Below are 57671 nucleotides of genomic sequence, written 5' to 3'. Positions count from 1 at the left end.
CCGGCGCGCAGCTCCTTATTGTCCATATTGCCGCCAAAGGCGCGCGGCACCGGCGAGCCGCAGCGGCCCCAGGCCGGCGGCGGCGCGGTGGCGATGATGCCGAAGAAGGGATCGAGCGGAATCTCGGTGCCCCAGGGCATGATGCAGACATTCTTGGCGTGGTCGACCACGGGGTGGATGGTCTCGTAATCGGTGAACTCGTCCGGCAACGTGCCGAGCAGCGGCAGGATGGAGACGAAGCCCCAGTCCTGGCGCACCTTCACGTCGAGAATGTCGACCTGCAGCGCGTCGCCGGGCTTGGCGTCCTTCACATAGATCGGGCCGGTGATGAAATGCGGCCCCGGCCCCTGCGGCAGCGTGTCGAGCGCCAGCCGGTAATCCTCGGGAACCGGCAGGGTCTCGGGCAGAGTCTCCTTGCCGCCGGCGGGGAAGGAATGCAGCGTGACCACATCCCCCGAGGCGATTTCGAGCACGGGCGGGGTCTGGCTGTCGAGATAGCCCCAGACCATGTTTTCCGGCGTGGCCGGGATTTCAAAGCGGCGCGACATGGGGAACTCCTGATGCGATGCGCGAGCGCGTGTCAGACGGCGATGAAACGGGTGAGATGGGCGCGGCTCATCGCCTCGGCGCGGCCGCTCTCCACCACGGCCCCGCGCGAGAGGATGAGGAAAGCGTCGGCGGTCTCGATGGCGAAGTCGAGATATTGCTCGACCAGCAGGATGGAGAGCCGGCCTTTCAGCGCGCGCAGCACCTCGCCGATGGCGGCGACGATATTGGGCTGGATGCCCTCGGTCGGCTCGTCGAGGATCAAAAGGCGCGGGCGTGTGACGAGGGCGCGGGCAATGGCGAGCTGCTGCTGCTGCCCGCCCGACAGCGCGCCGCCGGGGCGCTTCCACATCTCGGCCAGCACCGGGAACAGGCTCACCGCCTCCTCCATCGCCGCCGTGCCATAGGTGCCATGGGCGCGGGCGGCGGCCTCGATGTTCTCGCCCACCGTCAGTTCCGAGAAGATTTCGCGGCCCTGCGGCACATAGGCGATGCCGGCGCGGGAGCGGCGGTTGGGCGACCATCCGGTGATGTCGGCGCCGTCCAGCAGTACCCGACCCGCGCTCGGCGCGATCAGCCCCATCACGCATTTAAGCAGCGTGGTCTTGCCGGCGCCGTTGCGGCCGAGCACCGCCAGGCACTCGCCCGGCGCGATCTCCAGCCCCACCTGGCGCAGCACCTGCGAGGAGCCATAATGCTGGTCGAGTGCCTCGATACGGAACTGCATGCTCAGCGCCCCAGATAGACCTCGATGACGCCGGCATCGGCGCGGACCTTGTCCATCGGCCCTTCGAACAAGGTGCGGCCCTCATGCAGCACGGTGACGCGGTCGGCGATGCGCTCGACGAAATCCATGTCGTGCTCGACCACGATAATGGCGCGGTCCGGCCGGTTGAGCCGTCGCACCAGCTGCGCCGTGCGCTCGGTCTCCTCATCGGTGAGGCCGGCGACCGGCTCGTCCAGCATCAGCACCTTGGGGTCGGAGGCCAGCACCATGCCGATTTCCAGCCATTGCTTCTGGCCATGGCTGAGCTCACCGGCGAGATGGGTGGCGTGACCGGCGAGGCCGACCGTTTCCAGCACCTCGCTCACGCGGTCCTCCAGCGCCGGCGCGTCGAGGGCGCGGCGGAAGCCGGCATCGGCGCCGATGGCGATGTGCTGGCGCACGCTCAGCCCCTCGAACACGCTGGGCTTCTGGAACTTGCGGCGGATGCCGGCGCGGGCGATGGCGGAGTCGCTGGCCTGCGTCAGGTCGAACGCGCCGTCGAACAGCACCCGCCCCTCCTTCGGCCGGGTGATGCCGGAGATGACATCGAGCAGCGTGGTCTTGCCCGCGCCATTGGGGCCGATCACCGCGCGCACCTCGCCATAATCAATGGCGAGCGACAGCGCGTCGATGGCGCGGAAACTGCCGAAGCGCACGGTAAGCCCGTCGACGAGGAGAGCGGTGACCGCCATCAGCGCCCCTCCTCCAGCGCGGCCGCCGCGCGCCGCGGCCCCATGGGGCGGACGAGTTTGAATGTCGCCAGGTCCATCAAGCCGTTGGGGAAGACCAGCACGACGAGCACGATGAGCCCGGAGAGGATGAACGGCCAGATGTCCGGCGCGGCGAAGGACAGCCAGAACTTCACCGCATTGACCAGCAGCGCGCCGATCACCGCGCCGGCGAGATGGCCGCGCCCGCCGATCGCCACCCAGACCGCGATCTCCAGCGACAGTTCCGGCGAGAGCACGCGCGGATTGATGATGCCGACCTGCGGCACATAGAGCATGCCCGCACACATGGCGATCAGCGCCGACAGGCACCACACGCCGAGCTTGAGCCGCAGCGTCTCATAGCCCAGCGTGCGCAGGCGGGTTTCGTCGTCGCGCGTCGCCAGCATCAGCGCGCCGAAGCGGCTGCCGACGAGAAGGCGGCAGCCCACCAGCACGCCGGCCAGCACCAGGAGCGAGGCGATGGCGAGCGCGGTGATCATGCCGCTCGTGCCCATCGGCCAGCCAAACAGCACGGCAAAGCCGGTCATGCCATTATTGCCGCCAAAGCCGGTGTCGTTGCGGAACATCAGCAGCATGGCGACATAGACCAGCGCCTGGGTGATGATGGCGAAATACACCCCGCCCACCCGCGAGCGGAACGAGACATAGCCGAAGATGCCGGCGATCAGCCCGGTGACCGCCACGGCGACGAACAGTGCATAGGGAAAGAACTCGAACCCTGCCCAGTAGAAGGGGAAGTCCTTCCAGCCCATGAACTGCAGGAAGTCCGGCACCGTCCCCGTCACCACGAAGGAGTGCTTGAGCAGATACATGGCCATGACATAGCCGCCAACGGCGAAGAACAGGCCATGGCCGAGCGACAAGATGCCGAGATAGCCCCAGATGAGATCGAGCGCGAGCGCCAGCACGGCGAAGGCGGCGAGCTGGCCGATGGCATTGGCGAGGTAGCGCGACAGCGCGAAGGGCGTGCCGGCGAGCAGCCCCATCGCCAGCGCCACGCCGACCAGCGCAAGCAGCAGCGCGAGGAAGGGACGGTCCTTGGACAGCGGCATCATTTGCGGCGCCCCTTCACGGCGAACAGCCCTTCCGGCCGCCATTGCAGGAAGCCGATGATCATCAACAGCACGATCACCTTCGCCGCCACCGCGCCCCACAGCGGCTCGATCAGCACATTGATCTGGCCGATGCCGAGCGCGGCCACCACCGTGCCGGCGATGGTGCCGACGCCGCCGAGCACCACCACCATGAAGGCGTCGATGATGAAGTTCTGGCCCATTTGCGGGTTCACCGAATAGATCGGCGACAGCGCGAGGCCGGCCAGCCCGGCAAGGCCGGAGCCGAGGCCGAACGCCATCATGTCGACGCGCCGCGTGGGAATGCCGATGCAGGCGGCCATGTCGCGGTTCTGCGTCACCGCGCGAATGTTGAGGCCGAGCGGCGTTTTGCGCACCACCGCCCAGGTCAGCGCCAGCGTCACCACGGCGAAGGCAATCGCGAACATGCGGTTCCAGGTGAAAATGAAGTCGCCGATCACAGGCACGCCGCCGGTGACATAGAACGGCGTCTCGAATTGCAGGTTCTGCGTGCCGAACAGCACGCGCACCAGATTCATCAGGAACAGGCTCACCGCCCAGGTGGCGAGCAGGCTCATCAGCGGGCGCTTGTAGAGATGGCGCAGAAGGCTCGCTTCCAGCGCGATGCCGATGGCGGCGGTGACAAGGAAGGCGAACGGGATGGCGAGCACCAGATACCAGTCGAGCAGGCCGGGCGCGAGGCTGCGCAGCCCCTGCTGCACCAGCCAGGTGACATAGGCGCCGATCATGATCAGCTCGCCCTGCGCGAGGTTGATCACTCCCATCAGCCCGAAGATGATGGCGAGGCCGATCGCGGCCATGAACAGGATCGAAGCGAAGCTCAAGCCATTATAGAGCGTCGCCAGCGCGTCCCCCAGCGCGATGCCGCGCTCGACTTTGGCGATGCCGGACTCCACCGCCTGGCGGAACGCCGCGTCGGTGGCATAGGCGGCGTCGCTTTTCAGCCCGGTGAGCTGGGTCAGCGTGCGGCGGTTCGGGTTCTCAGTGAGGCGCGCGATGGCGGCGCGGCGCAGCGCGGGATCGGCGGCATTGAGCGCGGCGCTTTGGGCGAGGTTTTCGATCTGCGCCTTCAGCCCCGCATCGGTCTCGGCCTGCGCGGCCCCCTCCAGCAGGCCCGCCGGGATCAGCGCCGGGCGGCGTTCCAGTATCTTCAGCGCCGCCGCCCGCTGGCTGACGCTTGGGGCCATGCGCAGCGTGAAGGCGGCGTCGGCGAGTTCATAGACCGGGCGGTTCTTCAGGCTCAGCAGCGGCGTGCGCGGCGTACCCTGCGCGGCGCGCGGCGCGCGGGTGAGGGCATCAAGCCCGCCCTCCGTGAGCACGGCGCCGGCCTCGTCGCAGGCGAGCGTGCGGTCGATGGCGGCGCGCGGCAGCGGCGCCGCCCAGGCGCGCTCAGCTTCTTCGCCGCTGGCGGCGAGCGCGGCGAGCGCGGTGCCCGCCTCGCCCATCGCCGCGGCCTCGCCGCACATTCTGGCGATCAGCGCGGCGCGGTCGAGCGGCTGCGCCCCGGCCGGAGAGGCGAGGAGCAGGCCGCCGGCCAGCACGCCGACGAGGATAGAAACGAAAGGCGCCAGCTTCATCGGGAACTCAAGGCCGCACGGAGGGTGGAAGACCATGTGCGGCGGGTGAAAAGGCAGGGACGAAAGGCGGCCGGTGAAAGGCGGAGACACCGTCTCGGCCCGGCGTCATCCCGGAATGGCCGAAGGCCATATCCGGGATCGGCCCAAGAAGACGGAACGCGATTCCGGCTCTCCGCCTCCGGCTGCGGCCGGGATGACGGCGTACCGGTTCACTCAGCCATAGGGGCTGAACGGCACGGGCTTCGGCGTGTCCTTGGACTGCCAGAGAATGTCGAAACCCTGCTTGTCGTTGACCGAGCCGATGAACACGCCGCGGGCGACATAATTGTTCTCGCCCGTCATCGAGATCTTGTAGCCCGACGGGCAGTCGAAGGTCAGGCCCGCGAACGCCTTGGAGACTTCCGGCACGTCGAAGGAACCGGCCTTCGCCGCCGCCATCGCCCACAGATGCACCGAGTCATAGGCCGACACCATCGGGTCGATCGACACCGTACCGGAGAAGGGCACGTTCTTGGCCTTCACATAGGCGGCCCAGTTCTTCAGGAACGCCTCATTGGCCGGGCCCTTGGCGTTCTGCAGATAGGCCCAGCAATTGAGGTGGCCGACCAGCTTGGCGGTGTCCAGACCTTCGAGATCGGCCTCCACCATGTCGAGGCCGAGCACCGGAATGTCGGTGGCGAGAATGCCCTGATTGGCGAATTCGCGCATGAAATCCGGAATCGAATTGCCGACCACGGTAAGGATGACCACCGGCTGGCCGCCGCCCTCATCGGCGAAAGCGCGGATCTGGTTGACCAGCGTCTGGAAGTTGGAGAAGCCGAAGGGGACATATTCCTCCTTCCACGCGCTCTCCTTGATGCCCTTGGATTTGAAGTAGCCCTTGAGCTGCTTGTTGATGGTGCGCGGCCACACATAGTCCGAGCCGAGCATGAAGAAGCGCTTGGCCGAGACGCCCTCATCGCCCATCAGATAATCCACCGCCGGCAGCACCGAACTGGCCGGGGGCGAGTTCACATAGACGACGTTCTTGGAATTCTCGTCGCCCTCGAAATGCAGGGGGTAGTAGAGCAGCCCATTCTCCTGCTCGACCACCGGCAGCACGGTCTTGCGCGACACCGAGGTCCAGCAGCCGAACAGCGCCGCGACCTTCTCCTGCTGCAGCATCTGCTTGGCGGACTGGGCGTAGAGCGGCCAGTCGGAGGCGGGATCCGACACCAGCACCTCGATGGTCGAGCCGTTGACGCCGCCCTTGGCGTTGATCTCGTCGGCCGCCATCTTCACCACATAGTTCAGCCGGCCTTCGAGATTGGCCATGGTGCCGGAGGAGGAGAACAGGCAGCCGAGCTTCACCGGGCCGGCGGCGCGGGCGCTGCGCAGATAGGCCGGCATGGCGAGGGGAGAGGCGAGGCCGGCGGCCGCAACGCCACTCGCCTGCAGGAAGGAACGCCGCGAGAACTTGACCATGGGACGGACACCTCGATGAGCGGAAGATGCCGCGAATTCTGTTGAACCCCCGTCCCGGCGCAACTTCATATAATGTTCAGCCCTGCCCAATGGCGCGGCACCGGGCCTGCCCTCGCGCCGTTTCTGGCAGGATTGCCACTTGCGGGCGCGCGCCTCTCCCCGCCCGCCACCGCGCGGGCCGGGGCGAGAACCGCCCGCACCATCCCATGCGGCCAAGCAACCGGGCCCGGCGGTGACGCGGCGCAGGATTTCGGTCGCCGCGCGGGGCGAGACGCGGTACTGTGCTCATATTAAGCGCATGCTTATCTGATGTGCGGCTGACGGCCGCCGCGCCAGATGACCGGCTAGGGGTGTGGGGACAGGTTCGACCGTTCGATCCGTCAACATTCATGAGGACGATCCGATGCGACGTTCGCAGTTCACCGAAAGCGAGATCATCCACCTGATCCAGGAGGCGAATGCCGGCGTGCCGGTGGATGAGATCTGCCGCACCGCCCAGGTCTCGCTGCGCACCTTCTACCGCTGGCGCCGCCGCTTCGGCGGGCTGAGCGCGCCGGCGGTGATGCAGATGAAGGAACTGGAAGCCGAGAACCGCCGGCTGCGGGCGCTGGTGTCGAACCTGTCGCAGCAGTTGCACGCGCCCGAGCGCACCGAGCCGCCCGGCGAGCGGCCCCACCGTCCCGGCCGCCTCCCTTTGCCGGCCGGCGCGATGCCGCCCCATCGCGCCTCGATGCTGGCGGCGGAGCGCTGCGGCGGCTCGGTCGTCGGCCGTTTCGCCTCGGTCCGCGTCACGCGCTGAGGCGCTGCCGGTTGTTTAGGCGCGCCAAATGGCAAAACTGACAGAATGATCCGGGCCGCGCGGTGGAAATAATCATTCCGCCGGCCTCGTGTGCGCGGCGCGGCCCGCGAATGATGCGACAGCATCGCCAGAGCGCTGCTTTCGGTGACACACGGAAATCCTGCCGCCCCTCGCGGCAGATTACTGCGCTCTATTTGCGCTTGCGCCATGCTGCACCCGGTCTTTTCCTTTCCGCCGAGGCTCATGCGGCATTCAGCACGGTGGAGAGCAACCCATGTCCCGGATTACAACCGACGGCTTCAATCGTCGCGGCTTCCTCAAGACCTCGGCCCTGATCGGCGGCGGCCTCATCGCCGCGCCCTATCTCGGCGGGCGCGCCAGCGCGGCGGCGCTCAAGACGGTGAATTTCAGCGAGGCGGTGCACAACCTCGGCTACATTAATCTCTATGTCGGCATGCACGCCGGCATTTTCGAGAAGAACGGCCTCGACATGAAGGTCTCCGCCGCCGGCGGCGACACCCAGACCTTCGCCGCCGTGCTCGGCGGCTCCGCCGATTTCGCCATTGGCGACGCCACCATGGCGCAGATCTCGCGCGAGAATGGCGGCCCCGGCGTGGTGGTCGGCACGGTGGTGCAGCGCGCGCATTATTTCGGCGTGTCGAAGACCATGGAGCCCTTCACCGACCCGATGGCGCTGAAGGGCAAGAAGGTGGTGACCTCCCCTGAGCCCAACACCAATTATTCCGTCACCAAGCGCATGGTGGAAAAGGCCGGCATGAAGCTCGGCACCGATGTCACCATCGTGCCGGTCAGTCCCGGCACCGAGATCGGCGCCATGCTCGCCGGCCAGGCCGACATGGCGGTGGCCTATCAGCCGAGCGTCGCCGCCGCCGAGGCGCAGGGCTCCAAGGTGGTGTTCGACTTCTCCAACTATATCGGCCCGTTCTGCAACACCGGCATCATGGTGCTGCCCTCCACCATCGCCAAGGATCCGGCCATGGTGCAGGCGCTGGTGACCTCCTTCGAGCAAGCCTCGCGCATGACCTATGCCGATCCCGCCTTCGCCAAGAAGGTGGCGCGGCTGGAATTCCCCGATCTGCCGGGCGAGGTGGTCGACAAGGCGATCGACGCCGAGCTGAAATATCTCATCCCGGCGCAGTCGGTGATCACCAAGCCGGACCAGTGGGCCAATCTGATGGACATGCAGCTCTATCTCGGCAACATCAAGGGCACGGTGAAGTTCGACGAGATCATCGACAATTCCTTCGCCGAGAAAGCCATCAAGCAGCTCGGGTGAGCGCGGTGGTCCCCCCCACCGTCGCGGGAGGGGCGGCCGCGCCGGCTGGCGCGCCGCCTCTCATCGTCGAGCACGTGGCCAAGAGCTACGACGCGGACGGGCGCATCGTGCCCGTCATCGGCGATCTGTCGCTGAACCTGAACGAGGGCGAGATCGTCGCCATTGTCGGCCCCTCCGGCTGCGGCAAGACCACGCTGCTCAACACGCTGTGCGGGCTCATCTCCGCCGATGCCGGGCGCATATGCTGGCACGGCCGGGAGATTTCCGGCCAGCCCGCGGGCGTCGGCTACATGCTGCAGAAGGATTTGCTGCTGCCCTGGCGCACGGCGCTGGGCAACGTCATGCTCGGGCTGGAGATACGCGGCGTGCCGCTCTCCGACGCCGAGGAACGCAGCCATGTGGTGCTCGACAAGCTCGGCCTGCATGGTTTCGCCGAGCATTACCCCACCACGCTGTCCGGCGGCATGCGCCAGCGTGTGGCGCTCGCGCGTACCCTCGTGAACGAGCCGGACGTGCTGCTGCTGGACGAGCCCTTCGCCGCGCTCGATTTCCAGACCAAACTGCTGATCGAGAGCGACACGGCGCGGCTGGTGCGCGAAAGCCGCCGCTCGGTGCTGCTCATCACCCATGACATCGAGGAGGCGGTCTCCATCGCCGACCGCGTCATCGTGCTCTCGAAGCGCCCGACGCGGGTGAAGGCGGTGTACGATATCGCCCTCGCCAGCGACCGCACCGACATGATCGCCGCCCGCGAGAGCCCCGGATTCGTCGATTATGTCCGACGCATCTGGGCCGATCTCGACGTGGCGCGAAACTAGGAGGAGCGGCATGGACGCATCCGCCCGCTTCATCCCCATGGATGCCCCCGCGACGGACGACCGCGCGGCGGCGCGCCTCGCCGCCCACCGGCGCGCCCGCCGGCGCGCCACGGCGCTGGTGCTCCTCAGCCAGTTCGCCCTGCTCGCCGCCTTCATCGCCTTCTGGGAGTACATGACCGCCTTCGACCGGCAGGCGGCCTTCATGTTCGGCTCGCCCTCCGCCATCGCCGGCTTCCTCGTGACCATGGCCAGCGACGGCAGCCTGTGGCGCGACACCTATGTCACCGGGGTTGAGACGCTGCTGGGCTTTGCCGTCGGCAATGTCATCGGCACGCTGATCGGCCTGTCGCTGTGGTATTCGCGCTTCGTCTCCCGCGTCATCGAGCCCTTCGTCATCGCGCTCGGCTCGATCCCGATCATCGCGCTGGCGCCGATCATCATCATCTGGTTCGGCACCGGACTGATGTCGAAAATCGCCATGTCGACGCTCTCCGTGGTGATCGTGGCGCTGGTCACCTCCTACAAGGGCGCCATCGGGGTCGATGAGGACCAGATCAACCTGATGCGCACGCTCGGCGCCTCGAAATTCCAGATCTTCCGGAAGCTGGTGGTGCCGGCCTCGCTCACCGACATTTTCGCCGGGCTGAAGCTCACCGTCGGCTTCGCGCTGATCGGCGCCATTGTCGGCGAGTTCATGTCGTCCTCGGAAGGGCTCGGCCACGCCATCTTCAAGGCCGGCTCGCTCTACATCATCCCGAAAGTGTTCGCCGCGCTGGTCGCCACCATCGCCCTCGCCCTGCTCCTCACCTTCCTCGTCGGCAAGGTGGAAAAGCGGCTCATGCCCTGGCGCCGCCTCGGCTGAACCGCCCCCCTGCCCCAGTGCCCAACGGAGTGACCATGACCCAGCGTGTCGCCAAAGAAGGCAACATCAAATACGCCCTCTCCGCCGCCGACGCCTTCATCGCCCGCGTCGCGCCCGGCGAGACCTTCGTGGTGGAGTGCGCCATCAACGCCAATGACGGCACCATCCGCCATGTCGGCCAGCAACTGACCGAGGCGGACGTGACCCTGCCCTTCGTCAACGGCGCCACCGGGCCGATCGAGGTCGCGGGCGCCAGGCCGGGCGACATGCTGGTGCTGGAGATCGTGAAGATGGAGGTGGACACGCTCGGTTTCACCGCGCTGTGGCCCGGCATCGGCATGTTCCCGGACTGGGTGCGGCAGAAGGAATTCGGCCTGCGGACCCATGTCGTGGAGATAAAGCACGGGCTCGTCCACTGGAGCGACAAGGTGAAGCTGCCGGTGCGCCCGATGATCGGCGTCGCCGGCGTCGCCCCCGTGCATGGCGCGGTGCTGACCGTCGACAACGGCACCCATGGCGGCAATCTCGACGTGCAGGAAATCACCGCCGACAACAAGGTGATGTTCCGCGTCAACCATGACGGGGCGCATCTCTTCCTCGGCGACTGCCACGCGCTGCAGGGCGATGGCGAGGCCAATGGCATGGGCGCCATCGAGGTGGCGGCGACGCTCACCGTGCGGGTGACGCTGGAGACGGCGCCGGCGCGGCTCACCCACCCCCGCATCGAGACGCCGACGCATATCTGCACGCTCGGCTGCGCCCGCCCGCTGGAGGACGCGATGCGCACCGCCTTCCAGGAGATGATCTACTGGCTGGAGGACGACTACGGCATCCCGGCGCCGGAGGGCTACATGCTGCTCGGCCAGATCGCCGAGGCCCGCTGCACCCAGGTGGTGAACCCGAAATACACCTATATCTGCAAGGTCGACAAAGCGATCCTCGCCCAGTTCGCGGCGTGATCGGGCGCGGCGCTGCGTTTCCAGCGCGTCGTCGTGCCGGCGCCGACCAGCGATCCCTGCTGCGGCTCGATGAAGCTGCGACGCGCGCACAGGACGTTACCGGGCCCCTGGAGATCGTGCCGCGATCCTGGAAGGTGATCCAGACCGTTCGCGAGACGTTCCCCTGCCGCCCTTGCGGGATCAGCGGCTTGAGTGCGCCGGAGCGTCGCGATGCCCCGGAAGGCGCGGAGCCGACCTCTCGTCGATGACCGGCACGCCAGGCTCGGCGGGCAGCGCCTCACGCTCTCCCGCTCGGCGTCGGTTGCCAAGCCGATCGACTGCATGCTCAGGCGCTGGAACGGCTTTGCAACCGTCCTCGATGACGGCCGTGCCTGCCTGTCCACCAAGGCGGCGGAACGCGCGCTGCGCGGCTTCGCCCTGGGACGGAAGGCTTGGCGACGAGTGAAGCGGTGACGGCCGGTGCCCGGCTGCGCCGTCGGAGCCGGCAGCAGGCCATTCAGTCTGGTCGGTAATTGCTTTGATCATGGTGATCGATAAAGGCTGCGATGAGTACGCCATAGGCAGCCTTCGCCGCATCGCGGATGACTTCACCTTCCGGAGCCTCGCCGCAAGCGCGGGCCATCAGCATTCTGATCCGGTTAAAATTCATGTGCGTCTGGCGTTGCCTTTGCTCACAATGCGTCGCCAATGCCAGCAACTCCGCGCGCGCTGATAGCACACGCCGGTGATGATCGAGCGGCATGATTTCCTTGCGGTTGTCGCCGCGCCGGAACCCTGGCGGGAGAGCGTCGCCAAAGGCGCTTCGTCCCAAATGGCGGCTGATCCCATTGCGGTAGTGCAACGTGATGGGAATCGCCAGCCCCAACTCCACCACCCGTCTGTCCATATAGGGGCGGGCGATGTCCATGCCTCTGTGCGCCGACTCATTTGACAGGAAGACCGAGGCGTTGCCGAGGTGCCGCTCAAGTACACGGCGATGGTAGTCTTCTCGATCGCCGGGTCGGAATGACCGTCCAGATGGTGGAAAATCTGCCTGTTGTATCCCCTCCTGAGCCAAATTCTGTTGAAGTGCATCTGACATCAAGATACCGACCCCAGCTCTGCTCGGGCGCCCTCGGAAATTGCGCCATTGCCGGCGCAGGGCGTCGGGAAGAAAGGGGGCGAGTATCCATGACTGCAGGGCGTGACGCCAGGTGACGCCTCCGGCGCGCACCATTGCTGGAAGCTCGCGCAAGGCGCGAAGCAACCGGCCCGTGCAAATCAAGTGGTTTAGATAGACGGCGGGCGAGCAAGGATTAAGCGTCAGATCACCGCCATGCCCATCCAGAATAACACGAACACCGGCCTGCGCTGAAACATCAAGAATGTGGCTTGTCAAATAGTGATAGCCCGGCACGGGGCCGTCTGCCTGATGAATGGCAGTGACCCAATCCGAGAGCGGCGTTTTACCTACGGGATTCACGAAATGCACATCCAGTCCGGAGATGTGCTTGTTACAGGATTCTATCCAACGGAGATTAGGGCTCGGCAGTCCCCTATCATCTCCATTCAGCGCATAGGAATAGCATTGCAGTTTCCGCCGCTCAGCCGCGAGGTGAGGGCCACCGATTGCCGCAATCAACGAACTGTCAAACCCGCCACTTAAGAACAGGCCCGCATTTCCAATGCTTCGTAAGCGGCAAATAACGGCGATCTTCAACGTCTCTCGATAGGCCTCAATATACTCTGCCTCACGGAGACCAACCCAGGCCGGATCGGGTTTCGCCGACCAGAACTGGCGCTCATGGCTGCGTCCGTCGGCCTGAATAACTTTGACCGTTCCAGGACGCACGGCGCGAATACACGCAAACGCAGTTTCCAGCGGCGCATAGCCGGCAGTGGGGAGCAATAGATGACTAAAAAAACGATCGTTCAGGCGCTTGGGAACTTCATCAACCGGCCACAGGCCCTTCACCTCGGAGGCGAAAGCAAAAATCTCTTCGTTATGGAAAAAAAAGAGATTGCGTTGTCCGGTTGCGTCCCGCGCGAGAAATAGCTTGCGGCTGCGCTGATCCCAGACAATAACGATGAAATCCCCCAAAAGCCGGTCCACCATGGCTTCGCCCCAGCGGCGCCACGCGCTCAGCAATATGTGGCTATCGGGCCATCGTGTCGCCTCGGCGTCGAGGTCGAGTTCGCCGATCAATGCCTGCCGGTTGTCGAGGCGAATGTCGGCGACCAATACGATTCCACATTCGTGATCGGCGAGGGGTTGAGAATCTGACCGGTCTTCAGGCAACACGTGCGTAGCGAGATGCGACAGGGCCAAGGGGCCAGCACAGAAGTGCCCCTTTCCATGCTTGGCCCGATGAGCAAGCGCCGACATTTGGCGCTGCAACGTGGCCAGGGATGCGGGGCCTCCGTCCAGCCTGAGGAAGCCGCACAAGCCGCTCATGACGTGATGACTATCCCGCGCTCCCTCGCCAGTTCCAGGAATGCCAGGGCTTCCGCGCGGCAAAGGTCAGCGGGAACATCAAACTTGGCACCAAGCGCAGCGCAGATTTCATCGATTGTCAGTGGATGTTCGATTAAATCCCAAATCCTCGCCGCTGTGGAATTCAATCCAATGTAATGACCACTAGCGGCGCGCAACAACATCTTCTCTGCCCCCAGATCGGCGGAATACACGCCATCTGTCACGCGCTGATATGTGGTGGTCTGCATCGTTCAAAGCGGCCGATTATCAACTTCTCTAACTCGGTTGTGCCGTTAAGCTTTCCGAATCTGTGTTTGTCACGCCACCTTTAGTCAGTTCCTCAATCGTGCTTTCGGTCAACTGAGGCGTAATCCAAGCTTCCTTGTCTTTCGCCTCGTCGGTTGTGCCCTTATCCAAGTCACTCATAAATCACCGCCCAATCCCTATCGTTTTACCACCATATGATCGAGCGCACCAACATGTCAAACTGGTTCTTTTTGACCTATTGTCGCAGATTACGGGTCGCCCAAAGAAGTTCATAAAGCCCGTGGGTTCGTCGAACTGGTGGAAAAATGCCCGGGAACAGGGCAGAATCAGGGATGTTCGAGGGCGAGGATTCTCTCGGCGAGCTTCGGAAGTTCGTTTAGGTCATAGCCGCGTGTGATTAGGTGAACGGTTGCAGAGCGCATGAGTCCGACACTCGCCTGAAGTCGTGAAAGATCATTGACATGAAGTTGTTCAACTAAAGGAAGGTAGCGCGACTCCGCTAGCATCAAGGCCTGGTTTGGACTGCTTAAGGGCTCGGCCCGTTGCCCGTCGCCGCCGCGATCCTCGTCGATGACATGACGATCAACCAGACAGGCTACCGCCAACACACGCAACGGTTCATTCCGTTCTGATCGCAAAGCGGGGCGCACATAGTGCTTTCCTGAACCGCTCCGCACGGGGACAATCACGCCATCACCGAGACGCAAATGCCGGACCGACGCCGTCCACAGCTGGAGCACCCCGCCATCCCGGTGCGGCACAGCTTCGCCATCAAGGCCGATGGAAACAGCCAGCACGTCGTCAGCGACCAGAGGATAGCCGAGCTGGCTCAGATAGGCGGCCAGGGTCGACTTTCCAGTCCCCGACCGTCCGGCGATGGCGATCACCCCGCCGCCGACTTCTATGGCCGAGGCGCGCAGCGCAAGCCGTCGGCGCTGTAGCAGCAGGACGCCGAAGGCCGGCCCCAGCAGGAAAGAAGTGCAGTCAGAGACCGCCCCGCCGCCCGCAGGATCGATCATGATGATCGTGCCGCCTTCGATAAGAAACCTGGAGACCTTGGGTACATGAAGCAAAAATCTTCCAACACCATGCTGCCAATTTGGTCCTTCAGCATGGATCTCAGACAACCTGTCGGGTACCGTGCCGATAACAATCTGTACATCGGCCTCGATGCTCTCAAATTGAAACGCAGGTGTCCCCGGCAGATCAATCTCACTAAGGACCTTAAGACCAAATATATTGTATTTCGACAAACTTCTATTCATGGCAGATAGCCAAGACGTCTCATGACATCGCCGTTTCGAGTGACGATGTCACGGGCCTGGTGCTCAGACAAGGCTTCGTGCCATTGCCCGGTTTTCCCTTCGCGAAAGAAGGGCGAGAACCGGGAGACGCGTTCATGAAATCCAGTGCTCTGCTCCTGGGCCGCCAGAACGCGAAAATCGGAGCGGGCGGCCGCTTCGGATATCTGTTCGTCAGATGCATTCATGTCAGCGAAGTCCGCGACAGCACGAAGCCTGGCAGCGGTATCAGCTTTCAGGTCCTCGTAGCGAACCGGAAAGACCGGAATGCAAGTCTGATCGAGCCAGGAAAGGACGTGGTCGCTCCAGCCCTCTTGGTAACGCCTCAGCAGCCGACGTGGCCCCCCAGGTAACGGATCGGGGTCATCCAGCCTCTCGCCGTTCACGGCGTGTACGGCTTCCGCGATCGTGCAATCGAAATGATGCGCCCAAGAGACGGCCACGTCGCGCGGATCACGCACCATATAAATGGCGGCTTTTGCGCCTTGTCCTAAAATCGGAGTGTGGGCGGCGTTTGCGACCCACGCGTCGTGGGTTTTGACAAAGCAAAGCGAACCAACCGTGCGCGCAAGAATGTCATGCAGCGCAGGACGAAGCATTTCGATCTCTTCACGGGTCAACAGGCTGGGGTCCAGCCCCGTCACATCCTCGAACGGCTCGGGACTGGATGCGATCGGGAGGGGCAGCCTCAACTCTCGGATATTCAGCGCCTCAGAACGATCCGCCATTAGGTTTAGCAGGAGCGCTCGCATCCACGTATTCCCCGATTTGGGGAATGACGCGAGCCAGATCAATCGCCCCGAGGATTCGTCTCTGGCGGAGGCGCCCAAGAGTTTTGGCAAGCTCCGCCTGACACCAGCCCATGGCTGAGCCAGGCATGGACTGTCGCGACGCGCTGCGTCCGAGGCGCCCGGAATATGGGGCGGTTTGATTGAATTCACGTGCTCACACGATCGCTATTGTCTTCTCACGCGATCCCAGCGGCCAGATGGATCGACCGGCGCTGTGCGCATTAAACCGACCTAAACCTACGCTTGGTCATTCACCGCTCACCCGCAATCAATCATGGTTTACGGGCGGCACCTCAATCAGCGCACTGAAGAGGTTGCCGCCATAGGCGGTGATGCCAATGACCTGAAGAAAGTCGCCGATCAAGGCGATCTGTGGGTTAACGCGACACAATGGAATGTTCACAACCAAGCTCCACTCGACAAACTTCTGTTGATCAAGATCGAAAATGCCAACAAAAACCTTGCCGTCAACCGTCGCCACCGAAACGGCGCAACGAAAGTGATCCATCACCGCGAGCCCGGGCGCACCTGAGAGACACACATTTCCTGGCGCGACATGGGGTACGGGAATTGTCTCTAACTTCGCTGCGCCCCAATCAAGACCAGATGCGTCGATCCCAGCAATGGATAAATGCCGCAGCATACCATCGCTAATGCCGAATAGCGTATGGTCTCCTCCGTAAACGCCACACTGCATCGAGTAGAGTGCCATCCTTATTTCACTGGAAGTCACATCCTCATATTTTCTTCTTGATTCAAAATGAAATAAATTCGACCCCTTCTCCTTGTCGATTGTCACATAGAAGGGTCTGAAAAACTCCGAATTATCAAATATTATATTGGTATCCGCATGTTCAACGGACCTGCGCTTAAGCTTTATCAGCTTGCTTCGAAACTTGAACGTGTCGAGTCTGTGTCCATAACCATTTTCACTCGTTTGCATAAATTTCAGAGTGTTGCCGTTTTCGCGCCCCTCTGCGAGCAGGCTGCGAGGGATATGCGTATCGCCAGTTATATACGCGATGCGGTCCTGAGCCAAAAAGTCGTAAAGCGCGCTACAATGATCTGGGGCGTCAATAAGTCGATATGATCTGGGTTGCATCTTGCCGTCGACGAATGACACCAAGTGATAGCGTGCCCAGTTTGCATCCGATGATTGCTGTACGAAGGTGATGTCAGGCGTCAGCGCCGACACTTCTCGAGTGGCGAAGGAATTATGACTGTCCAGCACGGTCGAAGCGTCAACGTAGGTCAAATTGCTGGTGCCGCATGAAATTTTATCATAGACCTCGTAGCTTCCCACGGTCACGTAGAAAAAGGCGCGAGATGAGGGCTTTATCGGTGGATCAAGAGGAGCTTTACTGTCAGCGATCGCCAGTCGGGACTCGAGGGCGAATTTCGGGATGGTGAACCAGCGGGCGGAATCAAAATCGTCATTCTCGCCCTTGTCATCCACGTCCGCCCATTCGGTCCAATAGACAACGTCAACCGATCCTTTTGACGGAGCGGACAGGCGCTTGGCCACCACCGCTCCCAAGGGGCCATTACGCTTCATGAGGTAGCCGGATTTTGACAATCCCCACCGCTCGGAGAGCAACATGCGCCGGCGTGGATCGTCGCGCAGAGCATCCGAATAGTTTGCCTTATAAATGCTAAGAAACGAAAGCCGCCTCGACGTAAGAGGAAGCATGTCATAGCTGGTGGCCAAAAATGAACTGTAACCTGCGCAAAATATCATTCCATTATTGTAATGAAAATGATTGTGGTGGTCAGAAATGAAGTCCTTTGTAAACTCAAACTCCTTGAGCGTGACTTTACCACTCTCCAAATAGCTTTTTTCGCCAGGAGTGTCGTCCCAGGACAAGACCCGTATCGTACCGTTTCGATCCTTGCAGGCCAGCATGAACGGCGTCCCATCCTGGTAGGACCAAAGGCGATCGACGCCAACCTCCGGCAAGGGCGATTTTGCGTCCCTCTCCCAACATCCGCGGGCGCCGGCATCTTCCGCGGCCTTGACGAGAATTCCGGAATCTCCTTCATCAGACAGAACGTAAGTGATCCGCGGGACATTGCGGATGTCATAAGTGCGGGAAACATCGACAAGATGCTCGCCTATAAGGGCAATTCGATTGTCATCGCTGATCTCGCCGGTATTTTTGTCGGCTTTGCAGGCGAAGGCGCGATGTCCATGTTCGTTCGTCGCGATCCGGACGCTCCCCCCACCTGACCCCGTCAGTCCTTCCGCGGAGAATTTCCAGCTGAAACGTTCGAAGCTGGCCACGTCTCGCCGCGCAGTCGTCGCGGCCGCATCGGCAGGCCCGACATGGCTGGGTAAGTACTTTCCAGTAGCAACATTACGGAGCGCAAAGGTGGATGCATCTTGCGTTCTCACGTCGAAGAGATCGAAGACGGTACCGCCGGACTTCGTTGCGGCTGCGCTCCTTGAAAACCGCCTGAGCGCCAGCCGCAGGGCGCTCTTTTCAGCGGGATGTGATCTGGTGAGGTAATAAACGTATTCATTTCGTACATCTAAGCCTAGGACACGAATTCGAACCCGAGTCGCACTGTTTTCAACATTCTCGATCAGAAACCGCGCGGGATCTGATGGAATTCCGATGTGGATACAGTTGATTGCCTTGGTGGCAATTTCACCGGATTCTTGATCGGTTGAAAACTCATGCGCCTGGAGGAGCCGAGAGACGCCCACAAAGTACCGATCAACGATGAGATTCAAGCCAAAATCGCAACGGGGTTCAAAAAAATCGCCGGAAAAGACGGCCGGCTGCTTCGGTTTATCTTTAGTGAAATCAAAATGATACTGATTGTTATCTGAAGCGATATTCAGATAATAAACGTCTCCTGCATCGTCCCGATAGCCGATCTGCGCCGTGAATGGCGCGCTCGTCCGCTCGCTTATGCCGAGATAGAACGCATCTCCATCACTTACGGCAAGTCGTCGCTTTACGTTTTTACTGAGACGCATGATCCCGTTTGATTGAATCAAAAGAACGGCACCCGGCTCCTTTGCAGTGACGATCTTCGCAAAATTATTTTTAGATATACCGGCCTCATAAACGTCTATAGAATCTATCAGTTCTTGCTCAAATTTGAATTCAATTCCATTACTGGATACGTCCGTAAGATCGAGACGACCTTCGCCGTCGTCCGTATTTTCCGAAATGTACCATGCCCGGCCATCCCGAGTGAAGAGTCCGATCCTGAAGTTGCCGTTTCCGGACGGACGGAATTCAGCGACCGGTACGCGATAAATCTGGTCAATAGCAGCAGAGGCGGCAACTAATGTGGATCTTCCACGAAAAGTCGCGTTTACGATCGGATAATAAATCCTTCCACCGTAGCACACATAGAGTCTGCGATAAAATATTGGAGCATATCCAGCCGGCATCATTCAAAGTCCTGTGCGACAGGGTTTCTTAGAACCGGCCTGAGTATGCCTTTATACCTGCCCGAAAAGGCTCCTCAAAGACTAAAGAACTACACCCCGCGATAAATCGAAACTCGACATAGGCGTGTGCTGCTGATAAGCTGCAGCAGTAAAATTCGAAAGGCAAGAGCTTTTTAAGGCGGCTTTTCGTTACCCACCCTCCCCGGCTGCGAGGCTTGCATGATATTAAGTTGTGAGCTGGACGCTGCGATTGGCGAGATTCGTTTGCTGAATGTCCCGCTAATCAAGTCCGATTCCGGCGGGGCCGGGCCCGAATGGGTGGTGAGTTCTCCCGAGGGCTGGTTATTTTGCGACGGCAGCATTCTCCCGATCAATCGCTATAATGCCCTTTTCGCATCGCTGGGCATTCGCTTCGGTGGTGATGGTCGCACGACCTTTGCCTTGCCGGATTTGCGGGGCCGTACACCAATTGGAGCCGGATCCAATCCGCGCAACTTGACCAGTTACCCGTGTGGGCAGGCGGGTGGCCGGGAAGTCGTGGCGCTGGGTATTCATGATATTCCGGCCCATAGGCACAACGTATTTGCGCAGACGGCTCCGGGGAAGGTCAAGACAGGTGGAAGCAATCAGCTGGCTGCGGCGGGTACAGAGATTGTACCATACAATTTATACGCCCCTCTGAACGATAAAAATCGCGAACCTCTCAATAAAAATACTGTAATACCGAATAAAACAGATGTGAATGGAGCGACGCACAACAATATGCAACCGTTCTTGGCTCTTTTTTATTTTATATGTTACGAAGGAATATTTTTCTAGGGTTATTTTTGTATATTTAGCTTCGATGGAGGCGGCTTTGAATATAGAAAACGTGTGTGTTGGCGAAATCAGACTTCTCGCATTCCGAGGCGTTCCCGATGGGTTTCGGCTCTGTGATGGGGCCGAACTGGAAACGATCCAGTATCCGGGGTTGGGGATGGTCTTGAGGGATCGTTTTGGCAAGGCCAGCGGTTTGACATTCCGGCTCCCGAACCTCTGCGGCCGCCTTCCGATCGGAGCCGGCCAGGGCCCTGGATTGAGTGAACGCTTGGTCGGCGCTGTGGGCGGGGAGAGGAAGGTTGAGTTGACCGGGCAACATCTTCCCGCACATTCGCACGGGTTTTATGCAAGCCGGTCGGAGGCCGATCAAGCAGCGCCGGATGCCACTCGGGGTCTGGGAACGCTTTCTTCCCAGGTGAAGATGTATTTGCCCGTTCAGGCTGGCAGCACTTCCTATACACTTGACGTGACGACAATTGGGGGGGTGGCCGACGTCCGGCCTCCGGTGCACGACAATATAATGCCAACGATCCCGCTAAATTATGTTATCGCAACCGAGGGTCTTATGCCCTTCGCGGTTGACCCATATGCTGAAGTGTCCGACCCACTGCAATGGGTTGCCACTTCTATTTTAGAGAGATCCGCCTTTTTAGGTGAAGTGCGTTTTTTTGCAACGACGAATCTACCTATGGATTGGCTTCCGTGTAACGGAAGAATTGTTTTAATCCGTAACTTCCCTTCTCTTTATGCACTACTCGGCAATGCGTTCGGTGGAAATAGGGATGAGGGGACGTTCGCCTTACCAGATTTGCGCGGTCTCGCCATCGAGGGCTTTGCGGACGCGACGGTTGCCCCTTTCGGGAAGCCCTATGGCTCGTCCTCCATTGCGCTGACGGAGGCCGAGATTGCGGACCATAGTCACATCGTAAAGGGCATCGCCGGCGCGAACGCCGTGCAAAAGACAAGTTCACCTGGCGCAAACAACATGATCAGCGCAATCTCGGTGCGCCAAGGCGGAAGCTACAAGGCCGCCGCCATGTTCAATAAGCCCACGCACGATGTACATCAGCTCACCCAACTCAGCGCCGATACAATCGGCATGGCCGGTGGCAACGAAAGTGGTCGGGCCGATCCGCATGATAATATGCAGCCATATTTGGCTCTGACAGCCGGAATATCTCTGATGGGAGAATTTCCGTTCTAGGGAGCTCGCGTTTAGCCGCTGTGGATGCGGTTAACCTAAAGGGCCATTTCAAACAATGATTGATTATGTGCTCAGTGGGCTGCTGGTGCGGAGTGAGATCGATCTTTTTGGTCCCTTGCCGTGGACAGGGGAATGTCGCTCGCCCGATGTCGTGATAACGCTTGGGACGGTACCTCCGGAACTCTCCGAGCCGATTTCAATGGGACGCTTTGTCCAAATTGGTGCGGACGGGAGTGTCCGTTTGGAGGTGGATGGTGTCGCGACATATTTCGTCGCGCGCGGCCGGGACGTCATCGTCTGCCCGCATCGATCCGCAGATGAAAATATGATCGGTGTTTATTTGCTAGGGAGTGTCTTCGGTTTTCTCTGTCATCAACGCGGGCTTCTACCGCTCCACGCCTCCTGCCTAAGCCGAGACAACTGCGCCGTGGCTCTCGCGGGACCTTCCGGGGCAGGCAAGTCAACTCTTGCGGCGGCAATGATCGCTGAAGGCTGGAACCTTCTCGCTGACGATGTGACAGTCCTCGATCTGTCGGATCCGAAAGGTGCGATAGTTCTGCCATCCTTCCCACGAGTGAAGCTATGGCAGGACAGTATCGACGCGGTCGACCTGGTACCCCGCAGACTCCTTTACCGAGAGAACGACAGAGAGAAGTTCGAGTGCTGCCCTGACCCCGCCACGTTCCAACCAGGTCCGGTTCGCCTGTCGGCCGTGTACCATTTGCGGAAGGGTGAGCTTGGTATGGTTACGCCGCTGCGACAGCTCGACAGCATTGATGCGGTCCACAGAATTCGAATGGCGATTTATCGCCTACGTGTTCTTCTGCTTATGGCGGGCCCCGAAAGCGTCTTTCAGCGCGCGGTAATTCTAGCGGGATCCTGCCCCCAGTATACGCTACAACGGCCACCCGAGATGATCGGTTTAAGGGCTTATGTCAGTTCCTTGTCCGACCAGTTGCGCGCCGAATTGGCGCGTGCATCTTAAGCACAAGTGAGGTGGTCCCCGAAACCGGTACAGCGAGCCAAGCTTGGTTCGGCCTGACGGAAGGACGAGCCTCATGACCGGGTGGAGGAATCGATATTCCACGGAATTCAAGGCGAAGATGGCCCTTGAGGCGCTGCGCGGGGGAGACGGTAGCGCATCTGGCCGCCAAGCGCGGCATCCACCAGACGATGGTCAACGCCTGGAAGAAACAGGCCCTCGCGGGAATGGCCACGGTGTTTTCCGGCAAGGTCGTGACCTGAGACCCTGATCCTCCTCCAGATTTGGGTCGAGTCCGTCGATCACGGAGACGGACGATGCCAGCCTCTGCAATGAGTTAGGCCTAAAGCTGCGCAACAAGACGCCCAAGCGTCGGGTAAAGGCGAAGCTGAGAGAGGACCGGGCACCGGCTACCCGGCCGAACGATGTCTGGGCCATGGACTTTGTTCACGACCAGCTTGCCACCGGCCGCAAGATCCGGGTGCTGACGGTCGTGGACACCTTCTCGCGCTTCTCGCCAGTGGTCGATCCGCCGCATCTTCAGGGACTATGCCGCCGGCAAGTCAGCCAAACGGATCGCCTTCGAGCTGAACAAGGATGGCATTGCCGCACCGGGTGGCGGCGATTGGGGCTCCAGCACCCTCAACGGCAATCCGAAGCGTGGCAGCGGCATCCTCAACAACGAGATGTATGTCGGAAAGCTGATCTGGAACCGCCAGCGCTGCCTCAAGGACCCGGACACCGGCAAGCGCCAGGCGCGAATGAACCCGGAATCGGAATGGATCACGCAGGACGTTCCCGAGCTTTGCATCCTCGATGACGACCTCTGGCAGTCGGTGAAGGAGCGCCAGCGGGCGGTCAAACGGAGCCACAGCGATGACGGCGAGACCGAGAACCATTTCCGGGAACGTCGGCGTCCCAAATACCTCTTCTCGGGCCTGACCAGATGCGCCTGCTGTGGCGGCGGCTATCCTTGCGGTATCGCTCAAAAGCAAAAGGCCCGCCGGAGGGGCGGGCCGTATGCAATTTGAGATGGTTGCGGGGGACCTGCTCCGATCAGCACTTGCGAACGCAAAAAAGCCGCCCGTTGGGGGCGGCTTATCTGCGCGACTTGATATCGCGCGTCGAGATGGTTGCGGGGGTGCGCAGCCACCGATGCCGACACTCACTGCAAGTGGCGGTGTAGCGGTATGGAAAGTCGGCATTAGTTAGCGTTGCCAACCCCAAGCACCACCGCCATTCCTAGGTTGGTGGCATCCCGGCGCCCCTAGCCATGGGGAGATGAAGTGAGGCTCGCCGGGTGGCGTTAGCGGTGACGGAATGGCTCTGCGTACGACTTGGAACAGACCTAGGCAGAGCCATTTATCGGCGTCGCAGCTCTGGCCGAATATAACCCATAGTGGCCGCTCAGGCGCGCCGTTGCGAATATCCGCTTTGCGCCCCGATCCCGGTCGTTTGCCGAGCCATTGGTCAAGCCGGAAAGCCGCCATTCGTCAGATTACCATCGGCGGATGCAGTTGGGGATACCGGCCTGACTGCCTTGTTGCAGTAAGTCACGGTAGGCTCCCTTCGGGCAGGGTTGGGCGGATGGCCTTGACCTGTGTCGCTGGCACTGAGCGTGCATCGCGTGAAGTCTGGAATGCCGCTTTGTTGTTCCCTATGATCCATGGGCACCCCGGCCGTGGGTGGCGAGCAGCACGCTACGCAAAGGAGGCGTTGCGGGAATGGGTAGGTCGCGACGTGTCCGAGTGGGTAGAGGCCGATAATAGTCTTCTTCCATCCCCGCCTCTCGCCCAAGCCGGGAAGGCGAGCATCCCGATCACGACGCGACTCGCGCTCGATATACCGAAGCCCAAGGACTGGCAGGCATTCCAGCGAAACTGCGTCCTGCTGTTCCGCGCCGAGCTGAACGACCCTCACGCGCAGGAATATGGCCGCGCCGGGCAGAATCAGGGCGGCATCGACGTCCTCGCTCGACGAGATGGACGGGACGACCACTTCGTCGGGGTGCAGTGTCGGCTCATAACTAAGCCGATCAAAGAAAATAAAATTCTCTCCGATGCCCGCGAAGCGCTGAAGCTCAAGGCGGGATTGAAGGAACTGATCTTCGCGACCACGGCGCCGGACGACACCAAGGCGTCGGACGCCGCCATTGCCGTCACCCGGAAATTGAAGGCGGAAGGGAACGACCTGACGGTCGTGGTCTACGGATGGGGGCAGCTCCAAACGCTCATCGCGCCCCATGAGGTGGCGTACAACGCCTTCCATCCGTCCATCGTCGCGAGCTCGGTGCCCCAGAGCACGGGACCGGCCGGAGGCACACCCGACTTTGCAGCGGTCGTCGCGGCCCAGGTTGTAGAGCGGATGCGCGGCTTGGGTCTGACGGGCGCGCCCCGCGAGGGCGTCGGCAGCGCCGATGAGGATCCGGCGCTCCACGCCCGCATCGACACCTTTCGCGATCTTTTCAAGGAACAGGGTGAATCGCTGCTCGCAGAGAAGGGGCTGTTGGCGATTTTAAGTAAGGAGGACCTGTCGACCAAGCCTTGGGCGCGCTACCGCATCGAGACGAACCTCGCTTCGATTGCGATGGACCTCGGGCGCGAGGCGGAAGCGGCCATCCGCTTCGAGACCGCATATAGGGTTCGTCCCGAAGATCCGAACGCGCTGGCGAACCTAGCCCTGGCCCGTACCATACAGGGGCGGTTCGATGAGGCGATAACCGCGGCGCGAGGCGCTCTCAACGGGAATCCACGGGCCGACCACGCGGTGGGATACCTTCTTCAGGCGGCAGCCCGATCCGACTGGCAGGGAGATCCAGAGTCTCTCATTCCGCCGGACCTCGCCGAGTCGGCGCAGGCAGACATTGGCATGGCAGAGTTCCTTCGCCGCCGAGACGTGCCGGGCTGGGCCGAGCGCAGCCTCGAGATGGCGCGCCGCCATGCCGAACTGCCGGAGTTCAAGCGTGTTCGCGCCATCGCCGTTCTATCGCTGGCGGTCGAGTCGGGAGCTATCATCCCCGGCGGTCATGGTCCGGTAACGAGCACCGAGTTGAGCGCGGCGGCGAATGACATGAAGGCCTTGGTCATGCACTGCCTCGACGTGGGCTTCGCCGATGCGCACGACCTAATGGTACATCTCAACAATGCTGCCGTTCTGCTCCGGCTGTGCGAGCGACATGATGAGAGTGAAGCGCTTCTCTCGCGCGGGATGCCGAGCGTTGGCGATCAACCGCAACTCCGGCGCCTTCTGGCCTTAGCCCGCTCAGCTCAGGATCGGGACGAGGAAGCCATTACCGCTCTCGAGGAGGACACCGATCCGGAAAACCAGATCTTGCGGGCCGAGTTGAAAGCCTCCGCTGGCAACATTGCCAGCGCAATGGTCGATGCGCTCGCAATCATAACTGATGGCCTGCCGGAGCGACTACAACGGATCCGGTGGCGGATCATCGGCGAGTGCGCACTGCGCCAGGACGATCGAGCTAGTCTCGATGCCGCGGTAGCCGGCTTACGCGCCATCGACCCGCAAAACATCGACGCAAGCCTGCTGAAGATTCGGGGCGAGCGGAGGACGGTAACGGATGAGGAAACCGCCCAAGAACGGTTGCGGGCGCTCGCCTCATCTGTGCCGGCCGATCTGGATATGGTTTCGCGTTACATTCTAGCGTTTGAGCTCCGGAACCAGGACCTGCCGGAGGAGGCAGCGAGGCTTCTCGAAGGCCATGTCGATTTGACCCGGCCCAGTCCCTCGACGTCCTTGTTCCTCCAAAGCCTCGCTGGCGCGCGTCGTGACGCGGCGTTCCGAGCGGCGCTGGCCGCAGCGGCACCCGAGGTGCGCAACAATCCGGCGACGCTCTGGACGATAGCGGCTCACGCCTGGAACCTGGGCGACCTAACCGCCGCGATGGAGGCTGTGGAAAACCTGCTGGCCCAGGAGCCTAACCAGCCGCGGGCCCGGCTGCTTAAGGTTGAAATCCTCGTTCGGCAAGACCGGTCCGTCGAACTCTTCTCGGAGTTGGAGAAGCCGCTTGAGCGCTTGCCGTGGCAGCGCCCCAGTGACCAGTTCCGCTTGGCGTCGCTGCTCGGCCACTTCGGTTTCATCGAGCGGGCTGCCGAACTCGCCTACCGGTTGTTTCTGCAGCATCGCGATAGGTCTCGGGCGTGGATGACGTTGTCGATGCTCATTTTGGACGAGGGCCGAGCTACGGAGGACAAGCTGTCGCGGTGGAACGCGTCGGCTATCGGTCCGAACACAGCGATTGATCTCGCATACGACGACGGCACGGAGCTCTTCTTCGTCGTCGAGCCCGACACCACCTTGCGTAAGCTCGATCCGGAATCTTGGGAACCTGACCACGCGCTGGTGCGATCCACGATGGGGCTGAAAGCGGGCGAGCGATTCGTCGGCCCGGACGGGCGCGAAGGTGCCGTTCGCCAAATTAGGCACAAGTACGTCGCCCGCCTCCACTATGTCATTGAGCACCACGAGACGCGCTTTCCTGAGATCATGGGCTTCAAGCGCGTCTCGATTGACGTCGAACAACCAGGTGGGCTTGACGGCCTGATTGCGCAGATAAAGGCGCGGCGCGACTGGATCGAGGAGGAGGAGAGCCAATATCTGAACGGCCCGATGCCGCTCGGCGTCCTCGCACACCGCGTGGGCATGGACACAATCGAGGTGGCGGGCGGACTTGCTGGGCATGGTGTAAAGCTCAAAGTAGCCGTCGGCGGCCTTGATGAGCGCGAGGCCGCGAGCCGGGCGGTCCGGGAGAACGCGCGACGTGGTTGCGTGCTCGATCTCCTGGCGTTCTGGACCGCGTGGCAGCTTGATGCGTTAGACGCCGTGCGCGCGACGTGCGGCCCGATCCAACTGCCACAGAGCGTATTGGACCGGCTTCGCGCACGGCGTGAGCAGTTCGAGTTCTCGGCAAGAGACGGCCACAAAAGCGCGGACTATGAGAACGGCCGGATCGTGTTGCATGAGGTTTCGGCGGAGGTGGTCGCGGGTCTGCGCGACGAGATCGACCGTGCCATTGCCTGGACGGGGGCGAACGCGACCGTGTCGCCGGTTGTGGCGAGTGACGACCTCCCCGAAGGCCTGCGGGAGCATCTGCGTCTCGGTCGGTCCGACATTTTCGATGGGCTCATCCTTGCCCGCCAACTTGGAATTCTACTGGTCACCGACGATCTGCCTACGCGCGAGGTCGACCGCGTTATGGACGGCAGCGGGGGCGCTTGGCTGCATGTTGTCTTCGGCGTTGCCCTGGACTGGAAGGCTATCGATGTCGACCAGTACGTGCGCTGGTCGGCCCACTTGGTCGACGCGGGGCACAATTACCTGGGCGTGTCGGGCGCGGTTTTGGCTCAAGCGGCGCGTCTCGATGCAATGGTCGGTGAAGCCCCTGGCCATCTCTTCCGGACCTTGAGCAACATGATCGGCGGGCGCGCTGCCGAGCCGATCTCGCACGTGCAGGCGGTCGTCGGCTGCCTGCGCGAACTGTGGGAAGATCACCGGACCCTCTGCTTTCGCCAACCCGTGACAGGGCATTTGCTCCGCCAGATCATCCGCGAACGGGCGGACTACCCGATTATCCTGCGGACTATTCTGGCGTGGTCGCGAAGTACGTTCGGACTGTCAGAGTATGTGCGCGGTTGGCTGCGGGGCCACTTCTTGCAGCACGTCGCACTCGGAGAGCGGCGGTGATGGGTACACGTTCGGTGAATTTTGCTCGTGAAGGATGATCCACCGCGCTAGACTGGTCTACACGCAGAACGCGTTTGATCGAGTTCGCCGGGTGAGGGGCATTGGGTGATTCAGGAAGTCACCATCGCCGGTGAGGCTAGTTACTCGGCGGCCGGAGAGACGCTGTCTCCCCTCAAGCCGATCAACTTCATTTTCGGCACGAACGGTACGGGCAAGACGACCATTTCCCGAGTCATTGCCAATCCGGGCGCGTACGCGTCCTGCGGCGTGATCTGGAAGCAAGGCCGCGAGCTCACCTGCCTCGTCTACAACAGCGATTTCGTCGCGCGGAAATTCGCTTCTCAACTGCCCGGCATCTTCACCCTCGGCGAGACCGAGCGCGATACGCTCGACAAGATCGAGGCGGCCAAGACGAAGGCCGCCAGGTTCCGCGACGACATCGCTCAATTGGAAGGGACGCTCGGTCCTGCGGACGGATCCTCGGGCAAGCGCGGCGACATGCGGACGCTCCGCAGCCAGTTTGAGGCCGACTGCTGGAAGGTTAAGACGAAGCACGACCCGCACTTCAAGGAGGTCTTCACCGGGGTGCGGAACGCCCAGGCCAGGTTCTGCGACCGCGTACTGTCCGAAATGGCCGGCAATACTGCCAGGCTCGTCGCGCTCGAAGAGCTGAAGCGGACAGCCGCTACGCTATATGCGGAGGGGCTCGAACTCCGCGCAGCCATCCCCACCATCGACGTAACCGACCTGCTCGCGACGGAAGCCCTCCCGGTCCTCACTAAGAAGGTGGTCGGCAAGCAGGATGTTGACGTTGCCGCCCTGATCCGGCGGCTCGGCAACAGCGACTGGGTCCGGCAGGGCCTGCCCTATCTCGGCCAGGGATCGAAATGTCCCTTCTGCCAGCAGGGGGTCGAGGCGGAGCTGGCCGACCGCCTGAATGCTTTTTTCGACGAGAGCTTCATCAATGACATGGCGGCGATCGCCGCCGCCTTGGAAAGCTACGAGGTGTCCGCCGATGCGACGCTGAGCCGGCTGGAAGAGGTTGCCGCCCTCCACTCCGGCCAACTCGATGAGGCCCTGCTCCGCGCCGACATCGATCGACTATCGGCGCGCCTCGCTGTCAACAAGCGCGTACTCGAAGCGAAGAAGCGGGAGCCAAGCACGCCCGTCGTGCTGGAGACGCTCGCGGACGTGGCGCAGCCGGTGATCGATCGGATCGCCGCCGCGAACGCCGCCATCGCCACCCACAATAAGCTCGTGAACAACGTCCCCTCCGAGCGGGCCACGCTCGTCGGCCAAGTCTGGAGATGCCTGCTCGACGAGAACAGCGCAACCATAGCCACATACCAGTCCGAGAAGCAGAAGCTCGACCGGGCCGTTGAAGGGCTGACGGCGGGCATCGCGGCGAAGCGTCGGCTATGGATTGAAGCGAAGGCCGAGCTGCGCGAGCTGGAGAAGCGCGTGACCAGCGTCCAGCCGACTGTCACCGAAATCAACAACCTGCTCGCTTCGTTCGGCTTCACCGGCTTCAGCCTCAAGACGGCGGGCGACCGCGATCACCTCTATGAGATCGTCCGCAATGACGGCGGCGACGCGGCAGCCACGCTCTCGGAAGGCGAGAAAAGCTTCGTCTGCTTCCTGTACTTTTATCACCTGCTGCGCGGTAGCGTGTCGGAGTCCGACGTCACCTCAGACCGGGTCGCCGTGTTCGACGACCCAGTGTCCAGCCTCGACAGCGATGTGCTTTTCATTGTGAACGCGCTCATCAAGCGCGTATTGAAGGAGGCTTGCGAAGGCATTGGCCAAGTAAAGCAGGTATTCGTGCTGACCCACAACATCTACTTCCACAAAGAGGTGTCCTTCGACCGCAATCGCGGCGCGGAGTGCAGGGCGCACGAGACGTTCTGGATCGTTCGCAAGGTCGCCGGCGTCTCGCAGATCGTCGGCCACCGGACGAACCCGATCAAGACGTCCTACGAGCTTCTCTGGCCGGAGGTGCGGAACCCGGACCGTTCCACCCTGACCATTCAGAACACGCTCCGCCGCATCGTCGAGAATTACTTCAAGATACTCGGCAACTTCGACACGGATGACATCGTTGCGCAGTTCCACGGACGCGATCAGCTGGTCTGCGCGTCGCTCTTCTCATGGGTGAACGACGGATCGCACAGCGCACACGATGATCTGTATATTTCGGCCGATGAAGGCCTAGTCGCGCGCTACCTTGATGTTTTCCGCCGCATCTTCGAGAAAACGGGGCACGACGCGCACTACAGGATGATGATGGGGCCAGAACCCGCCGCCTCGATCTCCACTGCGGCAGAAGGGGCGGCAGTCGCCGCCGCGCTGCAGACCGTCTGATAGTGCGGCGCGCTGCCCCCAGGGAAAGATGCATCGACCACGCGCACGACGGTTCCGCGGGTCTAGTATCTACAACATCCCTTGTACTTATTGCCCGATCTGCAGGGAAGGTATCGTTGGGGCCGACCTTGCGTGTGGATTCGGTCGGCTACCTGCACGATGGCTCAGAGCGGCGGAGGCGCCGACAAGCGGACACTTTCCCGCTATGGGGCAGTTTCGGCCTCGAACAATCATCGGCGATATGTCCGCTTCTCGTTTGACGTCTCCAATAGCGGACAGTCTGCCACAGGCCCCATTGCGCCGTTGCGCTGGTGATGGGGATCTCCCGCGGCGATGACCGGTTGGGGTGCAAGAGCGGTCCTATCAGATTTGGTTTGCTTGCCCCCTCAGGAAATTCCGCCCGTTTCGCTTCGTGCTTGGCTCAGTCGCACCATGTGTGATTTAACTGCGCTTGAAAAAAACGACCATACGGTGCAGTTTTGAGTAAATCAGTATTCGTAAGCCATGCGACCAAGGATACTCCCTTAATCGCTTCGCTAGTTGACCTCATCGAGGATGGCATTGGCGTTCCCGAGGGCGAAATCTTCTGCTCGTCGTTGCCAGGGTATGGCATCCCAGCGGGGGAAAAATTCGTCGGCTACATGCGTGATCAGATGGACGCACCTAAGGTCGTCGTCCTCGTCCTTACCCAGAACTATTTTCAGAGCCACTTCTGTCTTAGCGAACTTGGCGCAGCCTGGGTCAAAGGTCATAATATTTTTCCTATCTTAGTACCTCCACTCACCTATTCAGATGTAAAGGACGTGCTCCTTGGAACGCAGGTGATACGGGTAGATGACGATGTGGCCTACAATCAGTTACGGGACACATTAGAGAAATACGATTTTGCGAGTAAGTCAGGCACGAAGTGGGACACGAAGCGAAAACTGTTCCTCCAGAATTTGCCCGATCTGATCGCATCACTTCCCACTCCGACAGTAATAGACTCCGAGGTGCATGCTGCTGCGCTGGCTAAGTTGAGAGAGGCACAAGCGGAGCTTTTGAACTACGAGGCGGAGGCCGACAAGCTAAAGAATTACATTTCTCAGCTAGAGCACGCCAAAGACGCTGCTGACGTCGCGGCCTTGAAGGCGGAACTAAGCGATACCGATCCAGTGCTAGAATTCAACAATGCAACCGCTGCCGTTGGCAAGATGTTCTTGAAAGTTGGAGGTAAGGAAGTCCTCAAAGCGATGATTGCAGACCACTACGGACATCAGTATGCGATCGACATGATGAACTACGGCGACGAATATCAGGAAGCTGCGTTGAAGCAGCTAGTGAATCTGGACACTAGGCAGGTTCTCTGGAATGCAGCCAGAGCAAAAGAACTTGCAAGGCATATAGACGCTGTTGACGCGATTCTAGATAATCCTGACGCCTATGCGGCGATTTCCAAAGAGTTCGCCAACAACGACGTCCCGCTTGAGCCAGACAACTTAGAGTTTTGGCAGGCGTTTTACGGGGTGTGATGAGCTTGAATTTGCATTAAAACTGCTATCGAGAGCAAATAACGTAGACATTCCCGCGCTGAACACTTATCCGCATCAGCCGTCATAGGTTTTACTGGCTGTATCTGCGTCGTGCCGCAAGCCCTTTACTTTTCCGACACGACTGCTGTAGCGGATTTGGCCCGCTTGGCAGAGTCCGTTAATCGGGATGCAGCAAGCAAGTGCAACGACAGAAATGGGTCGGGTCCAGAAGCGCAGCTATACAGCATTAGCTACCCGATAGCTGACCGTCAGCTCCCGGCCCCGATTGCGCCGTTGCGATGGTGATGGGGATCTCCCGCGGCGATGACCGGCTGGGGGGTCGGCTGCAGAACGGCGGCTATCTGCACAGCGGCAACCAAAACCGGCCAGTCCGCTCCCGGCCCCATATCGGCCATTTGGAAACGCAAACAGCAAGGTCCGCTTCACGTGCGCTCCGATGATGCAAATCCCGATGATCTGCTCCTCGGTCAAGCGGCTGCGCCTCATGTGCTCTGGTCCTCTCAATGGGCCAGAACGAACTTCAAGCTGGATTAGCCAGGAGGGGCAACGTCAGAGGGAATGGGCCCCGCGGCCGTTCACACGTCCGAAGGCCTAGGCGCCGTGGAGGGCGACCCAGATCCCATTACATGGATGTATCCCATCGCGGACGCGGCGCGCCACGCCTCAGGTCGAGGAACTGCCCTTCGAGGCCGCCGACCCGTGCCGCGCGGACCGGGTCTGCTGCGGCGGGTCCGGCCAGTTGGAGGCGTGGTTCGCGCAGATCGCCGCGTCCCAGGTCAGGAACGTCCGCACCACGTCCTGCACCACGCCGGCCTCGGGGCCGGTGATGTGGATGCCCCCGAGCCGCTCGCACAGGTCGGGCAGGCGGCGGCAGCGGTCGGCGAAGGGAATGAGGATGGTGTAGACGCCGGCGACGTCGCGCGCGAGCCGCTCGTCGAACTCCACGCCGATGAATTCCCGTGTCTTGAAGCCCAGGCCGGCGACGCAGTCCTGGGCGATGGCGCGCAACGCCTCCCGCGCGGGTTCGGAGGTGGCGGCGAAGCGCGCGACCGCCGCGCGCAGCGGACGGTGGACCTCGCTGGTCAGGCCGCGCAGCAGCAGCACCGCGGCCCCGGCGTCCATGCGGGCGTCCAAGGTCACGCGGATCGACCGGCGCAGGTCGCGCAGCTCCGCGTTCAGGCCGGGAAGATCCAGGGGCGCGGCCGGCTCGAAGCCCATGAGCTGGCCGAGGAGGACGCCCTTGGGCTCCATGTCCTGGAGAGATGGCAGGCCGTCGTCGAACCGCAGAAGTTCCGGGTGTGCCGCGCCCGCGCGGGCGCACCAATCGGGCTGGGTGGCGACGAGCGCGTCGAGATGCGGCTGCCACGACACCTGGCGCGCAAAATGCAGGTGGCTGACCAGATACATGCGGGTTTCCGATTCGATCGGGCCACGCACGTCGAACCATTGGTCGGGCGCGAGCGGGCCGCGCTTCGGCGCCATCGCCTCGGCCACCGCGAGGATGGCGGGGAACAAAAGGACCGGCCCGCGCCCGGTGATCCGGGCCGCCACGTCGCGCAGCAGGGTCCAATGGTCGTCGGCGAGCGCCGCGCGCCCGGCGAGCAGCGCGTAGCGCGTCAGCCAATAGAGACGGGAGCGCAATGCGTTGGGCACCGACCTGCCGGCGCTGCGGTTGAAGTCCGCGCGCAGCTCCTCCACCAGCGCTTGGACATGCACCTCGCCCGTGTTCCACTCCGCATTGTCCGCCAGCGCCTGGAGCACAAAGGTGGGCGGAATTCCGGCCGGCCGGGTCGGCCGCGAGCGGTAGAGCGCCAGAGCCTGGACGGCGCGTGCCCGCTTGACGAGCCGGTCGCCCTCGCCGTCCCGCTGGCCCGTGCCCTCGAGGCGCAGGCGCCATTCGGCCTCGCTGTCGCTGTGGGCATAGGTGCCACCGGGGGCGGGCGGCCCCGCGGCGCCGAACAGCCGCGCCTGGGCCTCGCCGGAAAGGTCCTCGATGGCGCTGCCGAGGGCCTCCGGCTTCAGCGTGCCGTAGCCCGCCTGGGGCGGCGCGCGCCCGAGCAGTTCGGCGAAATAGGCCGCGAAGGTCTTGTCGGCGCGGGCGCGGCGCGGCTCGTAGAAGGCGAGCGCGTCCTCGCGGACCCGCGCCACCAGCGCTTTTTTCTCCTCGTGCTGCCCCATCAGGGAAAGGGTCAGCCGGCGGACTTCGGGATGAAAGGTGAGGTGCGGCTTGCCCAGCGTCGGACGCACAAGCCAGCCCGCCATCGTCAGCCCCTCGAACACGTCCTGCGCGTGCCGCTCCGCAGCCGCGGCGCTCTCCGCTGCCGGTGCCCCGAGCTCCACCGCGGGAATGACCACCTCCGCCACCAGCTTTGGCGTCACCTCCGGCAGCACCATGGCCGCGAGGACGTAGGGGCGCGCCACAAGGGAGGCCATGTGGCGCACGATCCGCTCGGTGAGATAGCGCGAGATGATGAGGGGATCGATGCCGTCCTTCGACACCGCCTCGATGAACGCCGCGCGCTCCTCCGTGCCGGCCGCGTGGAGATCGGCGGCGATCCGCAGGATGAGCGGCGTGCGCGGAAGGATGGCGGCGGTCCGCTCGGCCAGAATGGGATCGTCGATGCCAAGGCTCATGAGCATCGCCGTCGCCTCGGCGAGATTCAGGTCGCCGATGGTAATCGGCTGGTGCAGTTTCCAGGCGCCCACCGGCCCCAGCGGCGAGCTCGTGCTGGAGAGCCGCAGGCCCTCCGCGAAGGCGCTCGGACCGGGCGCATCGGCGGGGTCGCGGCCCGCGAGGATGACGCGCAGGTCGCGCACCCCCAGCAGCGGCTCGAGGGAGCAGATCCAGTTGGCGACCATGAGCGTCGCGTCCTGTCCGCGCGCGAAGATCAGCTCGGCAGTGTCGATCAGCAGGACCAGCGGGGCGCCAGCGCCAACGTCCTTCAGGGCGTTCCAGGAGATGGAGTGCCGCGCCGAGGCCTGTTCCGTGACGGCGGCCTCCAGCGCGGAGTAGGAGGCCACCGCCGCCTTCGTGGCCAGCTTCTTCGCGACCGGTTTCTTGGCAGCGGCCTTCTTAGCGGCTGGCTGCCTGGTGCGCGATACCGGGCGCGCGGACGTGGTCCGCTCGGTGTAGCTGAGGCCGGCTTCGCGCGCCGCTTGGCCCAGCCAGCCGATGCGCTGGCGTAGGTCTGCCGCGCGATCAGGGCGGGCGAGGCCGACGCGCCGGAACAGGGCCATGTCCATTGCGTTGGGGTCGGTGGGATCGAAGCCCGGCTGGTCGCAATCCAGATGCACCAGCAGCGGGGGCGGGGAAAGCTTGCTGAGCTCGTCCTCGAGATGGGCGAGGACCGTGGATTTTCCCGCGCCGCCGATGCCGCACAGATAGGCATAGGCGCCACCGGGGCCTTCCGGCTCGGCGCCGGCGGCGATCTGGACCAGCCGTGACAGCGCCTCATGGCGGCCGAACAAGGCGGCGCTGGTCATGCGGGCGACGTCCTGCTGCCGTCGCACCAGGGCCAAGGTGGCCGCAATGCGCTCGCGCGCGTCGAATTCGTCCTCTTGGTGCCAGAAATCGCCGGCGGTGGAGCCTTGCGACCCCGGCGCCAGCCAAACCAGGGATTTCGCGAGGCTGGCCAGCACCTCCGTGCCCAGGGTCGAAATGTCCACCGGGAGGGGCGAGCGGCGCAGCCTGAGGACCTGGCGGACCGGATCGTCGGCGTCCTGCTTGAGCGTGTCGGAGCCGAGCGCCGCGTCGATCTGGTCGGGAGGGGTCGCGGTGAGCACGAGGCGCCGCTCGGGATCGCGCAGATACCATTTCCCAGGATGCGCCTGCCATGCGGTTTCCACCTCCGTCGCCACCGTGTCCAGAACGGACGCGATGGTTTCCGGCGCGAGTCCGGGGGACAGGAGCTGGCGCGGCTCCACCCAGCCGCGGACCGCCAGCGCCAGCCGCAGCCAGGCGACTTCGGCTTTGGCCTCCGGGGGCTCGGCGAAGGATGCGGAGGACGGCGCGCGCTCCGGCTCCTTGTCCAGAAGGCTGGCGAGACCGCTCATGGGGCTGTCCCCCCTGCGCTGGTGCCGGGAATGGGCAGGAGATCGCGCAGCAGCGCGATGCTCAAAAGGGCCGCGTTCGCAGTGGTGAGCGGCGGGCAGGCGAGGTGCAACTCGCCGGGGGAAAGGAAGGCCTGCGCGAGCGCCTCGGGATCGGCGAAGCGCGTGCCGTCGAGCCGCCGATGGCGCCTGAGAAACGCCGCCACGTCCTTCACCCCCGCATGCTCGAGCTCGACCTCCTCGATGCGCACCTGCTCGGTGGAGATGTCGCGGTCGAGCGTGTCGACGATGCGCTCCTGAAGGTCCGCGGGCAGACCGCACATCACCACGCGGGCCCAGGGCTGGGCGGCGAGGGCGGCGATGAGCTGGACCCACTCGCTGAACTCCGCCGCGGCGCCGGCGCCGTTGCCCGCGTCCACGGCGAAAAAGAGCGGATGGTGGCCGGGGTCCCGCGCCCGGTCGCGCCCGCCCACGCGGGCGAGCATTTCGACCAGCGCGGGGATGGTGTCGTATTTCACCTGCCCGTCCCTGGTCCGGGTGCCCGAGGCGGAGAACGCCGAGCCGTCGGGGAGGAAATCGGCGATGCGGGCGAAGGCCGCGCCCCCCTCCACCCAGTCGAGGCGCACGAGGTCCCGCGTCGGCGTATCCAGCAAGGCCGAGAGGATGTCGATGGAGAACGTCTTCCCGCTTCCCTCGGGGCCGGAGATCAGCAGCACCCGGTCATCGGTGGCTTCGGCCTTCGCCGCGGCGGTCATCCAGCGCTCCATGCCGGGACGCGCGCCGCTGCGGTTGAACCAGGGATGCACGATCCAGGGCTGGGCCGCGCCGGGCGCCGTGACGAGCGCGAACTGACGCTGCCAGCGGTCGCGCACCGCCGCGTCGGCGAACTGCGTGCCGCGCCGCCCCAGGCGATCGACGAGCGACTGCTGGTAGAGTGCCAGCCCCACCTGCGTCGCTCCCGCCTTCAGCGGGTTGGGGGTGCGCGCCTCGAGGCAGGCCGAAATGGAGTGGAGCAGGACGGCGCGGTTCCTGACCTTGGGCACGCCCTCGGCATCCTTGTTCTGGCGTCCGTGGGCATCAAGGTCCGGGAAATCGCCCTCGTGAAGGCCGACCGGAACCCCCGCATCGCCGATCACGCAGCTTCCGCTCATCCCGGGGATGGTGTTGACGTTGTGCACGATCCGGCCCGCGTTTGGCAGATGCTCGACGATGAGGTCGGCGTCATAGGCCGCGTTCGCATTGCCCGGATAGCCGATGACGTACGACAGGAGCCTGAGCGCGGGTTGCTTGATGCCCGCGATGGGCACCGGGTCCACGCCCTGGATCGCCCGGTCCAATTGGAGCAGGGCAAAGTCGAGCTCGGTGCCGCCATTTGCGGCGGCGATGTCGAGCTTGCCGTTTGCCGTGATGCAGGGCGCTGCGTGGGCCAGGAGCGCCTTGCTCTCCAGGCTCGCCCTCTGCACGCCACCGGGCGTGGCGGGGAAGATCACCTGAAGTCCGTTCCGCAATTTCGGCGGATAGTTCACCACGCCCTCATTCGTCTCGGCCTGGAGGGCCACGTGGGCGGAGGTGAGCACCATGTCGCGCCGCACCAGGAACGCCGTCCCGATCACCCTGCCGGCGGCGTCCGCGCAATAGGCGGTCGCCTCGAAAATCTTGGCCAGCTTGTAGAAGATGAAGGGGCTCCCCATGCCCTTTCCCAGGTTGGTCACGCCCTGCAATCGGCCCCCGTAGCCGACGCGCTCGAGAATCCAGCGGATCTCTTCGGTCCTTCGCTTGCGGACATCCTCCTCGATCCCTGCCACGGCCTGGCAGAGCTCGCCCAGCATGCCGGCCTTCTGGGCCGCGCGGCAGAGCGCGAGGATGAGTCGCATGCGTTCGGTGGTGCTGTCGGGGTCGGCGATGGGCTCGGTGACGGCGACGTTGATCTTGGGCAGGCTGGAATTGCGCGCGCGCACGCTGGAATAGGCGATGCTGAAATCGCGGGCATCAAGCCCGGTCCAGTCCGCCAGGATGCGCGCGTCGTCCTTGGCAGGGCCTGCGGTGGCCGGGGCGGGCTCGACCAGGGCCGCCGCGCTGATGGTGTCGATCTGGTCCGCCGGGCTCATGGCAGCTCGAAGCCGCGGGACTTGAAGCTGGCCCGCACCGCAAGGGCGGACAAGGCGTAGTTGCTGGCGTTGCTGTAGCCGGCGAAGTGTAGGCCGAAGGCCGGCGCGTCGACGCCCGAGAGTGTCACCACAGCCGAGCCGGAGGCGCCGGCGAGGACCGTGGCGTCGTGGCCGAAGGCGATGCGCGTCGCCTCGTCGCTCGGGTGGGAGCCGAGCGCCTGGTAAAACTCACCGGGCGCCATGCGCTTCACGCCGAAGGTATTGCCGAACAGAGTCCCGATCACCTCGCCCCAGTCGATGCCGCTGACGGGATCGGGCAGGGATTGCGGCTTGGCGGGAAAGCCGACCACGGCGAGGAGCGGCCATTGGCCGGTGAGGTAGGAGATGTCCTGCGACAGGGTGATGCGATCGAGCGGCGCCGAGGGGCCTCCGGTGGGCAGGCTCCCGCCGCCGAGCGGACGCCCGAGCCTGAACAGCACGGCGTCCATGAACCCGAAGCCCTCGCCCGCATTGTCCGGCAGGACGGCTTCCTCGATGGTCCAGCGGTTGGATTGCAGGCTGTCGGCCTCGGCGACGAAGTCGATCTCCAGGCCGCGCGTGAACCTCATGCCGCTTTGGGTGCGAATCGACGGGATCGGGCTGTTCGCGAGCGCATGCCGGAGCACGTGATAGTTGGACATCACCCAGGGACCTTTGGGATCCACTAAGAAGCCGGTGCCGCTGTAACGCGAGGCATGCCCTCCGGTGGGTTGGATGCGGCCGCAAAGGGCGGCGATCGCGCCGATGCGGGCGCGCGCCTCCACCAGGCGCTCGCGCCAGCCGCCGATCAGCGGATGCGTCTCGGTGATCGCGTTGCCGCGCACGATCAGGCTCGGGCGCGAGCCGTCGGTCTTCACCACCGCTTCGAGCGCGCTCACCTCGGAGGGCTCCAGCAGCGCATCGGGGTCCGGCAGCTTCTTGAGGCCGAGCACGCCGTGCTGGCGCAGCAGGCTCACGGCTGCCTCGAACGCCGACCTGTCCTTCACCTCGCTCTCGGGCATGCGGTTCATGAGGTCGTCGAGCCGCGTCTCGAGATCGGACACCTGCGGAAGCCGGTCGGACTTGCCGCCGGCCGCCGCCTCCAGGCCCACGCCATTCGATGCCGCATGGCCCATGGTCAGGGAGCGGCGCACCAAGTCGACGCGGTCCGAAAGGCCAGGGTCCTGGTCGGGCGCGGAGGGCACGATGTGCGGGGCCGCGACGGTCTCGGCCGCGCGCGCCGCCAGGGCGGCCTCGGCCGGCCCCGTCAGGCCCGCCAGCAGATCGGGGGAGAGCGCGATCTCCGCGCCGGCGTCGAGCTTGCATGACAGCAGCGCGGCGGCGAGCTCGGCGCCATGGGCGAGGAGGAATTCGTCGGAAAGCTCGGGATCGGCCTGGAGCAGGTCGGTGAGGAAGGTGCGCATCTCGTCGGCGGGTGCGCGGGGCTCGGAGACGTAGGCGGGGGCCTCCGTCCCGCGCCCGAGGTCGAACGGCGCCTCGATGAGGGCGAGGGCGTCGATGACCCCGGCGCCCATGTTTGCGCCGTCCCAGCCGGCGGGACGGTTCGCCGAGGCGCCGGCGAGGCGGCGGAACAGGGTCTGCAGGGTCTCTCCGCGGGATTCGGCCTCGCGGATCAGGCGGTCGCGCCCATGGTGGGCGAGCCAGCAGGCCGCGACCCCGGCGGTGAGCGCCACCGCGAAGCTCGTGCCCTGCCCCTGTCCCACGGAGCCCTCCGGGCGCGGCTCCACTGAGGCGCGGTACACGTTCTGGCCAGGCGCGGAGATGTCCACCGACGGACCCGAGCAGGAGCCTGGCCATTTACCGCCGTCCGAGGTGCTGCCGCCGACGGCGATGCATTCCTCGAACCTCGCGGGATAGACGACGGCGTTCACGCAGTTTCCCGCCGCCGCCATGACGATGACGTGGCGCTCGACGGCGCGCCGGATCGCCCGTCGCAGCGGCGAGAACGGCAGCGTCACGCCGCCCAGCGACATGGTAATCACATGGGCGCCGGCGGCCACCGCCTGGTCGATGGCCTGGGCGATGGGAATCTCCTCGTGCAGCCAAACGCTGCGCACGGCGCGGATCGGCATGTGACGCGCCAGGGGCGCGCTGCCGGCGATCATGTCGGCGGCGCCGCGATCCGGGCTGACCGCCACACTGCCGGTGGCGGTGCCGTGGCCGGGATGCAGGGCGAAGCCGGTCTCGAGCGGATCGGTGGCGTCGTCGGCAGGCCCGTCGCCCAGCGTGTTGAACGCGCCCGCGCGCGTGACGCCCTCCATCTGGGGGTGGGGCGCCACGCCCGTGTCGGGCTGGGCGATGACGATGCCCCGGCCCATGGCCGGCCGGCCCAGCGCCGCGGAGCGGGCCCAGGCGGCTGGGATGTTGATCACATCCAGCGCCCAGCGGGGCCGCGCCTTCAGCTCGGGCTGCTCGGGCACCCAGCACCCCGGCGGAAATGCATCGACGCTCTCCAGCCCCTTGGGGCGATCCGGCTGCACCGGCGCCGACGGCCGGGGAACGTCGGCCTCGACGATCTCCAGCTTCAGCTCCTCGGCAATGGCGCGCGCGAGCGCGTGGGCCGCGCCGGGGGCGGAGAAGGATCGGGCCAGCGGGAAGGTGCGGGCGGTAAGCGTGAGGATCAGCTCGCCGCCCAGGGTCGGGGCGAGGTCAAGCGGCTCTTCCGGCAGCGCAGCGCGCAGGCGCGCCGCGAGGACCGCCGCCGGCCGCCCGTCGGGCATCAGCAGGAAGCGGGCGGGCGGGTCGCCCACGCCGGTCGCCGGATCGACGATGCGTGGATCGAGCGCGGCTTCGATCAGAACAGGCAGGCGCGCATTGGTGGATGACTCGCCCATGAGGCCCCCTGCTCGTCAGGCGCGCAACGACTCTTTGGGAGCCAGCGGCTCGTCTTCCGCCGGCGGCCCCCATGGATCTGTCGAAATGCCCAGTGGCGTCGTCGCGCGGGTGATGTAAAGCTAATATGAAATCTTGAGTTGCACAATATTCGGGGAGGGAAAGATGTCGTCGTTCGCCACGAAAAGGTTGGTCGACTATCTGAAGCTTATTTCCGAGCGCGAGGGCGGGCTCGAAGCGCTCATGCCGGAGCCCGGCGTTCTCGAAAATACGGACAGCCCGAAGGTCGAGCAGGCGCGCGCCGGCCTCAAGAAGATCCTCGTCGGGAACCACGACCTCAACGCCGGCGAGCAGGACGGCCTGGAGGCGATCGTTGTTCCGGGCAAGCGGCCGGCCATCGACATCGTCGAGGGCGACTTCCTGATCATGGACCCTCTCTGGCGCCATCTCGACGCGGACGCGGCACTTCACGCGCATATCAAGGCCTGCATCCCCTCCATCGGGCGCATCGAGCTTCCGGGACATCCCACCGCGCCCTATGGCGGCACCGGCTTCGTGGTGGGCAAGGGCCTGCTCATGACCAACCGCCACGTGGCGGGGATCTTCGCCGATGGCGTGGGCGAAACCGGAATCCGCATGAAGCCCGGCCTGCGGGCGGGGGTCGACTTCCGCCGCGAGCGTGACCAGCCGGCGGGGCAGGTCCTGGAGGTGCGCCGAGTCCGCATGGTGCATCCCTATTGGGACATGGCCTTGCTCGAGGTGGACGGGCTTCCTGACGCTATCAAGCCGCTCAAGCTGTCGCTCGCCGACACCACCGCCGACACCAAGCAGGACGTGGTGGTGATCGGCTATCCCGCCTTCGATCCGCGCAACGCTCGCGACGTGCAGGACTCCACCTTCGGCGGGGTCTATGGCGTCAAGCGCCTCCAGCCCGGATGGATCCATGGCCGCCGGGAGACCGCGAGTTTCGGGAAGCTGGTGCCGGCCGCCGCGCACGACTGCTCGACGCTGGGCGGCAATTCTGGTTCGGCGGTGATCGACCCTAGGACCGGGGAGGTCCTCGCGCTGCATTTCGGCGGGCGCTACCTCACCATGAACTACGGTGTGCCAGCGTTCGAGCTGGCGCGGGACGGGCGCGTGGTGAGCGCTGGCGTCAACTTCGCCGGCACCGCCTCGGGCGGAACGGCACCCTGGTCCGGCTGGTGGGATGGCGAGAGCGCCGTGGCGGCCGGGAATGGTGCCACGCCGCCACCGGCGTCGCCGAACCCGGCCGCCGCCGCTTCCGCATCCACGGGCACGGTGCGCGCCGGGGGCGGCGAAGTGACGGTGGAGATCCCGCTCCAGATCACAGTGCGCCTCGGCATTCCGGCCGGGGCGGCCGTCGGCGCCGTGGAAGCGCTCGCGCCGGACGTAGCCGACCAGACCGAGAAACTGGTCGAGCCCTGGCACGACGGCGAATACTCCAACCGGCGCGGCTACGATCCGGGCTTCCTCGGCATCGCGGTGCCCATGCCCGACGCGCGCGACCCGGGCAAGCTCGCGCCAGTGAACGGCGGCGGCACGGAGCTGCGCTATCAGAACTTCTCGCTGCGCATGCACGCCGCGCGGCGCATCGCCCTCGTCACCGCCGCCAACGTCACCGCCGAGCGCGCGCTGAAGGAGCCGGAACGGGGCCGGGACTATGGCCGCAAGGTGCTGGGAGAGCTGACCAAGTCCGACCAGGAGAAGTGGTTTCCCGACCCGCGCATCGACCCCGCCCACCAATTGTCCGATGCCTTCTTCACGCGCGACGGCGGCATGTTCGACAAGGGCCACATCGTACGGCGCGACGATGTGGCCTGGGGCGCCACCTATGACCTGCTGAAGCGGGCCAACGGTGACACCTTCCACGTCACCAACTGCTCGCCGCAGGTGGCTGGGTTCAACCAGTCGGCGCGCGGGGAGGACAATTGGGGCGACCTCGAGAACCACGTGCTCTCGCAGGCCTCCTCCGAGCGCCTCTGCGTCTTCGCGGGGCCGGTCCTCACCCGGGCTGATCAGGTCTTCATCGGCGTCGGCGGCCCGCGCGTGAAGATCCGCGTGCAGATTCCCGCGCGGTTCTGGAAGGTCATCGTCGCCAGGGTGGAGGACGGCATCGCCAGCTACGGCTTCGTCTTGGAGCAGGATCTGACCGACCTTCCCCCGGGCGAGGAGGAATTCATCGTGCCGGAGAACTTCAGCCGCAAGATGGTGCCCCTGTTCGAGATCGAGCGCGCGGCGGGCGTCGTCTTCGCACCCGAGGTGCGCGAGGCGGACCAGTATGCCGACGCCTCGGGCGCCGAGCTCGCCATGTGCGCCGGGGTGACGCAGGTCTCGGAACTGCCGGGTGTCGCCGACCATCCTGCGGCTTAGAGCCCGTTCCGAAAGAGTTGAGCGGCTGGGGCGCTCGTGATTCCAAGAGGTTGTTCAGGCCATCTTGGAGCGAGCGATGTGGACCCCAGCCACTCGCCGGCAGCATAGTCGCGCGGGACTTCGATACGAAACGGATTTGACGGATGCGGAGTGGCGGCTGGTTGCGCCGTTGCTGCCGGCGCCGAAGCGAACCGGTCGGCCTCTGTCGAGGCCGCTGCGCGAGATCGTCAACGCGATCTTCTATGTGATGCGCGGCGGCATCGCCTGGCGGCTTCTACCGAGCGACCTTCCACCCAAGAGCTCGGCCTATCGCTGGTTTGCGGCCTGGCGGGACGGGGGTGATCTTCCCCCTAAAAAGTGGACGGGGTTAAGCCGCTCTGCGTTCCATCTCGGCTGGGCTGATATAGCCGAGGGCCGAGTGCAGGCGGCGGGAATTGTAGAAGCCCTCAATGTATCCGAACAGATCCCGTCGCGCCTCGGCCCTGGTGGCATAGAGGCGATGGTGGACCCGCACAGTTTTCAGGGTGTGGAAGAAGCTCTCCATCGGTGCATTGTCCCAGCAGTCGCCCTTGCGGCTCATGGATGGGGTGATGCCCGCTGCGGTAAGTGCCCGGCGGTAGGCCTCGGCAGCGTATTGAATCCCACGATCTGAGTGGTGGATCAGGCCGGGTGCCGGCCGCTGGCGCTCGATGGCCATGGCGAGGGCCTCCAGCGCGATCTGGGTATGCAATGTCTCGCGCATGGACCAGCCAACCAGCTTTCGGGTGTGCATGTCGAGCACGCCGGCGAGGTAGAGCCAGCCCTCGCCTGTGGGGATGTAGGTGAGGTCCGCCAGCCAGATCTGGTTCGGCGCGGAAGTCCTGAAATTGCGGGCGAGCCTGTTGGGAGCGATCGGATAGGAATGGCGGCTGTCGGTCGTCCGCGTGCGACGTAGCAAACGGGACACGTTGCGGCACCATTGCGCCGCGACTGGCGAGAGCCAATGGGTCAGCTGCAGCAGGCTGTAGTAGTGCTTGGGCAGATCCAAATACAGGATCGGCTCGTGATGCGCGATGCGGTTACGCAGGGTGCGCACAGGGGCCAGCGGCTTGGAGAAGTGTTTGCGGGTGAGGCCTTTGCCGCCCTCTTGCCGCGCAATGTCCTTCAGGGTGCGCTGCCAAAGGTCTTCATATTCGCGCCCGACCATGGCGGTCCAATAGCCAAAGGTCAGCGCAGCGACGACCCTACCGGGCGTCTCCGTCTTGCGGGCGTCGCGGATCAAGCAGTGAAGCCGACAGCATCGTGACGCCGCAACTGCATCAAGCGCGCAACATCCCTGCGGATGCGCCGCAGCTCTGGCCACGGGAAATGCCGCCCCTCGGCGCCATCCGCGCCTACGGCAAGCAGCACGTCGAGCTTCGTGGAGAGGCCCCGAAGAGACGTGGCTTCCGCTGCAAGAACTCCCTTCATCAGGCGCTCTTCTTCGTCGGAAGCCGCCTCCTCTTGCTGCCGAGCGACGGAGTAGCCGATGGCGCGATCCGCGTCGTCCCAACGCTGCTGATGTGCGCGCAGCACTGCGGCGACTTCGGCGCGCCGCGTGCAGAGCGACGGCATATCGGCCGCAAGCTCATCGAACTGCCGAAGCGAGCTTATGCGCACCGGTGATGGCAATTCGGCTGCAGCCAGAACCGCCTGCGGAAAGCCGATCATCCGCGCGAGTTCGGACTCCAGACGTTGCTGCTTCTGGCACAGTGCAAGCGTTCGCCGATGCGCGGCGCGCCACGCATTCCACGCAATGACTGCGGCGTCCGTCGTGCCACCATCCTGCGGCGCAGCCGCAGCGGAATTGTTGAAGGAGGTGCCGCCGATCGTCATCAGGGCGGCAGAGAGAAGGTCCCTACGGGATGGCCGGGACAGACTCGTGCTAATCTCAGAATCAGCCATGATCCGAGCTCCAAGCAGCTTGATTGTGGTCAGGTCGGGAGAGGTGGCGCAAACACCTTTTCCGACCGCTTAGCCGCCGTTGGCGGCTATCTCAGAATGCAGTTGTTTTTCAAAAAGTCAAACTTTGACGGTGCCTTGAACGTGACGGAAATTTCGCCCGCCCAGTGCCGTGGAGCGCGAGGGATGCTCGGTTGGAGTCAGGCTGAGCTTGCGGCAGCGGCACAGGTGTCTCGTCCGACCATTGTCGACTTCGAGCGCGGCGTTCGCGTTCCCCACGCGGGCAATCTGGCCTCCATCATCGCAGCGCTCGAGCAAGCCGGCATAGAGTTTACCCCCGAGAACGGTGGCGGTGCCGGTGTGCGCCTTCGGAAGCCACCGACGTCCGGATAGTCCCACATCCGCTGCAGCAGGCGCGCAAGAGACTGCGACCTCTGTGCAGCCCGACTGCGGTTCGGCCGCAGTTCCTTTGCAGCTTCTGTGCAATGCGACCGCCGATCTGCAGGGGTTCGGCTGCGCATCACCGACAGCAGTCTCAAGTTAGGCATGGCGATGAATCGCTACGTCGCTGCTCACGCGGCGGCCTGTGGAACACCCAGTTGGCGTATTTTCGGAGAACTTAAGGTAAATTCGGTAGCTCTAGGCGCCTATGTCGCGTTTTCTGCCGCTTTGTCATAGTATCGTAGCGATGTGACGTGATCTCGTTTAGGCCGGACGGAGTGAGGTGGCTTGATGGCAGGATAAAAGCGCGCACATTGCGCGGCGGTCGGATGGTTATTTTTGCAATGTATTTGCTAAATCTCGACACATTGCGCCGCTCGAGAGCAATGTGCGGGCTTCTCGGGAAGCTTGTTGGCTGAACGCTTAGCCACACATTGCTGCCGTCTGATGCCGGCCTGAGGACCATCACCCCTTGGTTTTGGATCGTGAGCCCTGCCACTTTTGGATCGTGGTCGAGAGAAAGGCTTCTCGGCAAAAACGCCGCCCCTGTTCGAGGTGAGTCGCCTCTCCACAACGTGCCTGCACTGACCGCCGATGCCCCGTACGAGCTTCGCGCGCATGTTGGTGAAGTTCTGCCAGCAGCGTGCCACGACCGTCCTGTCGCCCCGCGACGCCGATCTCTTCCAGAACTGGCTCCTCGATCTGCTCGCCGCGCGCGTGCCACCACCCCTGACGGAGCGCGACTATGACTGGCACGCAATCGCTCACGCCTGTGATGTGGATCACGCCGATCTGTAGCATGCCGGCCCCGTGCTTGCGCCCGGCCTTGATGCGCTGCGCCGTAAATTGGCCCGCCGCGGCCACGTCACGGTGAAGCGTGCCGCGGCGCGCCGACAAACGTCCGCCTTGGAGCGAGGCGGGCCCATCGTGATGCCGACCGCCTAGACGCTGCGCCGCGCCGACGCGGCCCGCGGGCGAAGCCCATCGTCGAGTTTCCCGAGAGCGACGGCCGGCCCTGGACGGACCCGCCGTCATTCGCCGATGCGCTCGATCTTCACATGCGCCGCCATGGCGACACCGCGAAGCATCTCGCACGTGTCCTTGAGGCGAGCGCGACCCAGGTCGATGCCACGGCACTCAACCTGTGGCGCCGCGGCGTGAAGGTGCCGCGCGCCTCGCGAAGTCTTGCGGCGCTGGAGCTTATCGAGCGGCGCTACCGCCTGCCGCCGGGCTACTTCCGCTCGAAGCTGCCGAACGGAGACCGCTGCACCTCGGCGGGGACCATTGCCGGCATCAGCCGCGCGGAGCGACGGCGCCTCGCCTGGCACCTGCCGCATGATTTTGACCGCCGCCCATTGAGGGAGAGGCAGGAGATCCTTGAGTGGGTACAGCGCGTGGTGATCACGGGAACGACCGACTATCGGCGTTTCCAGGCTGCCGCCATGAAGCAGCGCTACTCGATCCGCTTTCCGGGCCTGCTCGACCAATCCTCCCGGCCGCGCGGGCTGTACCGGTTTTGCCGGGAAGAGGATGGATCGCTGCCGGATCCGGACCTTGCAAGCCCGGCGCTCGATGCCCGCCCCAGCTGGCCGAGGAGATGGCCGATCTCGTCCGCTTCAAGACGGCGACGCTGACGGCCTTCGGCTATCAGCGCAACGGAGTCTGGGGCGAGGAGACGGCATCCCAAAAGGTCGAGCATCTTGGCCTGATGTTCGGTGCGCTGGCGGCGTCACCCAGCGGCGCGGTCCATGGCTTCGGCGTGCCGCTGGAGAATCTGAGCTTCAGTCTGCTGGTCTTCCCGATCGTGTGGGACTGGTACATTCAATGGCGTGAACGTCGGCGCGGGACGACACCAACCGGCGCTGTACGGCCGTCGCCGCTCCAACCTTCTGATCGGGGTCGGGGCGGCGGCGGTCGCGGGGTCGCCAAGCAACACCACCGGCCGTGTTCGGCTCAATGCCTCCTTCCGGGCGAACGATCCGTGATCGACGCTTTCGCTTCGGCCATCGATGCGCTCTTCGCCGATCCCAATATCGGCGAGGACGCGCTTTGGAAGGCGGGCGGCGTCAGCGGTGGCGCCGCTGTCCGCGTCATCCGCAAGTCGCCCGACCGCGTGGCGGAATTCGGGGACAGCCGCGCCGTTCTGCCGACCGTCGGTATCGATATCAGTCGCTCGCAGGCGGCAACGATCGCCGAGGGCGATCTGATCCTGATTGGGGCCGAGACTTATCGGATCATCGGCGAACCGATGGGCGATGCGCTCGGGCTGGTGTCAGCCTGCGAGGCCGTACAGGTGTAGGCGAAATCGGCCGATTTCTGGTAAAGACCTTCTAAGTTGCTCGGAGGCGCACTTGCGGACGGTATTGGCGACACTAGGGCTTGGTTTCCTTGGGGCGGCGTTCACAGGCGGCGTCAGCGCAGCAGCGACGCCACTTGCGGCGGGGCTTGCTGGTGGCGTCGCCGGGAATCTTGCGACGGACCTGTTCAAGCATGTTGATCGCAAAATCTGCGAGCGCTTTCTGGACGGTTGGTCCGGTATTGACGAGAACCATTACGTCGTTGCTGCGCTACGTTTGGCGCAGATAGACGCTCTGCGCGCCTTGATCGCAAAATTTGAGGGCACATTGGGGAAGGAGGATGACCGGCTGGGCGATCAAGCCGGGTTTGGCTTTGCGGCGCGCGTCAAGTCTTTCCTTTCCGAAGAAACAAAAGTCGCGCAGGCACGCAGCTTTTCGGTCGGTAGTGCTGACATTGATGAGCGGAAGGCAGTTCTCGCGCTGTTGCCAGACACCTTTGACGATGCGTTGGCCGCACGTCGCGACTCTAACGAGCGCGGAGAGGCAGACTCGGCGATAGCACAAGTGCGGTCCGTTGCGGAAGCCGCCGTGCTCGACGAACTTCGCGTCCGATGCGGAGACAGCGCAAAACGCATTCCATTGGCGTTTGAGGACTTTTTCCTTGGCAAGGACGGCGTGTCGGGTTGGTTCGATCTGTTCGTTCGCGATGCCGCTGACAAGCTGACGCATCCCAACAGCGAGTTCGCGGCAATCTGGAATGCTGAGCAGACGGCTCTGATAAAAGCATACGTCGAGGCGCAAAATCTACAAACTGCAGAGGTCGGCTCTCAAGTCGAATTCTTGCGTGCTAATTTCGTATCAGGCATGCAAGAGATCACTCGGGCTAGGATCGCAGTCGACAAGATCGCTGAACATCCCTTGAGACTGGCCGCCGAAAATGCGTTGTTGGCGCTTCGCACTATGCCATCCCGCCTTCAAGAGGCAGTAGATGCTGGAGCAACCAGTTTCAATTTTGAGGAAGCGCGAAAGGCATTAGAAGATCTTTACGCCGTATCGAGCGCTTCTTCGCGACCGGACGTTAGAGAGAGGGTGATTCTGTATCAAGCGAACTATAATGGATACCTTGGTATCATACGCAGAGGCATTGCTAGGTTGGCAACAATAGAAGAAATAAACATCTACCACAACCAAGAGATTGTTGGGGTGTTTGAACAAAAATTCGCAGATTTACTCGAACCCTCGTTGCGTTTCGATAGCGCGATGCAAGCCAACTGATCCAGCCGACTGAACTGAGCACAATAAAGAAACCTAATGCGCTTCACCATCCAGCGTCCCGATCTCGGCAAAGTGCTTGCTGAAACCGAGAAGGATGTCGAACGCGCTGTCACGTCGGGGGATGCCCGACGCTGCTGATGGCCTGAAGCAGGATCTCCGCGAAGATGCCGTCGCGGCCGGGCTCGGAGAACGGCTGTCTCGGACATGCTGGGGAAAGACCTTCCCAAGGTGGGCGAGAATGCCCAAGCCGCAGCCAATGTCTGGTCGCGCGCGTCAAAGCTCGTCGATGCCTTTGATCGTGGCGTCGTGATCCGCTCGTTGCGCGGCCTGTTCCTGGCGATCCCGACAGTTGCCGCCGGCAAGAGCGGACGGAGTGCCGTTGGCTCGCGCGAAAAATCACGCCCGAAGGCTGGCAGTGGCGAACCGGCCTGAAGCTTCGGTTCGTTTATCGCCGTGGCCGTCCCTCGCTGCTGGTCGCGGATGATGCCCGGATCGCCGCGGCGCTTGTAACATCTCAGACAAGGCGTCCTATTTGTACGCGATGGCGTCCTATTCGCCGCACGACCTTCGTTAGGGGCTTTCCCGTGCGCTCGGATAGGTCTTCGGTCGTCCCGGGCCTTTCCGGCTCGGGATTCTCGGATGCAATGGCGCTCAAGCGGCACAGGAACACCAAGGCACTCGGACCGGCCGCCGGACCGGAGACGGCGCTGGCCCGCGCCAAACGTGCCGAAAAGGCGATTCTGACTCTCGCCCGGATCATCGGTCGCCAGATGGCCCGCGAGCAGTTTGATCGGCACATCGCGTTGGAGCGGAAGGTCCGGAGGAAACGTTCGCCGGGCGAGGAGGCGTAATTCCAGCTTTGCCCATAAACAAATTATACGTATAATTCTGGCATTCGATCTGAAAGGATGCCCGCCATGGCGAGAGTCGGCTCCCTCGAATTCCAGCGCAAGTTCGGCGAGTTTCAGCATCAGGCCCAGCGCGAGCCGGTGGAAATCACACGGCACGGACGTCGCGAGTTCGTGCTGATGTCCGCTGACCATTATGATTGGCTTCGGGCCGCCGCGCAGCGGACCCACCGCACGGCCGATGCCATCGATGTGGTGATCGACGCGGTGGAGCGTGCGGAGATGGACGCCGAGCACGCGCACCTGAACGATCTGTTGAAGTAGAGCGCTCGCCGTGGCGTTTCCCGAGCCAAGGCCCGGCCTCATCCTTCGCTATGATTACCTCTGGACGCACGAGGCAGCTGCCGGCCGCGATCAAGGCAAGGATCGCCCGACCTGCCTTGTCGCCGCGACCGATTCCCTTGTCCGCCCTCGCTATGTAGTCTTGCTGCCGATCACCCATACGCCGCCGTCCGGCGATACGGTGGGGATCGAGATTCCGGCGAAGGTGAAAGAGGCTATCGGCCTCGACAGCGAGCCGAGTTGGGTGATCGTATCGGAGCACAATATCGACGAATGGCCGAATAGCGGGCTGTCGCCGGTTCCTGGCAAGCCAGGTGAGTTCAGCTACGGATTCATCCCGCCAGGGCTGTTCGCGAAGATCAGGACCAGCTTCCTCGAAATGGCACGAGCGAAGAAAAGTGGTGCCGTCCGCCGCTGACCATGGAGACACGAAAGGAAGGTCTATGACCCGCGTCGCGCTCTATGCCTGCTATTCCTCAGATCATCAGCGGGAAGCCTCAATCGAAGACCAGCTTCGCCTCTGCCGTGAGCAGGCGAGGCGCGACACGTGGAGCGTGGTCGCCACTTACAAGGACGCAGGGATTTCCGGTTCGAGTATGATCCTGCGACCTGGCATCCAGATGCTGCTGCAGGACGCGCAGGCGGGACAATTCGATGTGGTGATGGCCGAGGCGCTGGACCGCATCAGCCGCGACCAGGCGGACATTGCGACGCTGTTCAAGCACCTCAAATTCGCCGGCGTGCCGATCGTCACATTGGCTGAAGGCGAGATCAGCGAATTGCATGTCGGCCTGAAGGGCACGATGAACGCGCTATTCCTCAAGGACCTTGCCGCCAAGACGCATCGCGCGCCTCCGTGGTCGTATCGAGGACGGCAAGTCGGGCGGTGGGCTCTGCTACGGCTATAGGGTGGTGAAGAAGCTCGACACATACGGCAATCCCGTTCGGGGAGACCGTGAGATCGACGAGGTCGAAGCTAACATTGTTCGACGTGTGTTTCGCGAGTTCGCGGATGGTGTCGGTCCGCGCACCATTGCGCGGCGACTGAACGAGGAGGGCATTCCCGGCCCGAGCGGCAAACTGTGGAGCGACACAACGATCCGCGGTCACGTCAAGCGCTGAACCGGCCTCGTGAACAATGAGCTTTATGTCGGCCGCTTGCTCTGGAACCGGCTTCGATATGTCAAAGACCCGTCAACCGGCAAGCGCGTCTCGCGGATGAATCCCCGGTCGGAATGGATCGTCAAGGACGTCCCCGAGCTCCGCATCGTCGACGACGAGCTGTGGCAAGCCGTGCGCGAGCGGCAAGGCGAGATCACTGAGAAGTATGTGAATGTCACCGAGGCCATCCGTGATCACCATACCAAGAATCGGCTGAACGGTGGCCGCAGGCCGAAATCGCTGCTCTCGGGGCTGATATTCTGCGGCTGCTGTGGTGGTCCGTATTCTCTGCGTGGATCCGACCGTTTCGCCTGCTCAAACCACATCAGCAAAGGTACCTGCTCCAACAGCCGGACGATCCCGCGCGAGGACTTGGAGCGCCGCGTGCTGGCCGGTCTCAAGGGCCGGATGATGGCGCCTGAGGTCGCGGCTGAGGCGATGCGCGCTTATGCCGAAGAAACGAACCGGCTCAATCGGGAACGCCGCTCGAATGGCGAGGCCTGGAAAGCGGAGCTGGTCAAGGTAGAGAAGCAGATCAGGGGCATCATCGAGGCCATCAAGGCCGGAATGTTCCATGAGAGCATGAAGGCAGAGATGGACACGTTGGAGGCCCGAAAGAAGGAGCTTTCAGCGCTACTGGTCGATGTTCCCAACGACGTGCCGGACATGCTGGCGAGGGCCGCGGTCATCTATGCGAGCAAGGTCGCGAATCTGACCTATGCGCTGAACCGGCCGGAAGAAAGGCCTCAGGCAGCGGAAGCTTTGCGGATGCTGATCGAGCGGATCGTGCTGACGCCGGGCGATGAACGAGGCGAGATGTTCGCGGCGCTGCACGGCGAACTGCGCACCATCCTCGAATGGACCGAGCGCCAGGCCATCGGAAAGACCGGCAGAAAAACAAAACCCGCAGCCGAGGCTGCGGGTTTGTCGGTATCAGTGGTTGCGGGGGCAGGATTTGAACCTGCGGCCTTCAGGTTATGAGCCTGACGAGCTACCGGGCTGCTCCACCCCGCGTCAGAGACGGAAAGTCGCCGTGGCGTCTTGCCGATGGCGGCTATCTAGCAATCCGCATGGCCAAATGAAAGGGGGCCGGGCTATCTTTTTGTCACCCTATCGTCGTCTCGGGCGTTGAGAAAGCACCTAACAGGCTGATTTGGAAAGGTCTTTCATCGTGGAGAAGGGTTCTGACAGCGCTGCGGCAGCGGTGGATAGTCCCGTTCCGGCGGAAGATGCGCCGCCCACGCGGCTGGCGCTGGCGCTGGGCGAGGCCTTCACCGAGGCCCAGGGGGCGCTTGCCCTCCGCGATCCGGAAGCGGCGGTGCACGGGGTGCGCAAGGGCTTCAAGCGGCTGCGGGCGCTGCTGCGGCTCGCCGAGGCCGCCCCCGCCCGCGCGGTTTCCCAGCGCGCCCGCGCCGCCCGGCGCGCCTTGGCGGAAACCGCACGCCATCTCGCGCAGGCCCGCGACACGGCGGCGCGCGAAGACGCGCTGGACGATCTCGTCGCCAAGGCCGGCCTGGCCAAGGCCACCCGCCGCGCCGCCGGCCGCGCCCTCGCCAGCACCGACGCACCGGTGCCGGAGGGCGACGGCGTCGGCGCGCATCGCGCCACGCTGGAAGCGGAAATGGCGGCTCTGGCCGAGGCCCTGCCCCGGCTCGGCGCCGCGCTGGATGAGGAGGCGCTGCTTGCCGCCCTCGCCGCCTCCTATGCCAAGGCGCGCCGCGCCGGCCGCGCGGTCGACCCGGCCGACGACGAAAGCCTGCATGAGCTGCGCAAGGATGTGATCGCCCAGCGCTACCAGATGGAGTTGGTGATCGCAGACTGGCCGGCGCTCGGCCAGTTCTGGGTCGACGAATTGCAGCGGCTGCGCGACAAGCTCGGCAAGCATCACGATCTCGCCGTGCTGCGGGCGCTGGCCGAGGCGCAGCCCGCGCGCGCCGGCCGGCGCCCGGCCTGGTGCGCCCCGCTGCTCGCCGCCATCGCCGCGCGGCAGGGCAAGCTCGCCCATTCCGCCCTTCGGCTCCACGCCCGCCTGTTCGCGGAAAAGCCGAAGGCCTTTCGCCGAAGGCTTTCCGCCTATATGTCTGCTGTATCCGAGCGGAAATAGCGGGGCCGGGACGCCCACGCCGCGCCCCTGAGGAGATTTGGAACCGCCCATGTTCGTGCGGCAGATGCACTATCTCGTCGCTTTGGCCCGCGAGAAGCATTTCGGGCGTGCGGCGGCCGCCTGCCATGTCACCCAGCCGACGCTGTCCGCCGGCATCCGCAAGCTGGAGCAGGAACTGGGCGTGCCCATCGTCGCGCGCGGCCATCGCTTTCTCGGCTTCACCGCGGAAGGCGAGCGCGTGCTCGGCTGGGCCCGGCAGATCGCCGCCGATTATGAGAGCCTGAAGCAGGAAAAGGCCGAGAGCGGCAGCGCCATAACCGGCACGCTGCGCGTCGGCGCCATTCCCGCCGCGACCGCCGCCGCGCCGGCCTTGCTCGCCCCCTTCCGCGACCGCCATCCCGGGGTGAAGGTGCAGATGCTCACCCTCTCCTCGGCGGCGATCCAGCGCGGGCTCGACGCGATGGAGCTCGACGCCGGCATCACCTATCTCGACAATGAGCCGCTGAACCGCGTGCGCCGCGTGCCGCTCTACCGCGAGCATTATGTCTTCATCACCCGACCCGACGAGCCGCTCGCCCGCCGGCGCAGCCTGCGCTGGGCGGAAGCGGCGGCACAGCCCCTGTGCCTGCTCACCCCGGACATGCAGAACCGCCGCATCATCGACCAGGTGATGGCCGAGGCCGGCCTCGCCTCCGCCCCTGTGATCGAGACCAATTCCTTCATGGGCGTGTGGTCCTTCGTGCGGCGGGGCCCATGGAACAGCCTGGTGCCGGAGGCGAGCTTTCGCGGGCTGGGCGACGGCGTCGATCTCGCCGCCGTGCCGCTGGTGGACCCGGTGCATGTGCAGCCGATCGGCCTCGTGCTCTCCGAGCGCGACCCGCTGAGCCCCGTGGCCGGCGCGCTGCACCGGCTGGCGCAGAAACTCGCGCGCGAGGGGACGCTGGAAGGGCTGTTCAACTGACGGGCCGGCGGCGCGGCCACGACCGGACAGGCGCCGCGACGCCTCGCCCTACCCCCTCTCATCGCCCAGACACCGGCTTCGCCCGGAAAGCCCTGCCGCAGGCGCCCACGGACAGCAGCGGCGGTCTCGGGCCGTCGCCGGCACGCCGTCGCGCAAGGGCACGAGGAAGCCGACTGGGCCCGCGGGGCGCGAACCTTCATATCCGCCGTCTATCAATTGTTCACCGCTTTCAATTTGAACCGCTGCCACGCCCGGGCCAGTGTCGGCGGGCCGGCGAAAGGCGGGGCCGATCACCCCGCCCCACCCGGTACAAAGGACGACCGCCGCGCCGTTTCGGGACGCTCTCCCGGACCGGCCACCCCTGCAGAGATCAAGAAGCCGGCCCGGCCGGCGTGCAGGCTCTGCCGCGTGACGCGGCGGAAACGTCCCCGCTCAACCCCAAGCGAGGAATGGCCCGATGGCGAAGGTTCTGTGCGTTCTCTACGATGACCCGATCGACGGCTACCCCACCACCTATGCCCGCGACGACCTGCCGAAGATCGACCATTATCCCGGCGGCCAGACCCTGCCGACGCCCAAGGCGATCGACTTCACGCCGGGCACCATGCTGGGCAGCGTGTCGGGTGAGCTGGGCCTGCGCAAATACCTCGAATCCAACGGCCATACGCTGGTGGTGACCTCCGACAAGGACGGCCCGGATTCGGTGTTCGAGAAGGAACTGGTCGACGCCGACATCGTCATTTCCCAGCCTTTCTGGCCGGCCTATCTCACGCCCGAGCGTTTCGCCAAGGCGAAGAACCTCAAGCTGGCGCTCACCGCCGGCATCGGCTCCGACCATGTTGACCTTCAGTCGGCTATTGATCGCGGCGTGACCGTGGCCGAAGTCACCTATTGCAACTCGATCAGCGTCGCCGAGCATGTGGTGATGATGATCCTCGGTCTGGTGCGCAACTATCTCCCGGCGCATGACTGGGCGCGCAAGGGCGGCTGGAACATAGCCGACTGCGTAAAGCACTCCTACGATCTCGAAGCGATGAGCGTCGGCACCGTTGCCGCCGGCCGCATCGGCCTCGCCGTGCTGCGCCGGCTCGCGCCCTTCGACGTGAAGCTGCACTACACCGACCGTCACCGTCTCCCCGAGTCGGTGGAGAAGGAGCTCAACCTCACCTGGCACGCCTCCCCGACCGAGATGTATCCGCATTGCGATGTGGTGACGCTGAACTGTCCGCTGCATCCGGAGACCGAGCATATGGTGAATGAGGAGACGCTGAAGCTGTTCAAGCGCGGCGCCTACATCGTCAACACTGCGCGCGGCAAGCTGTGCGACCGCGACGCCATCGCCCGGGCGCTGGAGAACGGCACGCTCGCGGGCTATGCCGGCGATGTCTGGTTCCCGCAGCCGGCGCCGGCCGATCACCCCTGGCGCACCATGGCCTGGAATGGCATGACCCCGCATATGTCCGGCACCTCGCTCACCGCCCAGACCCGCTACGCCGCCGGCACGCGGGAAATTCTCGAGTGTTTCTTCGAGGGCCGGCCGATCCGCGACGAATATCTCATCGTCCAGGGCGGCAACCTCGCCGGGGTCGGCGCGCATTCCTATTCCAAGGGCAACGCGACCGGCGGTTCGGAAGAAGCGGCGAAGTTCAAGAAGGCGGTGTAGACCGCATTTTCAGCAGATCGGGCGTTCGGTTCCCGTCCGCGGGAACCCTCCCGATCACGCCGCCGAAGGCGATCGCTCGTCACCCCGCACCAAAAGGTGCGGGGTTTTCCGCTGTTGAGACGATCGCATCGCCGGCGCGCCCGCTTCCGGCCCGCAGCGGCACGAACAGGACTGGGCGTGCCGGCCTGCCGACGCGCTTTGTCTGCATCATCTGAAGACCATCAGCGGGAAAGCGGGGCCGGGACCGATTTTGCGCCCCGGCGAGATGTCGGCCTGGGTGACGACCTCGGTCACGGTCGGATAGCTTTGCTTCAACGCGCGAACAAGCGCGACAGACGTGGCGATCTGCGCCTCGCTGTAGCACTCGAAACCGACCGTGCCGTTGCCGCTCGGCGTGTCCTGCGCGCAGACGCGCGCCTCGGGCACGGCTTTGCCGTCCCATGTCATCCAGACCCCATCCTGCCGGCGATGCAGCTGGCCGTTATTGACGAAATCAATGCCTATGCTGCGCGCATTCAACCCCCGCAGCCCTTTCCATTCACTGGTTCCCGCGTGCCAGGCAATCCGGTCCAGCGGCACCATCTGAATCATGCCGCCATCCCTGGAGATGACAAAGTGCACCGAGGCGTTCGTCTGCGGCCTCGAAAACGCGCTAACAAGCCCCGCAGCCGCATCCGTCGATGCGAAATCGAGCACGATGAAGCGCGGATCAGCCGCCTCGAAGGGGCCGCCGATTGACGCAGCCGGGATGAAGTCGACGTCGATATCGCCCTGCGACACCACTTTGCCGTCGACAATACCCAGTCTCGGCAAAGTGAGCCCGCCCAGCGTCGAGCCCTCGCGCCACAGACGGCCGCCGAAGGGGGCAATCGCGGCGGTCGGCACCTGCGCCGCCACGGGCAGCTTGTCCTGCGGAAGGTCGAGGATCTTCTGCGCATAGGGCTCGGCGATGATGCCGATGGTGGCGTAGAAGCGGAGCGCGCGACGCTGCTCCTCCTCCGTTCCGCGCGCTATGGCCGCGCTGATCGTTTGCTGCACGAATCTCTGTCGTTCGAGCGAGATCTCATGCTGCTGCTTCTCATTCTGCTGCGCGATTTCATGGGTGAGGCGCCTGGCCTGCTGGTCGAGTTCGGCTTGGGCATTGAGCAGCGCGGTCTCGCGTGTCGTCCAGCCCGAGACAACATGGCCGACAACCGCACCGAAGGCGGCCAGAAGCGCGGCGATAATGGTGGCCTGCGCCGCTGAGAAACTGAAACGCGGCGACGGCCGAGGACCGGCCTTACCTTGCCGGGGGGATTTGGCGGCCGGCGCTGCGCCTTCGGCATTCCCCACGACCGTCCCCGACGCCTGGAACTCGCTTGGCTTAGGATAGACGAATACGACGAAGGCGCAATCAGCGCATGCTCTGACGGGGCCCTGTTTTCCCGGGCTCAGACAGCAAAACCCCGCCTGTGAGGTGTCACGGGCGGGGTTTTGTTTGGGGTGTGAAGAAGTGTTTTGCTGTGCTT

At 63.8% G+C, this 57671-nt stretch carries 41 protein-coding genes, 1 tRNA gene and 8 pseudogenes (1 of these 50 running past the window's edge); 32 read left to right on the top strand and 18 right to left on the bottom strand.

Annotated features, from left to right (window positions below; translation table 11 throughout):
• From J2S75_RS17760 to J2S75_RS17735, 6 genes are all read right to left on the bottom strand, one after another.
• Window positions 1–548, bottom strand: the 5' portion of a protein-coding gene (locus J2S75_RS17760) for an acetamidase/formamidase family protein (RefSeq protein WP_307021806.1). Its footprint begins 388 nt before the window's first position; the window shows 548 of its 936 coding nt (coding positions 1–548); the start codon lies at window positions 546–548; the stop codon falls past the left edge of the window.
• A 32-nt stretch (window positions 549–580) separates the two neighbouring features.
• Complete coding sequence (urtE, locus tag J2S75_RS17755) at window positions 581–1273, bottom strand: urea ABC transporter ATP-binding subunit UrtE (RefSeq protein ID WP_244450407.1); 693 nt, start codon at window positions 1271–1273, stop codon at window positions 581–583.
• A 2-nt stretch (window positions 1274–1275) separates the two neighbouring features.
• Window positions 1276–2004, bottom strand: coding sequence for an urea ABC transporter ATP-binding protein UrtD (gene urtD / locus J2S75_RS17750; RefSeq protein WP_307021803.1), 729 nt, complete (start codon window positions 2002–2004; stop codon window positions 1276–1278).
• Window positions 2004–3098 carry an urea ABC transporter permease subunit UrtC gene (gene urtC, locus J2S75_RS17745; RefSeq protein WP_307021801.1) on the bottom strand — a complete coding sequence of 365 codons (1095 nt, stop codon included), beginning with the start codon at window positions 3096–3098 and terminating at the stop codon, window positions 2004–2006. Before urtC ends, urtD begins: the two co-directional genes overlap by 1 nt.
• A complete protein-coding gene (gene urtB / locus J2S75_RS17740; protein WP_307021799.1) occupies window positions 3095–4714 on the bottom strand; it encodes an urea ABC transporter permease subunit UrtB in 1620 nt (539 codons plus the stop codon). Before urtB ends, urtC begins: the two co-directional genes overlap by 4 nt.
• A gap of 213 nt (window positions 4715–4927) precedes the next feature.
• A complete protein-coding gene (locus J2S75_RS17735; RefSeq protein ID WP_307021797.1) occupies window positions 4928–6178 on the bottom strand; it encodes a substrate-binding domain-containing protein in 1251 nt (416 codons plus the stop codon).
• Between the two features lie 403 nt (window positions 6179–6581).
• On the opposite strand from J2S75_RS17735, the gene J2S75_RS17730 reads away from it, so the two are divergent.
• From J2S75_RS17730 to J2S75_RS22485, 7 genes and pseudogenes are all read left to right on the top strand, one after another.
• Window positions 6582–6977 (top strand): transposase, encoded by a 396-nt coding sequence (locus J2S75_RS17730; RefSeq protein WP_307021796.1) that lies wholly within the window; start codon window positions 6582–6584, stop codon window positions 6975–6977.
• A gap of 274 nt (window positions 6978–7251) precedes the next feature.
• Window positions 7252–8274, top strand: coding sequence for an ABC transporter substrate-binding protein (locus J2S75_RS17725; RefSeq protein ID WP_307021794.1), 1023 nt, complete (start codon window positions 7252–7254; stop codon window positions 8272–8274).
• Window positions 8271–9092 carry an ABC transporter ATP-binding protein gene (locus tag J2S75_RS17720; protein WP_307021792.1) on the top strand — a complete coding sequence of 274 codons (822 nt, stop codon included), beginning with the start codon at window positions 8271–8273 and terminating at the stop codon, window positions 9090–9092. Before J2S75_RS17725 ends, J2S75_RS17720 begins: the two co-directional genes overlap by 4 nt.
• Before the next feature lie 10 nt (window positions 9093–9102).
• Window positions 9103–9954, top strand: coding sequence for an ABC transporter permease (locus tag J2S75_RS17715; RefSeq protein WP_307021790.1), 852 nt, complete (start codon window positions 9103–9105; stop codon window positions 9952–9954).
• A gap of 35 nt (window positions 9955–9989) precedes the next feature.
• Window positions 9990–10913 carry an acetamidase/formamidase family protein gene (locus J2S75_RS17710; RefSeq protein ID WP_307021788.1) on the top strand — a complete coding sequence of 308 codons (924 nt, stop codon included), beginning with the start codon at window positions 9990–9992 and terminating at the stop codon, window positions 10911–10913.
• Window positions 10914–10934: 21 nt separating this feature from the next.
• A pseudogene (locus J2S75_RS22490) lies at window positions 10935–11089 on the top strand (IS66 family transposase zinc-finger binding domain-containing protein); the annotation flags it as partial.
• Window positions 11090–11348: pseudogene (locus J2S75_RS22485) on the top strand (IS66 family transposase); the annotation flags it as partial. It abuts the pseudogene before it with no gap.
• Window positions 11349–11409: 61 nt separating this feature from the next.
• Here J2S75_RS22485 and J2S75_RS17700 read toward each other — a convergent pair.
• The 5 genes from J2S75_RS17700 to J2S75_RS17680 form a co-directional block, all read right to left on the bottom strand.
• Window positions 11410–13347 carry an asparagine synthase-related protein gene (locus J2S75_RS17700; protein ID WP_307021786.1) on the bottom strand — a complete coding sequence of 646 codons (1938 nt, stop codon included), beginning with the start codon at window positions 13345–13347 and terminating at the stop codon, window positions 11410–11412.
• Window positions 13344–13616, bottom strand: a complete 273-nt coding sequence (locus J2S75_RS17695) for a PqqD family protein (protein ID WP_307021784.1) — start codon at window positions 13614–13616, stop codon at window positions 13344–13346. The genes J2S75_RS17700 and J2S75_RS17695 overlap by 4 nt, the downstream gene beginning before the upstream one ends.
• Window positions 13617–13961: 345 nt before the next feature.
• The gene (locus J2S75_RS17690) at window positions 13962–14888 is read right to left on the bottom strand and encodes a phosphoenolpyruvate carboxykinase (ATP) (RefSeq protein WP_307021782.1); all 927 of its coding nucleotides are present in this window, start codon (window positions 14886–14888) and stop codon (window positions 13962–13964) included.
• Between the two features lie 8 nt (window positions 14889–14896).
• Complete coding sequence (locus tag J2S75_RS17685) at window positions 14897–15877, bottom strand: sulfotransferase domain-containing protein (protein WP_307021780.1); 981 nt, start codon at window positions 15875–15877, stop codon at window positions 14897–14899.
• 118 nt (window positions 15878–15995) lie between these two features.
• On the bottom strand, window positions 15996–19136 hold the full coding sequence (locus J2S75_RS17680) for a hypothetical protein (RefSeq protein ID WP_307021778.1): 3141 nt from the start codon (window positions 19134–19136) through the stop codon (window positions 15996–15998).
• Between the two features lie 216 nt (window positions 19137–19352).
• Between J2S75_RS17680 and J2S75_RS17675 the strand changes: the two genes are divergently transcribed.
• From J2S75_RS17675 to J2S75_RS17635, 9 genes and pseudogenes are all read left to right on the top strand, one after another.
• The gene (locus tag J2S75_RS17675) at window positions 19353–19952 is read left to right on the top strand and encodes a phage tail protein (protein ID WP_307021776.1); all 600 of its coding nucleotides are present in this window, start codon (window positions 19353–19355) and stop codon (window positions 19950–19952) included.
• On the top strand, window positions 19876–21156 hold the full coding sequence (locus tag J2S75_RS17670) for a phage tail protein (protein WP_307021774.1): 1281 nt from the start codon (window positions 19876–19878) through the stop codon (window positions 21154–21156). The genes J2S75_RS17675 and J2S75_RS17670 overlap by 77 nt, the downstream gene beginning before the upstream one ends.
• Window positions 21157–21211: 55 nt before the next feature.
• Window positions 21212–22141 (top strand): hypothetical protein, encoded by a 930-nt coding sequence (locus tag J2S75_RS17665; RefSeq protein ID WP_307021772.1) that lies wholly within the window; start codon window positions 21212–21214, stop codon window positions 22139–22141.
• Window positions 22142–22214: 73 nt separating this feature from the next.
• Window positions 22215–22389 (top strand): annotated as a pseudogene (locus tag J2S75_RS17660) (transposase); the annotation flags it as partial.
• Between the two features lie 83 nt (window positions 22390–22472).
• A pseudogene (locus J2S75_RS17655) lies at window positions 22473–22670 on the top strand (DDE-type integrase/transposase/recombinase); the annotation flags it as partial.
• Complete coding sequence (locus J2S75_RS17650; RefSeq protein WP_307022042.1) at window positions 22666–23169, top strand: recombinase family protein; 504 nt, start codon at window positions 22666–22668, stop codon at window positions 23167–23169. The pseudogene J2S75_RS17655 and the gene J2S75_RS17650, both read left to right, overlap by 5 nt.
• A gap of 709 nt (window positions 23170–23878) precedes the next feature.
• Window positions 23879–27838 carry a PIN domain-containing protein gene (locus J2S75_RS17645; protein WP_307021771.1) on the top strand — a complete coding sequence of 1320 codons (3960 nt, stop codon included), beginning with the start codon at window positions 23879–23881 and terminating at the stop codon, window positions 27836–27838.
• 105 nt (window positions 27839–27943) lie between these two features.
• Complete coding sequence (locus J2S75_RS17640; protein WP_307021769.1) at window positions 27944–30199, top strand: AAA family ATPase; 2256 nt, start codon at window positions 27944–27946, stop codon at window positions 30197–30199.
• A gap of 479 nt (window positions 30200–30678) precedes the next feature.
• On the top strand, window positions 30679–31710 hold the full coding sequence (locus J2S75_RS17635) for a toll/interleukin-1 receptor domain-containing protein (RefSeq protein WP_307021767.1): 1032 nt from the start codon (window positions 30679–30681) through the stop codon (window positions 31708–31710).
• A gap of 684 nt (window positions 31711–32394) precedes the next feature.
• On the opposite strand, the gene J2S75_RS17630 is transcribed toward J2S75_RS17635, so the two are convergent.
• From J2S75_RS17630 to J2S75_RS17620, 3 genes are read right to left on the bottom strand one after another with little or no spacing between them, the layout of a single operon-like run.
• Entirely contained in the window at window positions 32395–35784 is a 3390-nt protein-coding gene (locus J2S75_RS17630; RefSeq protein WP_307021765.1) for a hypothetical protein, read from the bottom strand.
• On the bottom strand, window positions 35781–37889 hold the full coding sequence (locus J2S75_RS17625) for a trypsin-like serine peptidase (RefSeq protein ID WP_307021763.1): 2109 nt from the start codon (window positions 37887–37889) through the stop codon (window positions 35781–35783). The genes J2S75_RS17630 and J2S75_RS17625 overlap by 4 nt, the downstream gene beginning before the upstream one ends.
• Window positions 37886–40762 (bottom strand): S8 family peptidase, encoded by a 2877-nt coding sequence (locus tag J2S75_RS17620; protein WP_307021761.1) that lies wholly within the window; start codon window positions 40760–40762, stop codon window positions 37886–37888. The genes J2S75_RS17625 and J2S75_RS17620 overlap by 4 nt, the downstream gene beginning before the upstream one ends.
• A gap of 163 nt (window positions 40763–40925) precedes the next feature.
• Here J2S75_RS17620 and J2S75_RS17615 point away from each other — a divergent pair, with 163 nt between their 5' ends.
• Both J2S75_RS17615 and J2S75_RS17610 read left to right on the top strand, forming a co-directional pair.
• Window positions 40926–43151 carry a DNA/RNA non-specific endonuclease gene (locus J2S75_RS17615; protein WP_307021759.1) on the top strand — a complete coding sequence of 742 codons (2226 nt, stop codon included), beginning with the start codon at window positions 40926–40928 and terminating at the stop codon, window positions 43149–43151.
• 76 nt (window positions 43152–43227) lie between these two features.
• Window positions 43228–43491: pseudogene (locus J2S75_RS17610) on the top strand (transposase); the annotation flags it as partial.
• A 27-nt stretch (window positions 43492–43518) separates the two neighbouring features.
• Here the strand turns inward: J2S75_RS17610 and J2S75_RS17605 are convergent.
• Window positions 43519–44088, bottom strand: a pseudogene (locus J2S75_RS17605) (IS3 family transposase); the annotation flags it as partial.
• Between the two features lie 320 nt (window positions 44089–44408).
• Window positions 44409–45005: a hypothetical protein gene (locus J2S75_RS17600; protein ID WP_307021757.1), complete on the bottom strand. Its 597-nt coding sequence runs from the start codon at window positions 45003–45005 to the stop codon at window positions 44409–44411.
• Here J2S75_RS17600 and J2S75_RS17595 point away from each other — a divergent pair.
• The 11 genes and pseudogenes from J2S75_RS17595 to J2S75_RS17540 all read left to right on the top strand — a co-directional run bounded on the left by J2S75_RS17595 (window position 44898) and on the right by J2S75_RS17540 (window position 52416).
• Window positions 44898–45464 (top strand): helix-turn-helix domain-containing protein, encoded by a 567-nt coding sequence (locus J2S75_RS17595; RefSeq protein ID WP_307021755.1) that lies wholly within the window; start codon window positions 44898–44900, stop codon window positions 45462–45464. The genes J2S75_RS17600 and J2S75_RS17595 overlap by 108 nt on opposite strands.
• Before the next feature lie 666 nt (window positions 45465–46130).
• Window positions 46131–47358 (top strand): annotated as a pseudogene (locus tag J2S75_RS22550) (hypothetical protein); the annotation flags it as partial.
• A gap of 135 nt (window positions 47359–47493) precedes the next feature.
• Window positions 47494–47811: a head-tail joining protein gene (locus tag J2S75_RS22545; RefSeq protein ID WP_442320037.1), complete on the top strand. Its 318-nt coding sequence runs from the start codon at window positions 47494–47496 to the stop codon at window positions 47809–47811.
• A gap of 52 nt (window positions 47812–47863) precedes the next feature.
• Window positions 47864–49084, top strand: coding sequence for a hypothetical protein (locus J2S75_RS17575; RefSeq protein WP_307021747.1), 1221 nt, complete (start codon window positions 47864–47866; stop codon window positions 49082–49084).
• Between the two features lie 204 nt (window positions 49085–49288).
• The gene (locus J2S75_RS17570; protein WP_307021745.1) at window positions 49289–49516 is read left to right on the top strand and encodes a DUF6441 family protein; all 228 of its coding nucleotides are present in this window, start codon (window positions 49289–49291) and stop codon (window positions 49514–49516) included.
• A 212-nt stretch (window positions 49517–49728) separates the two neighbouring features.
• On the top strand, window positions 49729–49935 hold the full coding sequence (locus J2S75_RS17565) for a hypothetical protein (RefSeq protein ID WP_307021743.1): 207 nt from the start codon (window positions 49729–49731) through the stop codon (window positions 49933–49935).
• A 66-nt stretch (window positions 49936–50001) separates the two neighbouring features.
• Window positions 50002–50256 carry a type II toxin-antitoxin system prevent-host-death family antitoxin gene (locus tag J2S75_RS17560; protein ID WP_267584917.1) on the top strand — a complete coding sequence of 85 codons (255 nt, stop codon included), beginning with the start codon at window positions 50002–50004 and terminating at the stop codon, window positions 50254–50256.
• A gap of 10 nt (window positions 50257–50266) precedes the next feature.
• Window positions 50267–50692: a hypothetical protein gene (locus tag J2S75_RS17555; RefSeq protein ID WP_307021740.1), complete on the top strand. Its 426-nt coding sequence runs from the start codon at window positions 50267–50269 to the stop codon at window positions 50690–50692.
• Window positions 50693–50717: 25 nt separating this feature from the next.
• The gene (locus tag J2S75_RS17550) at window positions 50718–51182 is read left to right on the top strand and encodes a recombinase family protein (protein ID WP_307021738.1); all 465 of its coding nucleotides are present in this window, start codon (window positions 50718–50720) and stop codon (window positions 51180–51182) included.
• A gap of 1 nt (window position 51183) precedes the next feature.
• Window positions 51184–51519 (top strand): annotated as a pseudogene (locus tag J2S75_RS17545) (recombinase family protein); the annotation flags it as partial.
• Window positions 51493–52416 carry a recombinase zinc ribbon domain-containing protein gene (locus J2S75_RS17540; protein ID WP_307022041.1) on the top strand — a complete coding sequence of 308 codons (924 nt, stop codon included), beginning with the start codon at window positions 51493–51495 and terminating at the stop codon, window positions 52414–52416. The pseudogene J2S75_RS17545 and the gene J2S75_RS17540, both read left to right, overlap by 27 nt.
• Here the strand turns inward: J2S75_RS17540 and J2S75_RS17535 are convergent.
• A tRNA-Met gene (locus tag J2S75_RS17535) sits at window positions 52373–52449 on the bottom strand. The two genes, J2S75_RS17540 and J2S75_RS17535, sit on opposite strands and share 44 nt — an antisense overlap.
• 157 nt (window positions 52450–52606) lie before the next feature.
• Here J2S75_RS17535 and J2S75_RS17530 point away from each other — a divergent pair.
• The 3 genes from J2S75_RS17530 (at window position 52607) to J2S75_RS17520 (ending at window position 56163) form a co-directional block, all read left to right on the top strand.
• A complete protein-coding gene (locus tag J2S75_RS17530; protein WP_307021737.1) occupies window positions 52607–53539 on the top strand; it encodes a CHAD domain-containing protein in 933 nt (310 codons plus the stop codon).
• A 49-nt stretch (window positions 53540–53588) separates the two neighbouring features.
• Window positions 53589–54500, top strand: coding sequence for a LysR family transcriptional regulator (locus J2S75_RS17525; protein WP_307021735.1), 912 nt, complete (start codon window positions 53589–53591; stop codon window positions 54498–54500).
• A 457-nt stretch (window positions 54501–54957) separates the two neighbouring features.
• On the top strand, window positions 54958–56163 hold the full coding sequence (locus J2S75_RS17520; RefSeq protein WP_307021733.1) for an NAD-dependent formate dehydrogenase: 1206 nt from the start codon (window positions 54958–54960) through the stop codon (window positions 56161–56163).
• Window positions 56164–56370: 207 nt separating this feature from the next.
• Here the strand turns inward: J2S75_RS17520 and J2S75_RS17515 are convergent.
• Window positions 56371–57671, bottom strand: a 1301-nt coding sequence (locus tag J2S75_RS17515; RefSeq protein WP_307021731.1) for an N-acetylmuramoyl-L-alanine amidase, incomplete at its 5' end; no start/stop codon positions are given.

The organism is Ancylobacter polymorphus (assembly GCF_030813495.1).
Classification (GTDB): domain Bacteria; phylum Pseudomonadota; class Alphaproteobacteria; order Rhizobiales; family Xanthobacteraceae; genus Ancylobacter; species Ancylobacter polymorphus.
The sequence above is the reverse complement of the archived record's forward strand: the minus strand, read 5'-3'. Positions and strand labels throughout refer to the sequence as shown.

Bases quoted from the DNA above. Each gene is read 5' to 3' on its own strand.
- J2S75_RS17665 (WP_307021772.1), top strand. From the start codon at position 21,212: ATGATTGATTATGTGCTCAGTGGGCTGCTGGTGCGGAGTGAGATCGAT.
- J2S75_RS17700 (WP_307021786.1), bottom strand. From the start codon at position 13,347: ATGAGCGGCTTGTGCGGCTTCCTCAGGCTGGACGGAGGCCCCGCATCC.
- urtE (WP_244450407.1), bottom strand. From the start codon at position 1,273: ATGCAGTTCCGTATCGAGGCACTCGACCAGCATTATGGCTCCTCGCAG.
- J2S75_RS17725 (WP_307021794.1), top strand. From the start codon at position 7,252: ATGTCCCGGATTACAACCGACGGCTTCAATCGTCGCGGCTTCCTCAAG.
- J2S75_RS17595 (WP_307021755.1), top strand. From the start codon at position 44,898: ATGCGCGGCGCGCCACGCATTCCACGCAATGACTGCGGCGTCCGTCGT.
- J2S75_RS17620 (WP_307021761.1), bottom strand. From the start codon at position 40,762: ATGGGCGAGTCATCCACCAATGCGCGCCTGCCTGTTCTGATCGAAGCC.
- J2S75_RS17735 (WP_307021797.1), bottom strand. From the start codon at position 6,178: ATGGTCAAGTTCTCGCGGCGTTCCTTCCTGCAGGCGAGTGGCGTTGCG.
- J2S75_RS17695 (WP_307021784.1), bottom strand. From the start codon at position 13,616: ATGCAGACCACCACATATCAGCGCGTGACAGATGGCGTGTATTCCGCC.
- J2S75_RS17550 (WP_307021738.1), top strand. From the start codon at position 50,718: ATGACCCGCGTCGCGCTCTATGCCTGCTATTCCTCAGATCATCAGCGG.
- J2S75_RS17710 (WP_307021788.1), top strand. From the start codon at position 9,990: ATGACCCAGCGTGTCGCCAAAGAAGGCAACATCAAATACGCCCTCTCC.
- J2S75_RS17715 (WP_307021790.1), top strand. From the start codon at position 9,103: ATGGACGCATCCGCCCGCTTCATCCCCATGGATGCCCCCGCGACGGAC.
- J2S75_RS17670 (WP_307021774.1), top strand. From the start codon at position 19,876: ATGGAGCGACGCACAACAATATGCAACCGTTCTTGGCTCTTTTTTATT.
- urtC (WP_307021801.1), bottom strand. From the start codon at position 3,098: ATGATGCCGCTGTCCAAGGACCGTCCCTTCCTCGCGCTGCTGCTTGCG.
- J2S75_RS17540 (WP_307022041.1), top strand. From the start codon at position 51,493: ATGAATCCCCGGTCGGAATGGATCGTCAAGGACGTCCCCGAGCTCCGC.
- J2S75_RS17675 (WP_307021776.1), top strand. From the start codon at position 19,353: ATGATATTAAGTTGTGAGCTGGACGCTGCGATTGGCGAGATTCGTTTG.
- J2S75_RS17625 (WP_307021763.1), bottom strand. From the start codon at position 37,889: ATGAGCCCGGCGGACCAGATCGACACCATCAGCGCGGCGGCCCTGGTC.
- J2S75_RS17680 (WP_307021778.1), bottom strand. From the start codon at position 19,136: ATGATGCCGGCTGGATATGCTCCAATATTTTATCGCAGACTCTATGTG.
- J2S75_RS17615 (WP_307021759.1), top strand. From the start codon at position 40,926: ATGTCGTCGTTCGCCACGAAAAGGTTGGTCGACTATCTGAAGCTTATT.
- J2S75_RS17520 (WP_307021733.1), top strand. From the start codon at position 54,958: ATGGCGAAGGTTCTGTGCGTTCTCTACGATGACCCGATCGACGGCTAC.
- J2S75_RS17630 (WP_307021765.1), bottom strand. From the start codon at position 35,784: ATGAGCGGTCTCGCCAGCCTTCTGGACAAGGAGCCGGAGCGCGCGCCG.
- J2S75_RS17570 (WP_307021745.1), top strand. From the start codon at position 49,289: ATGCTGGGGAAAGACCTTCCCAAGGTGGGCGAGAATGCCCAAGCCGCA.
- J2S75_RS17525 (WP_307021735.1), top strand. From the start codon at position 53,589: ATGTTCGTGCGGCAGATGCACTATCTCGTCGCTTTGGCCCGCGAGAAG.
- urtB (WP_307021799.1), bottom strand. From the start codon at position 4,714: ATGAAGCTGGCGCCTTTCGTTTCTATCCTCGTCGGCGTGCTGGCCGGC.
- J2S75_RS17600 (WP_307021757.1), bottom strand. From the start codon at position 45,005: ATGACGATCGGCGGCACCTCCTTCAACAATTCCGCTGCGGCTGCGCCG.
- J2S75_RS17560 (WP_267584917.1), top strand. From the start codon at position 50,002: ATGGCGAGAGTCGGCTCCCTCGAATTCCAGCGCAAGTTCGGCGAGTTT.
- urtD (WP_307021803.1), bottom strand. From the start codon at position 2,004: ATGGCGGTCACCGCTCTCCTCGTCGACGGGCTTACCGTGCGCTTCGGC.
- J2S75_RS17565 (WP_307021743.1), top strand. From the start codon at position 49,729: ATGGCGCTCAAGCGGCACAGGAACACCAAGGCACTCGGACCGGCCGCC.
- J2S75_RS17730 (WP_307021796.1), top strand. From the start codon at position 6,582: ATGCGACGTTCGCAGTTCACCGAAAGCGAGATCATCCACCTGATCCAG.